A 41,205-nucleotide genomic window follows, 5' to 3' on the forward strand; every position below is an offset into this window, starting at 1 on the left:
CTCGGCGTCGGCGAAGGTCATCTGCTTCATCGGGAAACTCGGTGGGTGGGGTCGCGGTATTTTGCCAAATCAGAAAGTCTTTTTCAGAGTTTCCTTAGGTCGAGTGGTCGGATATCCCATTGGCAATGAGTGACAAATCAGTAGACATTTAACGCCATAAATCAGGAGAAATGCCCATGAGCAAAAAGATTGCAGTGATCCTTTCCGGCTGTGGCGTGTACGACGGCGCTGAAATCCATGAAAGCGTGATCACTTTATTGCGCCTGGACCAACGCGGCGCCGAGGTCCAGTGCTTTGCCCCGGATATTGCCCAGCTGCATGTGATCAACCACCTCACGGGTGCAGAAATGCCCGAGTCGCGCAATGTCCTGGTGGAGTCGGCACGCATCGCCCGGGGCGAAGTGAAGGACATTCGCCAGGCCCGCGAGGAAGATTTCGACGCACTGATCGTGCCCGGTGGTTTTGGCGCGGCGAAGAACCTGTCGAACTTTGCCCTTGAGGGCGCCGGCTGCAGCCTCAACCCGGATGTACTGGCGCTGGCCGAAGCCTTTGCCGAAGCGAGCAAGCCCGTGGGGCTGATCTGTATCTCGCCGGCACTGGCGGCGAAGATCTACGGCCCGGGCGTGGTCTGCACCATCGGCAACGACACCGACACGGCTGCGGCCCTGGACAAGATGGGCGCCACCCACCAGGCGTGCGCGGTCGACGAGATCGTCGAAGACAAGGCGCGCAAACTGGTGAGCACACCAGCCTATATGCTGGGCAAGAACATCAGCGAAGTGGCCTCCGGCATCAACAAGTTGGTGGACCGGGTGCTGGAACTGACCCACGAGCACGACTGAACGGGCGACACCGATCAAACATATGTGGCCTGTCTAGGGGTGGATTTGTGTGGGAGCCAGCTCCCACACAAGCCACACAGTTTGACCGCAAGTACCTTCAGGAAGCCGCCACCCGGCGCTTCTCGGCCAACCGGCTGCGGCTGTACAGCACCACAATCGCAATGATCGCCAGCGCCTGTGCACTCAACGAATACGCATCGGCATGAATGCCCAACCAGTCAAAATCAAAGAACGCCACCGGCCGGGTGCCGAAGATGCCGGCTTCCTGCAACGCCTTGACACCATGCCCGGCAAACACTACCGACAGCGCGCACAGCAGCGCCGCGTTGATTCCGAAGAACAGCGCCAGCGGCAGCTTCGCCGAGCCACGCAGGATGATCCACGCCAGGCCCACCAGCAGCACCAGCGCCGTGGCGCCACCGGCCAATACCGCGTTATGCCCGGCAGGGCCGGCCTGTAGCCACAGGGTTTCGTAGAACAGGATCACTTCAAACAGTTCGCGGTACACCGAGAAGAACGCCAGGACCGCAAACCCAAAACGCCCACCGCCGCCGACCAGGCTGCTCTTGATGTAGTCCTGCCAGGCGGCCGCGTGCCGGCGGTCGTGCATCCACACCCCCAGCCACAGCACCATCACGCTGGCAAACAGCGCCGTGCAGCCTTCCAGCAACTCGCGCTGGGCACCGCTGACGTCAATCACATAGGCCGCCAGGGCCCAGGTCGCCGCACCGGCCAGCAAGGCCAGGCCCCAACCGACGTTGACGCTGCGCACCGCCGACTGCTGGCCGGTGTTGCGCAGGAAGGCGAGGATCGCCGCCAGCACCAGGATCGCTTCCAGCCCTTCACGCAGCAGAATCAGCAAGCCCGAGATATAGCTCAACGACCAGCTCAGGCCGTCGCCGCCCAACAGGCCGGCCGCTTCAGTGAGCTTGCCCTTGGCCACGTCCAGGCGCTGCTGGACCTGTTCGATCGGCAATCCATCCTGCAACGACTGCCGATACGCCATCAGGGCCTTCTCGGTGTCCTTGCGCACGTTGGCATCGACGTTATCCAGGGAGCTCTCCACCAGCTCGAAACCTTCCAGGTACGCCGCTACCGACAGGTCGTAGGCCTGTTCGTGCTCGCCGCCGCGGAACGCCACCAGGCTTTTATCCAGGGTGGCGGCGGTGTACGCCAGCAACTGCGCCGGGCCACGCTGGACCTGCGGCGGCTGCGCGCGCTGGGCGCGGAACACCCGGACGGCGTCCGGCCCCTCGGCGGCCAGCACTTCTTCCGGGGTCTGGCGGGCCAGGTCGGCCAGGTTGAAGGATTTTTCGCTATTGGCTGCCGCCGGGTCAGCAGTGAAGCCGGCGATATAGGTCGCCAGGTCCCAGCGCTGACGGTCATCCAACTGGTCGGCGAACGACGGCATATCGGTGCCTTCGACGCCCAGTCCCAGGGTGTTGTAGATGCCATACAGGCTCAGGCGGTCCAGGCGCTGCGCATCGCGCAGGTTGGCCGGTGGCGGGGTCATGCCGACACCCGCCGGGCCATCGCCCGCCCCGGCGTCACCGTGGCATACCGAGCAGTGCTGGGCATACAGCGGCGCGCCGCGGGTCGGGTCGGGGGTAATGGCCGGTGCCTGGCTCACTTCATAGGCCGCCGCCAGTTGCGCCCCCAGTTGCCGCGCCTGGCGCGCTACCACGCCGCCATCCTGGTGGGTGGTGACGGCGGCCAATAACGCAGCGACGCCTTTGACCAGGCTTGCGCGCTCAGGCTTGTCCGGCAGTTGCGCCACCAGGCCCTGCAACACACCGAGGAATTCCACCTGCTCACGGTACTCGGACTCATCGACCACCTTGCCCGCCTCCACCGTCGGCGGATAGTCAGCGCCAATGTAGTCCAGTAAATGCAGGGCCTGGGGCGCACCGTCTGCAGTGGCCGCCAGCAGGTTGAAGCTGCACAACACCAACGCCGGCAACAACAGCCAGGCGAGAAAACGGGAAGGGGCAGTCATGAATGACTCTCAAATGGAAACAAGAAGTAACATATTGTCGAATGTTAATGGGTTTGACTCAAGATGTTAGTGATTGACGGCTGAAATCAGTGGCCTGCGTAGTGGCACAAACCTTAAAGAATGCAGCTGAAAAGCCATTGTTTTGCCAGTAACGAGGCCTATAATGCGCCGCCTTCGTTATCGCGAAACGGCATTTCGGCTCCTCTTTTTATGAGGAATATGTGGGAAAAGACTTTTCCTGCGCTTGGTTATTCGGCCCGACCAGCCCCTTCGGCCGATTACGCTCAGGGAAGCAGCACCTCAATGGCATCTCGCGTCTTTACCTCCCTTGCCCTCGCGGCGGTTACGCTGCTGTCGGGCTGCTCGATGTTCCGCAGCTACGACACTGAACTGCAAGCCACCAACCAGCAGTTGGCCAGCGGCAATGTGGATGCCGCGCTGACCCTGCTGGAGAAGAACAACAGCAGCGAAGACAAAGACCTTCTCTACTATTTTGAAAAAGGCGAGTTGCTGCGGGCCAAGGGCGACCTGGCCGGCAGCCAGGCGGCCTGGCACCGTGCGGACCTGGTGGTGTACACGTGGGAAGAGTCGGTCAAGTTCGATACCGAGCGCTACCTGGCGCAATTCGGCAGCTTCCTGGTCAATGACAAGGTGCGGCGCTACGAAGGCTATGACTACGAAAAAGTCATGCTCACCACCCAAATGGCGCTGAACCTGCTGGCGGTCAATGACTTCGACGGCGCACGCACCGAAATCAAGAAGACCCACGAACGCGAAGCTGTGATCGCCGAACTGCGGGACAAGGAATACCTCAAGCGCGAAAACGAAGCCGAGCGTCAGGGCGTCGCCACGCAGTTCAAAGACCTGCGCGGCTACCCGGTGGAAAGCCTCGACGCCCCGGACGTGGTGGGCCTGAAGAACAGCTACCAGAGTGCGTTCAGCCATTACCTGGCTGGCTTCGTCTACGAAGCCCTGGGCGAAAAGGACCTGGCCGCGCCGGGCTATCGCAAGGCCGCCGAATTGCGCCCCAACACACCGTTGCTGGAACAGGCCCTGCTCGATCTGGATGCCTCCCCCGTGGCGGCTGACGAAAGCGACGTGCTGATCGTGGTGCAGAGCGGCCTGGCGCCGGCCCGCGACTCGATCCGCCTGCCGCTGCCGATCCCGATCGACGGGCATTGGGTGATCACGCCGCTGTCGTTCCCGGTGATCAAGCCAGACACCTCGACGGCCACCTTTGCGCAGATCGGCGTCGATGGCCGCCAGCAAAACCTCACCGCCCTCAACAGCACCACCGCGATGTCGCGCCGCGCCCTGCGCGACGATATGCCGGGGATCATCCTGCGCACCACCGTGCGCGCCATCAGCCGCGGCGTGACACAAAAGAACCTGAACCAGACCAACCCGATGGCCGGCCTGGTGCTGGGCATCGCCTCCGCCGTCACCGAGGGCGCCGATACCCGCACCTGGCGCACCCTGCCGGACATGACCCAGGTCACGCGCCTGCGCCTCAAGCATGGCGAGCACCAGGTGAGCCTGCCCAATGCCCTGGGCGGCAGCCTGGTGACGGTCAAGGCCGAGCAACGCCATCAGGTGATCACTTTGCGGGTGGTCGGCAACCAGGTGTTCGCCAGCGGCGTAGCGGCCCGTGTGGTCGCGAGCAACCCGGCCCAGGCCGTCGCCAGCCTCAAACAACCTTAAGGAGCACGCTATGCGTCATTTTATCCTCGGCGCCCTGGCGCTGATCGTCCTCGCCGGGTGCGCCACGCCGCCGCCGACACCGGGCAGCGCCGCGAGCAAAGTCGTGGTGATGGGCACGTTCAAGGGCATCGCCGTCGGCGCCATTCGGGTGGCCCGCGAAAACGGCTTCCTGACCGCCAAGGTGCAACTGAGCAACATCACCAGCAGCAACCAGATGATGTATTACCGCTTCGCCTGGCTGGGCGCCGACGGCTTCCCGGTGGGCGACGAAGAACCCTGGAAAGTGCTGAACCTCTACGCCAACCAAGCCACCTTCCTGCCGGCCATCGCCAACCTGCCCCAGGCCGCCGACTTCCGTCTTGAAGTGAAAACGCCTTGAGCCAGCCCCCTATTCAGTTTTCGAGAGACATTCCCATGCTTGCACGCTTTTCGTTCCTCGCCGTGGTCGCCGTGTTGGCCAGCGGCTGCGCCAACACCTCGCCAGTCATCGGCGGCAAAAATATCAGCTACGGCGACACCAAGGCCGTGGAACTGGTGACCAACGAGTTCGGCTCCACCGACCTGCAGATGATCGCCGAAAGCATGACCCGCTCCCTGGCGCAGTCCGGCATCCTCCAGGGCCGCCCGGTGGTGCAGGTGTATGACGTGAAGAACAAGACCAGCGAGTACATCGATACCCGCGAGATCACCACCTCGATCAAGACCCAGCTGATGAAGACCGGCACCGCCCGTTTCGCCAGCGACAACACCGATATGCAAAGCCAGGTCGAGCAACTCAAGCTGCAAAACCAGAGCGGCCTGTACAAGAAGTCCACCGTCAGCAAGACCGGCAACATGATTGCCGCCAAGTACCGCCTGGAAGGCTCCATCAGTTCCATCGTCAAGCGCAGCGCCGACTACAAGGACGTGTTCTACAAGTTCAGCCTGCAACTGATCGACGTCGAAAGCGGCCTGGCCGAATGGATGGACGAAAAAGAAATCCGCAAGACCACGGAGCGCTAGGCCATGCGCCCATGGATCGGCATCATCGCCCTGCTGTGCAGCGCTGGCGCCTGGGCGGCGCCGAAAATCGCGGTCACGGACCTGGCCTACGAGGCGCGCGTGGAGGAATACATCCACGCCGTCGCGGCCAGCCATAACTTCCAGGCCAGCCCGTACAACGCCAGCGGCGCGTCCAGCTACGCCGAATTCGAGAGCCGCAACAGCTACATCGAACAGAGCGAGCTGCGTAAATTCAGCGGCGATATCAAGGGCGAAATCCTCAAGTCGCGCCAGTTCCAGCTGGTCCAGGGCACGCCCTACACCCGCGAGGCCAAGGGCGACGTGTACGACGTGATCAAGCGGATCAAGGCCGGCCACTTCAAGGGCGCCGACTATGTGCTGTTTGGCACCTTGTCGGATATCGACTTCACCCAGGACATCAACGCCCTGGATCGCACCAACAGCTATTCGGCGGTGCTGGGGCTGGCGGTCGTGGCGGATTTCAGCCTGATCAACACCCGCACCTACGAGATCACCTCGGCGTTTACCGCCATGGGTGAAGGCCAGGACACCAAGCTGGTGAGCAGCCGCGACGTACGCGTGAGCCTGAGCCGGCCACGGGTGGTGAAGGACGTGTCAAAAACCTTGGGGGAGGATGTGGCGCGCCAGTTGCAGGAGCAACTGGGCGGCGGCTACCAGGAGCCTGGGCAGCCGGCATTGCGCAACAACCTGCCAAGGGATGAGGCGCCGAAGATCCTGCACTGAGCCTCGGTGGCTCGGCTAGCACACATCAATGTGGGAGCTGGCTTGCTTGCGATCGCATCACCGCGGTGTATCAGTGACACCGCGGCGCTTGCATCGCAGGCAAGCCAGCTCCCACAGTTTTGATTCGGTTTCTTCAGGTAAATCGCCGTCAGGCCGTGGCGCGATGCAGGCTGGCGAGGAAACCCGCAGCGCCCACGAACAACCCGGCAAACGTACGGTTCATGCGCTTCTGCTGCTTGGGTGTGCGCAACAGGCGCAACACTTTCGCCGCCAGCCCGGTGTAGCCGGCCATCACGATCATATCCACGCCAATCATGGTCGCACCGAGGATCAGGTACTGGATCAGCAGCGGCGCCTGTGGGTTCACGAACTGTGGCAGCACCGCCAGCATAAAGACCAGGGCCTTGGGGTTGCTGGCATTGACCAGAAAGCCACGGAACATCATCGCCATCGGCTTGCCGATCGGGCGCACCGGCGCGTCATCGCTCATGTCCATGGGCAGGGCGCGCCATTGCTTGATGGCCAGGTACACCAGGTACGCCACGCCAAACCATTTGATCGCATAGAACGCGGTTGAAGACGTCGCCAGAATGGCGCCCAGGCCGCCCGCTACCACGGCAATCTGCATCGCCAGGCCCAGTTGCAGGCCAATAGCGTTCCAGTAACCGCGCAGGAAACCATATTGCAGGCCGCTGGACATGGAGGCGATGGCGCCCGCGCCGGGGGAGAGACTGATGATCCAGCTGGCCAGGAAGAAGGCCAGCCATGTGTCGAGCGCCATTACACACCTCGTAGCAAATTCGTTGTGAGCACTAAGCTAACGCCAAGGGCCGAGGGCTGGCTAGAGATTTTTCAGGGCAAGGGGCTGATATCGCTACCGCGCCAGCGGCGTACCGAGCGCTGGAAGAACAGGCTGTTGGGCACTTGCACCACGGCACTGTCGGTGCCCGCTTCGGGCACTTCGATCAGCGTGGTGTACAGCAAGTTGATCGCGATCACCCGGCCCTTGACGCCAGGTTTGTCGACGGTGTCCACCAGCTCGACCACATCGCCCAGACGAAACGGCCCGACGGTGAAGATCAGGATCGCGCACAGCAGGTTGGACAGCACCGACCACATGGCAAAGAACGCCACCGCCGCCACCGCCACAAAGCCCGACAGCGCGGTCCACAGCACAATGGCCGACACCCCCAGGCGCTCGAGGACAAAGATCAGCGCACTGCCCATGATCAGCCAGCGCAGGCCGCCGCGCAGGGGCATCAGCAGTTGCGGCGGGAACGGGTAGCGCTCGCCCAGGCGCGTCAGGCCCTTGGCGACGAAGCGCTGCGCCAGGTAACCGGCCAGCAGGATCAGCAGGATTTGCACGCCCATCCATACCGGTTCGATCCATTGCGCCGGCAGCGGCAGTTCCAGGGCTTCCATCAGGACAACGCCTCCAGCTCCGCTTGCAGGCCTTCGAGCAGTTCGAGGGCTTCCATCCAGGTTTCCTCCAATTGCCCTTCGCGCACCTTGAGTTTGGCCTGTTCGGCCAGCAAGTCGCGCAGTTCATCCTTGCGGGCCGCTTCGTATACCGCACTGTCGCCGAGGCTGGCCTCGATCTTGGCCAGGCGCTCGTGCACCTTGCCCAGTTCGGCTTCGAGCTTGTCGGCTTCGCGCTTGTGCGGCGCCAACTGCTGACGCAGGGCCGCGGCGGCCTGGCGCTGGGCTTTCTTGTCGGTCTTGTCCGGGTTGACCGGGGTGTTGCTGACCGGCGCGTTACGCAGACGATAGTCGGTCAACCAACGGGCGTAGTCGTCCAGGTCACCGTCAAACTCTTCGACCTTGCCATCGGCCACCAGCAGGAAATTGTCAGTGGTGCTCTTGAGCAAGTGACGGTCGTGAGACACCACCAGCACTGCGCCACTGAATTCCTGCAGGGCCATGGTCAGCGCCAGGCGCATTTCCAGGTCCAGGTGGTTGGTCGGTTCGTCGAGCAGCAGCAGGTTGGGCCGGTCCCAGGCGATCAGGGCCAGGGCCAGGCGGGCTTTTTCGCCGCCGGAGAAGTTCAGCACCGGCTCATCGATGCGCGCGCCACGGAAGTCGAAACCACCGAGGAAGTCGCGCAGGGTCTGTTCGCGCTCGGTCGGCGCCAGGCGTTGCAAGTGCAACAGCGGGCTGGCCTTGGCATCCAGGGAGTCCAACTGATGCTGGGCGAAATAGCCCACCACCAGGTTCTCGCCACGGGTCAGGCGGCCGGCCAGGGGTTGCAGCTCGCCCGACAGGTTCTTGATCAGCGTCGACTTACCCGCGCCGTTGGGGCCGAGCAAACCGATGCGCGCGCCCGGCGTGAGTTGCAGCTTGACCTTCTCCAGGATGGTTTTGTCGCCATACCCCAGGCGGGCATCCGAGAGGTCGAGCAAGGGGCTGGAGATTTTCAGCGATTCGCGGAACACAAAGTCGAACGGCGAATCGACGTGGGCCGCCGACAGTTCTTCCATGCGCTCCAGGGCCTTGATCCGGCTCTGGGCCTGGCGGGCCTTGGTGGCCTGGGCCTTGAACCGGGCGATGTAGCTTTCCATGTGCGCGCGCTGCGCCTGTTGCTTCTCGAAGGCCTGTTGCTGCTGGGCCAGGCGTTCGGCACGGGCCCGCTCGAACGCGGTGTAGCCGCCGCGATAGAGGGTGATTTTCTTCTGTTCGACATGGGCGATGTTATCGACCACGGCGTCGAGGAAATCCCGGTCGTGGGAAATCAGCAACAAGGTGCCTTGGTAACTCTTGAGGAAATCCTCCAGCCACAGGATCGCATCGAGGTCCAAGTGGTTGGTCGGCTCATCGAGCAGCAACAGGTCCGACGGGCACATCAGGGCCTGGGCCAGGTTCAGGCGCATGCGCCAGCCCCCGGAGAAGTCGGCGACCGGGCGGTCCATCTGTTCGTTGGTGAACCCAAGGCCGGCGAGCATCTTGCGCGCACGGGCGTCGGCGGTGTAGCCGTCGGCACTGTCGAGTTCCGAGTGCAGGCGGGCCTGGGCGGCACCGTCCTGGGCTTTCTCGGCCTCGGCCAGGTCGTGTTGCACCTGGCGCAGGCGCAGGTCGCCATCGAGCACGTAGTCGATCGCGATGCGGTCCAGGGTGTCGATCTCCTGGCGCATATGGGCGATACGCCAGTCGGCCGGCAGCAGGCAGTCCCCGGAATCCGGGGTCAGCTCACCGAGCAACAGGGCGAACAACGTGGATTTACCGGCGCCATTGGCACCGATCAGGCCGGCTTTGTGACCGGCGTGCAGGGTCAGCTCGGCGTCCTCAAGAAGACGTTGCGGGCCACGCTGTAATGTTAGGCTTTGAAGTCGGATCATAATGGCGGCGGAGTCTACCAGCTTCGTTGGCCGCTGGCTTGGGTGTGAACATGTGCGCTGACCTGTGGAGCTTTGCCCTCTCGACCTACGCCCGTGCGGGTGCTGAAGATGCCTGCCTGCGCTTGCAGGAGCAAGGGGCGGATGTGTGTCTGTTGTTGTGCGGGTTGTGGCTGGAACAGCGCGGGGTCGCCCCTGAACCTAGACGCCTGCAAGTGCTGCGGGCAATCGCCGGGCCTTGGCAGGCAGATGTTGTGGAGCCCTTGCGCAGGCTGCGCAAGCAATGGCGCACCTTGGCGCAGCAGGATGTGGCGCTGGGAGCGTTGCGTGAGCGGGTCAAGGCCCTGGAGCTGGAAGCCGAACGGCAGCTGCTGTTACGTCTGGAGACGCTGGCACAGGCTTGGCCAACGGGGGAGCGCGCCACGAATCAGACATGGCTTGAAGGACTGGCGACCGAAGCCGCCAACCTCGACCACGACGCGCTGCATCAGCTGCGCGCCGCGGCCACCGGCACTTAGGAAGCGCTGGTTGGGGTGGTGCCTGATGCTGCCGGGGCAGGCGTGCTGCTGGCCGGTGCGGTGGTAGCGGCTGGCGCTGCCGGTGCGGCAGGGGTCGCTGGCTTGACAGCTGCTGGAGCTGGCGCTGGTTTGGCGGCTGGCTTTGCAGCAGCGGGTTTGGCGGCTGGCTTTGCAGCAGCGGGTTTGGCAGCCGGCTTTGCAGCAGTTGGTTTGGCAACTGGCTTGGCGGCCGGCTTTGCAGCAGCTGGTTTGGCAACTGGCTTGGCGGCCGGCTTTGCAGCAGCTGGTTTGGCAACTGGCTTGGCGGCCGGCTTTGCAGCAGCTGGTTTGGCAGCGGGCTTGGCGGCTGGTTTTGCAGCAGTAGCTTTAGCAGCTGGCTTGGCGGCTGGTTTTGCAGCAGTAACTTTAGCCACTGGTTTGGCGGCCGGTTTTGCAGCAGCAGCTTTAGCAGCTGGCTTGGCGGCTGGTTTTGCAGCAGCGGTTTTAGCAGCTGGCTTGGTAGCTGGTTTTGCAGCAGCCGTTTTGGCAACTGGCTTGGCAGCTGGTTTTGCAGCAGCAGCTTTAGCAACTGGCTTGGCAGCTGGTTTTGCAGCAGCGGTTTTAGCAGCTGGCTTGGCAGCTGGTTTTGCAGCAGCCGTTTTGGCAACTGGCTTGGCGGCTGGTTTTGCAGCAGCGGTTTTGGCAACTGGCTTGGCGGCCGGTTTTGCAGCAGCAGCTTTAGCAACTGGCTTGGCGGCCGGTTTCGCCGGCGCTTTTTTAGCGGCAGGCTTGGCTGCAACTTTGGCGGGTGCCTTGGCAGCAACGGCCTTGGCTGGTGTACGAGCGCTCAATACTTTGGCCACCGCTTCTTTCACCCGACCAACACCCTGTGCCAGTTTCAGGCTCTCTTGGGCATCGCGCTTGAGTTGAAGGATGTAGGTGCGGGTTTCGGATTGACGATCCTTGAGGGCATCGAGCAAGTCCTCAAGTTCTTTGACGGCGCCCTTGGCTTTGGTCTGCGCCTTGGCTTTGCCGGCAGTCGCGGCGTCTTGCAGTTTGATGCGGGATTTATGCAGTTTTTCTTGCGCCTTGCCCCGTTGTTTTTCCAGCTTGGCGAGCAGTTTCTCTGCATCAGCCAAGGCTTGGGAGCAAGCACTTTCCAAATGTTCGAGCAGGCTGCCCGAGAGTTGTTGGAGCAAGTGCAATGGGGTATTAACAGGCTTCTGTTTGGCCGACATGGTTTACCTCCTGGCTGACGTGGGTGCGGCTCATACTAGCCCTCTGCTCTTACCGCCGCTAGGGCATGTTGACAGTATCGAATGCGTTGCGTTGCACCGCACAAAAATTCTTATTGATATAACGAAAAACCACTGCGTTTTTTACCCCACCACGCTGGCATAATTCACCGCACTTTCGGCTGGAGAATACCCATGTCGCGTTACCTTTTTTTCATCCTGGGCTTATCGTTTTCAGTGGCCAACGCAAGTGAGCCGACGACGTCCAAAGACAGCCATGACCTGGCCTACAGCCTGGGTGCCAGCCTGGGTGAACGCCTGCGCCAGGAAGTCCCCGACCTGCAGATCCAGGCCTTGCTCGAAGGTCTCAAGCAAGCCTATCAAGGCAAGCCCCTGGCCCTGGACGACGCACGCATCGCACAGCTTCTTGCCCAACACGAAGCGCAGGCCAGCACCGGGCCCCAAGTGCCGCAAAGCGAACAGGCTCTTGCCGCCGAACAACAATTTATGACCACGGAAAAAGCCAAACCCGGCGTGCGCGAATTGGCAGACGGTATCTTGCTCACAGAGTTGGCTCCCGGCCGCGGGGAAAAACCAGGCGCCTACGATCGGGTTCAAGTGAAGTACGTGGGGCGATTGCCCGATGGGACGATTTTCGACCAGAGTGCACAGCCCCAGTGGTTCCGCCTGGACAGTGTGATCAGCGGCTGGCAAAGCGCGTTGCAGCAGATGCCGGTGGGCGCGAAGTGGCGCTTGGTGATTCCATCGGCACAGGCCTATGGCGCAGACGGTGCAGGTGAACTGATCGCGCCTTACACTCCGCTGGTTTTCGAGATTGAATTGCTCGCAACCGACGTCTGACCCCAACGAAAAACGGTGCGCCATGCGCACCGTTTTTTTGTCTTGCCGCTAAGAATCAAGCCTGGGTTGCAGGCTCTTCCTTATGGGCGTTGTGCAGCACTTCGATCAGGCAGTCTTCCAGCTCGAAACGCTCATGGAGCAGGCCGCCCAGCTCTTTGAATTTTGCGGCCACACACTCGCCCTTGTCGCAAAGGTCGTTAAAGGCCAGGAGTTTTTCGGTGATGTCTTTGATTCGTGGATAAAGCGTCTTGGCCAAGTCCAGGCCGCGCTGGTCGTCGAAGGCCTCGGCCTCCTTGGTCAATTGTTCATAGATACCGAAGTGCCCTGCCGAGACGTAATCCACCAAGACACCACAGAAGTCCTGCAAAGGCTCACGGTTCTCAGCCAGCGCTTCGGGTTTCTCGCCCAGAGCATCAAAGGCTTGAACCAATTCGTGACGCGCCTTCAACCAGCTGTCGATCAGCTTATGCACACCACCCCAGCGTTCCTGAGCATTCTGACAACGTTCCAACATGATGATCTCTTCCCTTATGGGCGGTGCCGCTTTTGCCCGCGCAACACGTCGAGGATAAGGCGGCAACCGGGCAACGCCGCATCGAACAAATTGTTTCAATAACGCGTGCGGGCCAGATTATGCCCGCGTGACTGTGGCTTCAAGGTACGCAGACCAGAAAGTTCATACAAGTGTTTAATCCCATCCTACGGGCCAACACCGCTAATCAGTGCTTCACGAAGCGCAAACCCTGACCGGACAACACGCGCGAAAACTGGGTTGCCCCCAGGATAAGCATGGCCACGAAGAACAGCAGGCTCCACTCCGGGATGCTCAAGTCGAACAACGTCCAGTTGATTTCCACACAGTCGACCGTGCCCTTGAATGCCAATTGCAGGGCTTGCCCCAACGACAGGTTTTCGATCATGTATTCCAGGCTTGGCCAACAGTGGGGCATCTGGTCAGGCGGGATGTTCTGCAACAGCACCTGGCGCACCGCTGTCACTGCGCCGAGCAACGCACACCCCATACTCGCCGCCCAGTACAGGTAAATACCTGCGCGCCTGGGGCCATGGAGTGTCGCGATCAGGTTGACCAGGGTGAACAGCGCCAGCAGGCTGCGCTGGATCAGGCACAGGAAACAAGGTCGCAGAAGAGCCCCGTATTCCAGATAAAAAGACGCGCCCAACGTCAATGCACCGGCCATGAACGCCAGGAAGAACAAGGAGCGTGAAGGGGCCAAAGACATTGTTTATCCGCAACACAAGAGATAGGTCGTTACGGTAGAGGAAAGACCTTACCCCTTTCAATACGCGTTGGAGCAGACGCTTCCGTGAGATCGCAGGGATATTCCGTCAATAGGTAGGTAACTTTACGTGGCCCCCTGTGGGAAACCACTTCAAGCCCCTGAAATCCGCAAAACCGAGAGGTTTTGAAGGGTTGGTCTGAACCAACCCTTCAAGGCTTCCTACGCTAGACCCGGGCAGGCACCGGCAGCGGCGAAGCCAGCAGACGGCTGTCCAACAGACCCAGGCCCTCCTGGAACAACTGGTTACTGCGCTCGGTGTCACCCAACTGCGCCAGCAGCCGCGCCAACTCGGCACAGGCCTCAGGGTTGCGCTGCACTTGCAGGCTGCTTTCCAGATAGTCCCGCGCCTTGCCCCACAAACTGTTTTGCAGGCACAGCCGGCCCAATGTCAGTAACAGGCTGGCATCCCCCGGATGGTCCTTGAGCCAACCTTCGGCGAATTTCAGCTGGCGTGCCGGATCGCCACCACGCAACAGGCCATACAACCGGATCAGGTGACTGTCGTAACCGCGCTTGAGCGCAACACGCAATGCCTCTTCGGCCTTGGCATCGGCACCCAACTGGCGCAACTGCTCGGCATAGGCCAGCACCAGCTGAGGCTCCTGGCGCTGGGCCGAGGTCAGTTGCTGCCAGGCCCGTTCAAGGGATTGCAGGCCGGCTTCACCGTGCTCTTCGCGCTGGACCGCCAGGCTCAGGTTTTCACCCCAGGCCCGGCGCTCCAGATCTGCCAGCTCGGTAGCCGGCAGCACCTTGTCCTTGCGCAATTGCGGCAATAGGCGGATCACCGAGGACCAGTCACCGCGCTGCTGGTGCAAACGCTGAAGCTGGCGCAGGACCTGGGCGTTGTGCGGGTGGCGTTCATGCATGGCCTGCAGCGTCACAAGGGCCGCTTCCGTGTCACCACGGTCCATCTGCAGCTGTGCGTGGCTCAAGGCGATGGCCAGCTCGGCCTGGGGCTGACGCTCCAGGGCCCGCTCCAGCAGGCTGTCGGACTCTTCATAACGCCCCTGCTCGTTGGCCGCCCGCGCCGCGCCGAGGTAATACAGCAATGGCTGGCGCTCGGCTTCCGCCGCACGGTGCAGGTGCCGCTCGGCACTGGCCCAGCGGCCTTCCGCCAGGTCCATCTGCCCCTGCTCGATCGCCACCTGCACCCGGCGGCTGCGATTGCGCCGTGACCAGGGATTGACCACGCCACCGGAGGTGGTCACCAGGCCCAGCAGCACCCGCAACAGATAGATCGCCAGGCCGACGACAAACACGGCCACCAGGGTCGACCATAGGCCGGACTCGTAATGCAGCACATGGGGATAACTGATCAGCACATAGCCGGTGTGTTTCGAGATGCCCACCGCCAGCGCCAGGGCGAGAGCAATCGCCAGCACCAGGATCACATAGAAACGCTTCATCGGCTTTACTCCTGGGTCGCCGGCTTACCGGCGGAAGCCTTGGCTTCATCGGCAGACAGATGGCGGCGTTCAAGGTAAGCCTGCACCGCAGACAAGCTCGCGGCGAGGTCCGGGGTCACCACCGAGACGGCCTTGGGCTCAAGCTCGGCGATACGCGCCAGCATGGCCTGGCTTTGCGGGTTGTCCTGGTTGAAATTGTCTTGCAAGACGCTGCGCGCCTCGCCCAACGCACGGGCGTACACCGCCGGCTCGCCATTGAGGGCGGCCCATTGCGCCTGCTCCAGCGCCAGGCTCAGGGCCAGGCGCACCTGGTTCAGGCCTTGACCTGCCAGCAGTGGGCGGATGTTGTCATCGGGGTTGAAGTCGATACGGAAGTAGCGGGAAATCTGCTCCCACCATTGGCTCCAGCGGCTATCGGTGTCGGTAGTCGGCCGGCCCTGCGGGCTCTCTTGCAGCTGATATTCCGGGGACACGGCGGCCAGTTGCACCACCTGGTCACGCAGCGCCGCCAGTTGCAGGTACAGCCCGGTGCGGTCGGGTTGCTCAACGCTGCGCAAGGCCGCCAGGCTCTTGGCCAACTGCTCGCGGGCGGCGTAGGAGCCGGGATCGCTCTGCTCACGCAGGATCTCATCGGCGCCCTGCACCAGCGCCTGGGCACTGTTGATATCCTGCAAGGCCGACAGGCGCAGGCTGGCCAGGCGCAGCAGGTGCTCGGCCTCGGCCAGGCGCCAGTCCTTGCGGCTGGCACCCAGCACGGTTTCCAATCGCTGGTTCAGGCGTTGCTGGTCGCCCTGCAACTGCGCCACCAACCGGCGGCGTTCTTCCAGTTCATCAGCGCCCGGCAATTGCGCCAGGCGCGCGGCCAACTGCTGTTGAGCCTGCGCGATGCCCTGGGATTGTTCGTCCAGGGTGCGCACCTGCCCCAGCTGTTGCTGGCTGCTCGCTTGCAGGGCCCGGACCTGCCAGAGCCCCCAGCCGCCGGCCGCAACACCGGCGGCACCCAGCAGCAAAGCAAAGACCGCCAGGCCGTTGCCACGGCGAGGCGTAGTGACCGGGGTCTCAACGGGCGCATCAAGCGCGGGCTGAGCTTCATCTTTAGGCAAGGCTGTTTCGCTCACGTGTCCATCCTTTGCGTTATTAGAGAGTGGGAACGGGCTGGCTCCGTAACGCCACTAGCAAAGCCGCGGCACTGGCACCGCGGCAATCCACAACTTTTTCCGCGCCCGCCGCCCGGGCCATTTCGGCGACTCGCGGGCTGGGCACGAACAACGGCAACTGTGCCACGCGTGGCCACTGGGCGCCGGCGAGGCCTTGCAGATGCAAAAAACCCTGCCCACTGCTGACCACCAGGCCGTTCAAGCGTTCCACTGCAATGCGCTGGGCGAGCACATCCGGGTCGTAGGCCGGCAGAAACCGACGATACAACTCCAGGTAATCGACACTAGCACCTTGGCCGCGTAAACGCTCAGCCAGCAGCTCTCGCCCACCCTGCCCACGCAGGATCAAGACCCGGGCATCGTCAACGGCGATAGCCTCGCGCAACCGGGGCAATTCAAGCAAGGCCTCGCTGTCATCCCCAAGCTCGGGGTAACTCACGTTAAGGCCACGCTCGGCCAGGACCTGGGCCGTGGCCGCACCGACGCTGAACCACGGCAAGCCCGGCACCGCTGGCGCGTGCTGATCGAGCAATTGCAGCGCCAGGCGCGCGGCCGGCTTGCTCACCACGATCACCGCACAATAGCGATCCAGGCCCTGGAATACCGCCTGGTGTTCGCTCGTGACGGGCAAGGGTTGGGTTTCCAGCAACGGCAGGCTGCTACTGAAGATACCCGCGTCGGACAACGAGGCCGCCAGGGCTGCCGATTCCTCGGCAGGCCGCGTCAGCAGCACACGCCAGCCGGTCACTGCGGACCGGCCTCGCCATAGACTTTCTGCAGAATGGCGCCGGCGCCTTTGGCCAGGAGTTCTTCAGCGACCTGCACGCCCAGGCTCGCAGCCTCGGCCTGTGGCCCGCGGATTTGCGCAGTAAGCAGCAAACCACCGTCGGGGTCGCCCACCAGGCCACGCAGCCACAGGTTGTCACCTTCAAGTACCGCGTAACAGGCAATCGGCACCTGGCAGCCACCGTTAAGGTGCTTGTTCAGGGCGCGTTCGGCAGTGACGCGGATTTCGGTTTGCGGGTGATCGAGGGGCTTGAGCAGCGCCTGGATTTCACGGTCTGCGGTGCGGCATTCGATACCGACTGCCCCCTGGCCACCGGCCGGCAAGCTGTCTTCGACACTGATGGCCGAGGTGATACGGTCTTCAAAGCCCAGGCGGATCAGGCCGGCTGCCGCCAGGATGATCGCGTCGTACTCACCGGCATCCAGCTTGGCCAGGCGGGTATTGACGTTGCCCCGCAGGAAGCGGATCTGCAGGTCCGGGCGACGGGTCAGCAACTGCGCCTGGCGACGCAGGCTGGAGGTGCCGACGATGCTGCCCTGCGGCAAGTCATCCAGGGAGGCGTAGGTGTTGGACACGAAGGCATCGCGGGGATCTTCACGCTCGCAGATGCAGTACAGGCCCAACCCCTCGGGAAAGTCCATCGGCACGTCTTTCATCGAGTGCACGGCGATGTCGGCCTCATTCTCCAATAGAGCGGTTTCCAGCTCCTTGACGAACAGGCCCTTGCCGCCGATTTTCGACAGCGGCGAGTCGAGCAGCTTGTCGCCACGGCTGACCATGGGCACCAGAGACACCGTGAGGCCCGGATGGGCTTGCTCAAGGCGGGCTTTGACGTATTCGGCCTGCCACAAGGCCAGGGCGCTTTTACGGGTGGCGATGCGGATTTCGCGAGAGGACATGGATCGATCCGTACTGAATAGATACGGCAGATAATAACAGCTCAGGCAGAACCGCCTTGATTTGAATCAGCAAGTGCAGGGCCTCCCTGGCCGCTGCGCACCGGGATACGGGGCATGCAGGTCGCTACAGCCCTCGGGCTAAAGCTGCTGCATCATTTTGCGCACGCCTGCGACATGGCGCCGGCTGACGATCAACGCGTCGCCGTTGAGCCCTTTGAGGAACAACTGGAAATGCCCCAGGGGCGTGCGCTGCAGGCGCTCGATGCGTTCGCGGGCCACCAGCGCATTGCGGTGAATACGCACGAAACGTTCGCCAAATTCGTCTTCCAGGGCCTTGAGTGGCTCATCGAGCAGCACTTCACCGACCTCGTGGCGCAAGGTCACGTACTTGTGGTCGGCGATAAAGTAAATCACCTGGTCCACCGGAATCAGTTCGATGCCCTTGCGGGTCCGGGCACTGATATGGCTGCGGGGGCCGTTGCCACTTTGCGCTGCGGGCTGGGTCAGAGCGGCAAGCTGCACGCGATTGGGCCGCTCAGCCTTCTTCAAGGCCTTGAGCAGCGCATCGGCCGATACCGGCTTGGTCAGGAAGCTGACACCACTGGCCTCCAGGGCCTCGGAGGAAAACTCCTCTTCGCTGGCGCATAGCACCAGCGCTGGCGGCGACTCGCGTTCGCTCAAGCGGGCAGCAACCTGCAGGCCATCAAGGCCCGGCATGCGGATATCGAGCAGCACCACATCCGGCTTCAGGCTTTCGATCAAGGCCAACGCCTCGTCGCCACTGCAAGCGCTGGGTTCAAGGACACTGTATCCCTCGAGTTCACTGACCATACGGCTCAGTCGCTCGCGGGCTTGGGGTTCGTCATCAACGATCAGGACATTCATATTGCGCTGGATTCCTGCGTGAGTCTCGCACAAGGATAGCGTAGACAGGTGCGGTGACTTCCGTCACGGCGATCCACGCTAAGACTAGCGCGAGCGGCAAAAAGTGCCCCGAGAGCGACACCAATATTTACCCGGACCTGTTCAATACCGCCCATACCCCGATACCGCAGGGCATCTTCATAGGGTTTGCTGATACACAATATGAACACCCCCTCTACTTAAAGGTTAGCCTGGAGTTCGACCTCATCGCCTGGCATTGGTGCACTGCACCCCTGTCAGTGCAACTGTAGACGCTCATGAAGACGACATTGCTCAATCGTCAAATATCGTTTCAATAAACATCCTTTGTTTACCTCAGGATCCGGTCGGGTGAAACCCCCTTTCACTCCCGCCTCCAGTCTCATCCCGGACGCGGCCAACGGCAAGGCACTTTGCCACCCAGCAAACAAATAAAAATGCCGACACGGCGTATCAACGCCTCCACGGGCAACCCTGTTATTATCGGCGGCACACTTTCATGCCTCTTTTAAGCAGATCACGAGCGAATCCATGAGCACCGACAAGACCAACCAGTCCTGGGGCGGCCGCTTCAGTGAGCCCGTCGACGCCTTCGTCGCGCGCTTCACCGCCTCCGTCAATTTCGACCAGCGCCTCTATCGCCACGACATCATGGGCTCGATCGCCCACGCCACCATGCTGGCCAAGGTCGGCGTGCTGACCGACGCCGAGCGCGACAGCATCATCGATGGCCTGACCACCATCCGTGGCGAAATCGAGGCCGGCACCTTTGACTGGCGCGTGGACCTTGAAGACGTGCACATGAATATCGAGGCGCGCCTGACCGACCGCATCGGCGTGACCGGCAAGAAGCTGCACACCGGGCGTAGCCGCAACGACCAGGTGGCCACCGATATCCGCCTGTGGCTGCGTGATGAAATCGACCTGATCCTGGCCGAAATCACCCGTCTGCAACAAGGCCTGTTGGAGCAGGCCGAGCGTGAATCGGGCACCATCATGCCCGGTTTCACCCACCTGCAGACCGCGCAGCCCGTGACCTTCGGCCACCACCTGCTGGCCTGGTTCGAAATGCTCAGCCGCGACTACGAGCGCCTGGTCGATTGCCGCAAGCGCGCCAACCGCATGCCCCTGGGCAGCGCCGCCCTGGCCGGCACCACCTACCCGATCGACCGCGAATACACCGCGCAACTGCTGGGTTTCGACGCCGTGGGCGGCAACTCCCTGGACGGCGTGTCGGATCGCGACTTCGCCATCGAGTTCTGCGCAGCGGCCAGCATTGCGATGATGCACTTGTCGCGCTTCTCCGAAGAGCTGGTGCTGTGGACCAGCGCGCAGTTCCAGTTCATCGACCTGCCGGATCGCTTCTGCACCGGCAGCTCGATCATGCCGCAAAAGAAAAACCCCGACGTGCCAGAGCTGGTGCGCGGCAAGAGCGGCCGCGTATTCGGTGCGCTGATGGGCCTGCTGACCCTGATGAAAGGCCAGCCCCTGGCCTACAACAAGGACAACCAGGAAGACAAGGAACCGCTGTTCGACGCCGCCGACACCCTGCGCGATTCGCTGCGCGCGTTTGCCGACATGATCCCGGCAATCAAGCCCAAGCACGCCATCATGCGCGAAGCGGCCCTGCGCGGTTTCTCCACCGCCACTGACCTGGCGGACTACCTGGTGCGCCGTGGCCTGCCGTTCCGCGACTGCCATGAAATCGTCGGGCATGCGGTGAAATACGGTGTGGATACCGGCAAGGACCTGGCGGAAATGAGCCTGGAAGAGCTGCGCCAGTTCAGCGACCAGATCGAGCAGGACGTGTTCGCGGTGCTGACCCTGGAAGGCTCGGTGAATGCCCGCAACCATATCGGCGGCACGGCTCCGGCCCAGGTCAAGGCCGCAGTGGTGCGCGGCCAGGCGCTGCTCGCCAGCCGCTAACAGCATAGCGGGCAAGCCCGCTCCCACCTTTGACCGGGGCCTTCAATCCACCTCGGTCAACTGTGCCGGGCTTGCGTGGGAGCTGGCTTGCCTGCGATAGCATCACCTGAGTGTCACTGACACACCGAGGTGCCTGCATCGCGGGCAAGCCCAGCTCCCACACAAGCCCGCTCCCACATTTATCACTTCTTCGCCGCGATCATCGCCATGAAGGCCGGCATCGCCGCTTCCTTGTCCGCCGCCACTCGCTGGGCGCTGGGCAGGTCTTGCAGCGTCTTCAGCAAGGCCTTGGCCTGCGGCAATTCAGCCAGCAGATCCAGGCCAAACAGCTTCCCACCGACCGCACATGCCAAGTCCACGCTGTACATGAAGTACAGGTCGGCCAGGGTAAAACTCTCCCCCGCCACATACGGCGCAAACTTGCCGTGCCGGCCCAGCGAAGCAACCCCCAACAGCAACTCGGCCCTGGCCTTGTCCTTGATCGCTTCCGGCACCGTCATGCCAAAGAATGCCTCGGCATAGCAGGTCCGGGCCGGCAGCTCGATGTACAACTCGATTTCCCTGCACAACGCCAACACCTGGGCACGCTGGAAGGCATCGCCTGGCAGCTGGGCCGGGCCCGACTGGGTCTGTTCGAGGTATTCGAGAATCACGCCGGTTTCGTTGATAAAGCCTTTTTCGACCTTGAGCACCGGCACCTTGCCACGTGGGCTCACCGCCAGTGCTTCAGGGGTTTGCCCGGCATAAAACGGCACCTCCTCAAAGGGCAGGCCCTTTTCCAGGAGCGCCAGCTTGACCATGTTGTAGTAGTTACTGACCGAAAATCCGTAGAGCTTAAGCATCACAAAGCCTCCAGGCCGTGCAGGGGGTTGGCTGGGTAGGTTATAGAACGAGATGAGCCACCTGGCTAGCAGCATCACCTGGCTGAATGGGGGTAGACTGGCGCCCTTTCCTGACAGGAGGCTGCCATGAGCGAGCCAACCGATATCGACAACGACGAAGAAGAGTTCGCCGAATCCACCTTGACCCAAGCGATCGAAAACCAGATCGAAAGCGACAACCCGCCGGCGGCCAAGGCCACGTTCAACAAGCTGACCCTGGTGGGCTACGAGCGCGAAGACATCCTGAACCTGATGGCTCATGTGCTGGCCGTGGAAATCGACGCAATGCTGGAAGAAGACCGGCCGTTCAATACCGACTGGTATGAAACCGCCCTGCGCGCCCTGCCAGAGCTGCCGCCAGAAAACCAGTAACTGCCCGGTATCGCCATCGCCGGCAAGCCGGCTCCTGCAGGAGTGCGGCTTGCCCCCCCTGTGTCCATATCGCACTGGACAGTTCGCCCAAGTACGTTCACCTTAGGGGCTGCTAGCGTCTGACAATTCCTAGAACGTCTGGAGTCCTTATGTCGTATACCCCTGAGTTGGTTGCCGAACTGGAAATCCTTGCACTTTTCAACCTGGGCAGCTCCCAGGAAGGCCTGAAAGTCCATCAGACCGCCGCTCCCACTGCCATTGCTGCTGCCAAGCGCCTGTTCGAGAAAAAACTGATCGACCAGCCAGATGGCGGCTACCTGACCAGCCTGGGCCGCGACGCAGCAGAACAAGCGCAAACATTGCTGACTATCCTGACCACCGCCACCACCAAAGAAGCCGCCTGACACTCTGTATCGCCCACGGGATCCTCGGTTCACGGATTCCGCGGGCACGCCTGCGCACGCGATAGAATTCTGGCGCCAAAAACAAATTCCCCTTAAGCCTCCTACGATTCTGTCTGTAAACTCCTACACGGCGGCCCACGCCGGGCCTGTGAGCCGTTGAGTTCGACATGACCAGTACCCATGAAATCCGCCCTGACTTGGATGAAGGCATTGACCGCAAGGTACTGGCCCAACTGCGCTCGCGTTTCCTGACCCTCAATGCCGGCCGCATGGCCCGGGCTGTCGAAGGCCTGACACCGCGCCAGCAAAGCGTGCTGGCGCTGCTGCCGCTGTTTTTCCACGTCAATCACCCGCTGCTGCCGGGCTATGTCTCGGGCAGTACCCCGGCCGGGTTGTCGAATTTTGAACCGGACGCCCAGGTCCTGGCCGAAGCCCAGCGCCTGACCCGCTCGTTCTCCTACAAGCCACGCCATGGCAACCCGCCCACCCCGATCCACGGCCTGTTCCTGATGGGCAGCCTCGGCACGCTGGCCCAGGCTGACCAGAGCGATATGGACGTGTGGGTGTGCCACGCCGACAACCTGAGCGAGGCCGAGCTGGGCGAGTTGCGCAAAAAGTGCCAGTTGCTGGAGGCCTGGGCCCTGACCATGGGCGCCGAGGCGCACTTTTTCCTGGTCGAACCGAGCCGTTTTGCACTGGGTGATCGCGATACCCTGCTCAGTTCGGATGACTGCGGCACCAGCCAGCACTATCTGTTGCTCGACGAGTTCTACCGCACCGCTATCTGGCTGGCCGGGCGCACGCCGATCTGGTGGCTGGTGCCGGTCTACGAAGAGGCGCGCTACGCCGAATTTACCCACACGCTGATCTCCAAACGCTTTATCCGCGCCGACGAAACCCTCGACCTCGGGCACCTGGCCCACATCCCACCGGGAGAATTTATCGGCGCCGGCCTGTGGCAGTTGTTCAAGGGCATCGAGTCACCCTATAAGTCGGTGCTCAAGCTGTTGCTCACCGAGGTGTATGCCAGCGAACACCCCAGGGTGCAGTGCCTGAGCCTGCGCTTCAAACGGGCGGTATTCGCCAACCAGCTGGATCTGGATGAGCTGGACCCGTACATCGTGGTCTACCGCCGCATCGAGGAATACCTGCGCGGGCGCAACGAGCCCGAACGCCTGGAACTGGTGCGGCGCAGCCTGTACCTGAAGGTCAACCGCAAGCTCACCACCGGCCAGCGCACCGCCGGTTGGCAACGCGCACTGCTGGAGCGCCTGGCCAATGAATGGGGCTGGGACCCGCGGCAACTGGCCCTGCTCGACAGCCGCAGCCAATGGAAAGTGCGCCAGGTTGCGTCCGAACGCCGGGCCCTGGTCAACGAGCTCAATTACAGCTATCGCTTCCTGACCCAGTTCGCCCGCACCGAGCAGACCGTGAGCCTGATCAACAAGCGCGACCTCAATGTGCTGGGCCGGCGCCTGTATGCCGCCTTTGAACGCAAGGCCGGCAAGGTCGAGTTCATCAACCCCGGGATTGCCCCGGACCTGGCCGAAGACACCCTCACCCTGGTCCACTCCCCCAACCGCAAAGAGCCGGGCCAGTCCCATTGGGGCTTGTATAACGGCAGCCTGACCGCCCTGGAATGGGAGCACTTTGCACCGATCAAACGCAGCCGCGACCTGCTGGAGATGCTCACCTGGTGCCATCGCAACGGCGTGATCGACAGCAGCACGCGCCTGGCCCTGCATCCGGGCACCAGCGACTTGAGCGAGTTCGAGCTGTTCAACCTGCTGGGCAGCCTGCAACAGACTCTCGCCCTGCCCCTGGCCATGGTCGATGAGGAGCGCTTGCTGCGCACGGCGATACCCGATGAAGTGCTGTTGCTGATCAACGTCGGGGTCGACCCGCTCAAGCATCACCGCGACTTGAATATCCTGATGACCACCGAGCGCACCGACTCCCTGAGTTACGCAGGCGTGCGGGAAAACCTGGTCCTGACCCTGGACCAGGTGACACTCAACAGCTGGAACGAGGTGATGGTCAGCCGCTACGACGGCCCCCACGCCCTGCTCGACTGCCTGCGCGACTACCTGAACCAATTGCCGCGCAACCAACTGCCACGGCTGCGGGTGCGCTGCTTTTGTCATAACCGCGCACAGTTTATCGCCCAGCGGGTGGAAGAGATTTTCGACACCGCGCAACACCTGATGCTCAGCCAGCTCAACCACCGCTACCTGATCCAGGTGCAGCAGCACTATCACGTCATGGAGCTGGCGCCAGGGCAAGCCAATCATGTGTCACTGGCCAGCCAGCAGGCGCTGGTGGACTACCTCAGTGAAGAACTGGCCAGCTACAGCCCGCTGCACCTGGATGGCATGGCCCTGGAAGACCACGACCTGGCGATCTTGCTGCCCATGGGCCAGGCGGACTGTGTGCAGGTGTTCTATCGCATCAACGATGGCTTCGCCGAGCTCTATGTGCTCGACGAGTTCAACGCCCTCTGGCAACAGCGCCTGCCGTTTCATGATGAGCAGAGCTTGCTCGCCCCGTTGCAGCGCTTCCTGCAATCGATCATCTATCGGCGGGACGCCCTGTCACCGCTGGACCCGCAGCAGCCACTAGGGGCCGTGCAGACGTTGTATTACCAACTATTGCCATCGGCAGGCGGCCGCGCCCGTAGGGTCGAGCCACGACCGGCCCCCCAGGTCCCGGCCAACAAACCGTTCTACGATGTGCAGGCGATTATCGGCAAGGGCGCGCCAGGCCAGGTGGGGATTACCCTGTACTGCAATCAGCGGGAGTTTTGCGAACTGGAATTTGGCGACCAGCTGTTTGCGGTGGTCGCCCAGGAGATCGTCGGGCAGCGCCGGGAAACCGAGCGCTATCGTTGCTACATCACCGATCTGGACCTATCCGGCCTGCTTGGCGATGTTCAAGGCCCGAGCAATCTGTACCTGCGCTACAAAGCCGAGTTGGAGCAGGCGCTCAACCAGGCCTTGAATCAGATTTAAAGTGTAAACGCGCCGCCGTCCTTGGGCTGGCCTTCGACACTCAGCAGCTCAAGCTTGAGGGTCTTGCCGCCCGGAGCCGGCCAATCGATATGCTGGCCAACCTGCAGGCCCAGCAACGCACTGCCCACCGGGGCCAGGATCGAGATCTTGCCTTCGTCGGCATTCGCATCCTTGGGGTAGACCAGGGTCAGGTGATAGTCCTTGCCGCTGCTTTGCTCACGGCAATGCACGCTAGAGTTCATGGTCACGACGCCCGCAGGCACTTCATCGTGGCCAACCACGTCTTCGGCACGGTCAAGTTCGGCTTGCAGGGCGATGACGCCTGGCAATTTGTCGTCCATACGGTCGATCAGTTGCTCAAGACGTTGCACATCGAGACGGGTGAGGATGATGGAAGGTGCAGTCATGATTGCGGCAGACTCCTTTTTTTTCTGCACAAAAAAGCAAAACCCCGCCAATAAACGGCGGGGTTCTCACGGACCTCGATGAGTTGAGGTATACCCGGACACTACCACAGCACAACAAATAAACAAGATGGACCGGTCTGAAGCTCAGGCGCCAGCCTTGCGTTGCTCGGCCTGGGCGACAATCACCCGGCGCCGTTGATCGTCGGCAGAGCGCCATTCCCGGATATCTTCCACATGCCGGAAGCAGCCGAGGCAGACTTTTTGCTCATCCAGCCGACACAAACTGATACAAGGTGACGGCACCGCCGGGCTGACATTACTGAACAGCGGCTTGGGCGCACGGGCGGGAGCGGGCTGGGTCACGATCAAATCTCGTCGAAGTCCAGCTCGACGCCGGCCTGTTCCAGGGTGAGGCGTGCAAGCATTTCGCTCAACAGCTCGTCACTGGTGTCGTGCGACCAGCGTTTTTCTTCTTCGTCATAGTCAAAGTGAAAACCGCCAGAGCGCGCCGCCAGCCACAACTGACGCAGCGGCTCCTGGCGGCTGAAGATCAATTGGCTGCCGTTCTCGAACTTGACGGTCAACACGCCTGCAGAATTTTCCAGATCCACGTCCAGGCCACTCTCGTCGAAAATATCCTCCAGCGCTTGCTGGGTCGCATCGACCAGGTCGTGAAAGCGGGCTTCGGTCAAACTCATGGTGGGAACCTCAAAAAGTGTCTACTCACGCTCAAGCGCCGCACGATACGGAGGCGCCATGATGATTGCAAAGGATACCGATTTCATTCCCACCAGCCGCGTGAAATATCCCAGAGTGATGTAGGCCACTTCACGACATACTCGGCAAAGCCCCGCCGGACGGGTGTCCCGGCGCATAGGCAAGCTGGCGGGTGGTCGGTATACTCGGGCGCAATTAATGCATATTCAAGGATTTAGCCATGAAGCGCCTGATCTCTTCCCTTGCTGCGCTCGTCGCGGTCGCTTGCCTCGTCAGTGCCTGTGGTCAAAAAGGCCCGCTGTACCTGCCCGATGACAGCAAAGACCCGAATGAACAGGCAAAAACCTCGCAATCCAAAGCGCACAAGCACGACACCTACTAAGGGATCATCATGGACGCTTTTAACTACCGGGACGGCGAGCTGTTCGCGGAAGGTGTCGCGCTGTCTGCCATTGCCGAGCGCTTTGGTACCCCGACCTACGTGTACTCCCGCGCCCATATCGAAGCGCAATACCGCACCTTCGCCGATGCGCTGGAGGGCACGCCAAGCCTGGTGTGCTACGCCGTAAAAGCCAACTCCAACCTGGGTGTACTCAATGTCCTGGCGCGCCTGGGCGCTGGTTTTGACATTGTGTCCCGGGGCGAGCTGGAGCGTGTGCTGGCCGCTGGCGGCCAGGCCGACAAAATCGTGTTCTCCGGTGTCGGCAAGAGCCGCGAAGACATGCGCCGCGCCCTGGAAGTGGGCGTGCATTGCTTCAACGTCGAATCCACCGACGAGCTGGAGCGCCTGCAAGGGGTGGCCGCCGAGATGGGCGTGCGTGCGCCGATCTCCCTGCGCGTCAACCCGGATGTGGATGCCGGTACCCACCCGTACATTTCCACCGGTCTCAAAGAGAACAAGTTCGGCATCGCCATTGCCGACGCCGAAGACGTGTACATCCGCGCCGCCCAACTGCCGAACCTGGAAGTGCTGGGCGTGGACTGCCATATCGGCTCGCAACTGACCAGCCTGCCACCGTTCCTCGATGCCCTCGACCGCCTGCTGGCGCTGATCGACCGCCTCGGCGAGTGCGGCATCTACCTGCACCACATCGACCTCGGTGGTGGCGTGGGCGTGCGTTATCGCGACGAAGAGCCGCCACTGGTGGCCGACTACATCAAGGCCGTACGCCAGCGCACCGAAGGCCGCGACCTGACGCTGATGTTCGAGCCGGGCCGCTATATCGTCGCCAATGCCGGCGTACTGCTGACCCAGGTCGAGTACCTCAAGCACACCGAATACAAGGATTTCGCCATCGTCGATGCGGCGATGAACGATTTGATCCGCCCGGCGCTGTACCAGGCCTGGATGAACGTCACCGCCGTGACACCGCGTAACAGCGAAGCACGCGCCTACGACATCGTCGGCCCGATCTGCGAAACCGGCGACTTCCTGGCCAAGGACCGTGAACTGGCCCTGGCAGAAGGCGACCTGCTGGCCGTGCATTCGGCCGGCGCCTATGGGTTTGTCATGAGTTCCAACTACAACACCCGCGGGCGTACCGCCGAAGTGTTGGTGGACGGTGATCAAGCGTTTGAAGTGCGTCGCCGCGAGACGGTAGCCGAGTTGTTTGCTGGCGAAAGCCTGCTGCCGGAGTAAGCCATGCTGCTGCGTTTTACCAAGATGCACGGCCTGGGCAATGACTTCATGGTCCTTGACCTGGTCAGCCAGCATGCGCACATCCTGCCCAAGCACGCCAAGCTGTGGGGCGATCGCCATACCGGTATCGGCTTCGACCAGTTGCTGATCGTCGAGGCGCCGAGCAACCCGGAGGTGGACTTCCGCTACCGGATCTTTAACTCCGACGGCTCCGAAGTGGAGCAATGCGGCAACGGCGCACGCTGCTTCGCCCGTTTTGTGCTGGACAAGCGCCTGACCGCCAAACGGCAGATTCGCGTCGAGACCAAAAGCGGCATTATCGAGCTGGATATCCGCAGCGACGGCCAGATCAGCGTCAACATGGGCGCCCCGCGCCTGGTGCCGGCCGACATTCCGTTCCAGGCCGATGCCCAGGCCTTGAGCTATTCGCTGGATGTCGACGGCACCGTGGTCGAGGTGGCCGCCGTGTCCATGGGCAACCCCCATGCGGTGCTGCGGGTCAACGACATCAACAATGCGCCGGTGCATGAGCTGGGGCCGAAGATCGAACATCACCCGCGCTTTCCGGCACGGGTCAATGTCGGCTTCCTGCAGGTCATCGACCGCTCCCGTGCGCAATTGCGGGTGTGGGAGCGCGGCGCCGGGGAAACCCAGGCCTGTGGCACCGGTGCGTGCGCCGCCGCCGTGGCCGCGATCAGCCAGGGCTGGATGGACTCGCCCCTGTTGATCGACCTGCCCGGCGGACGCCTGTCCATCGAATGGGCAGGCCCCGGCCACCCGGTAAAAATGACCGGCCCGGCATCCCGTGTATACGAAGGACAGGTCCGTCTATGAGAGCGACTCGCCAATGACCGATAAGCCCCAGGCACCCGCCAAGCAGCCCGAAGCATCCCCTTGCGCAAGCCTGGAGGCAGCGGCCGTCGCCGCTTACCTGGAGGCTAACCCGGACTTCTTCGTCGAACACGACGAGTTGCTGCCGGCCTTGCGCATTCCCCATCAGCGTGGCGATACCGTGTCGCTGGTGGAACGGCAGATGAAAATCCTGCGCGAGCGCAATATTGAAATGCGCCATCGACTCTCGCAGTTGATGGACGTGGCCCGCGACAACGACCGCCTGTTCGACAAGACCCGCCGCCTGATCCTCGCGCTGCTGGATGCTGGCAGCCTGGAAGACCTGACCATTGCCGTCGAAGACAGCCTGCGCCAGGACTTCCAGGTGCCGTTTGTCAGCCTGATCCTGTTCAGCGACAACCCGATGCCGGTCGGGCGCTGGGTCAAGGGCAGCGAGGCGCAGACCGCCATTGGCGGCCTGTTGTCGGAAGGCAAGACCATCAGCGGCACCCTGCGCGAGCATGAGCTGGACTTCCTGTTTGGCGAAGACCAGCGCGTGCAGATCGGCTCGACGGCCGTGGTCGCCCTCAGCCATCAAGGCTTGCACGGCGTGCTGGCCATCGCCAGCCGTGATCCGCAGCACTACAAGAGCACGGTCGGTACGCTGTTTTTGACCTACATTGCCGAAGTGCTGAGCCGCAGCCTGCCGCGCTTTACCAGCGCCCTGCGCGCGGTGCGCTAGCCATGGAACGGCAACTGGACGCCTACTGCGCTCACCTGCGCAGCGAGCGCCAGGTGTCTGCCCATACGCTGGAAGCCTATCGACGGGACTTGAACAAGGTCCTGGCGTTCTGCCAGAAACAACAGATCGGCAGCTGGAAGGCCCTTGATATCCAGGGCCTGCGCAGCCTGATTGCACGCCTGCACCAGCAGGGCCAATCCTCCCGCAGCCTGGCGCGCCTGCTGTCGGCGGTGCGCGGCCTGTATCACTACCTCAACCGCGAAGGCCTGTGCGACCACGACCCGGCCAACGGCCTGGCGCCGCCCAAGGGTGAGCGCCGCCTGCCCAAGACCCTGGATGCCGACCGCACTCTGCAATTGCTCGACGGCGCGGTCGAGGATGATTTCCTGGCGCACCGCGACCAGGCGATCCTGGAGCTGTTCTACTCCTCGGGCCTGCGCCTGTCGGAGCTGACCAGCCTCAACCTCGAACAACTGGACCTGGCCGATGGCCTGGTGCAAGTACACGGCAAAGGCAGCAAGACCCGCGTGCTGCCCATCGGTAAAAAGGCCCGGGACGCCCTGCTGGTATGGCTGCCCCTGCGAGCCCTGGCCAACCCACCGGACGATGCGGTGTTTGTCAGCCAGCAAGGCCGACGCCTCGGGCCACGGGCCATTCAGTTGCGGGTCAAGGCAGCGGGCGAGCGGGAGCTGGGGCAAAACCTGCATCCGCACATGCTGCGCCACTCCTTTGCCAGCCACCTGCTGGAATCGTCACAAGACTTGCGCGCCGTGCAGGAACTGCTCGGCCACTCGGATATCAAGACCACCCAGATCTACACCCACCTGGACTTCCAGCACCTGGCGACGGTGTACGACAGCGCCCACCCTCGGGCCAAACGCGTTAAAGGCGGCGACTCATGAGCATCAAACTAATCACCTTCGACCTGGACGATACCCTGTGGGACAACGTCCCCGTCATCATCAGTGCCGAAGCATCGATGCGCCAATGGCTGGCGACCCATGCGTCCAAGGTCGGCGAGTTGCCCCTGGAGCATTTCGCCAGCCTGCGCCAGCAGGTGCTGCAACGTCATCCAGAGCTCAAGCACCGAATCAGCGTGCTGCGCCAACGGGTGCTGATGCACGCCTTTGAAGAGGCCGGCTACCCACAACCGCAGGCCGCGGAAATGGCCGATGTATGCTTTGAAGCGTTCATTCATGCACGGCACCAGCTCACCGTCTTCCCGGAAGCCGAGCCGATGCTGCAAGCCCTGCGCCAGCACTTTTTGCTGGGGGTGATCACCAATGGCAATGCCGATGTGCAGCGCGTAGGCCTGGCGGATTACTTCCACTTCGCGCTGAGGGCCGAGGATATTGGCATCGCCAAGCCGGATGCACGCTTGTTCCAGGAGGCTCTGCAACGTGGCGGGGTGGATGCCGCTGCGGCGGTGCACATTGGCGACCATCCTGGCGATGACATCGCCGGGGCACAGCAGGCGGGGTTGCGAGCGGTGTGGTTCAACCCGACGGGCAAGGCTTGGGAAGGTGAAACGTTGCCGGATGCGCAGATTCGTAGCCTGGCCGAGTTGCCGGAGCTGCTGACCCGCTGGAAATGATACAAAACCCAATGTGGGAGCTGGCTTGCCTGCGATAGCGCTGTACCAGTCGATGTAGTTATTGACTGACCCACCGCTATCGCAGGCAAGCCAGCTCCCACATGGGTTTCGGCAGTGGCCATTTATTTCAGGCATGAAAAAACCCGCAGCGACGGCGGGCTTTTTCAGCAAGCAAGTAACCGGCCTCAGATAGGCCGACTGCCGTACTTGTTATCCGGCTTCTTCGGTGGGTCGGCCACCACGTTAGCCTCGACTTCCTGCACTTTACCGCCTTTGGCGAGGAATTCTTCCATCGCGCGGGCCAGCGCATCGCGCTCTTTGTTCTTGGCTTCAACGCTCGGCAACTCGTCTACCGACACAGCCGCCTTGGCCTTACCCTTGGCGGTAGGGGCCGGTGCGTCCTCACCACCATCGTCGTCAGCTACGTCTTCGGCTACCGCTTCCAGACCTTCTTCGGTTTCATCGTCACCTACTTCAAGGTCATCGTTTTCCAGATCATCGTCGCTCATGTTCTACCTCATGACTTGCGAAAAGCAGATTAGTTATAGCCCAGCTTCACCATCTGTCGAAGGCTGCCGGAAAAAAATCAACGTCCACCGGATAACCAGTGGCTTATGCCCCGTCACCGTGCAAGGTGCCGAGGGTTTTGCGAGCACCGTCATGATCACGCTGCTCGCCCAGATAAACGCTTTGCCATGTGCCCATTGCCAAGTGGCCGGCCTTGACCGGCAAACTCGGTTGGCGACCCGATAGGCTGCCCTTGAAATGACCCGGGGCCTGGCCCGCTGAGTAATCAGGGTCTGTCGCCATATACAGTTCTGCGCCCATCGGCGCGCATTCTAGCGCGCTCTGGGAAAAAACAAAGTGCCGAATACGCCTACATGCCTGTAAGACATTCGCACAGTGAAAACTGCCTTGTGGATCCGATCACAAACGCGACACAAAAAATCTCACAAGCCTTCACCACAGGCAAATACCAGACAAAAAAATGCCCGGCAAGCCGGGCATGTTTTTTTTCATACGTTCTTACAAGTTGTAGCCACGCTCGTTGTGCTCCGCCAGGTCCAGGCCCACGGCCTCTTCCTCTTCGGTTACACGCAAGCCAATGGTCAAGTCCAGCACCTTGAGAATCACAAAGGTCACGATACCGGTATAGATCACGGTGAAACCAACGCCCTTGGCCTGGATCCAGACCTGTGCGGCAATATCGGTCACCGTGCCGAAGCCACCCAGGATCGGCGCCGCGAATACGCCGGTCAGAATCGCCCCGACAATCCCGCCGACACCGTGTACACCGAAGGCATCCAGGGAGTCATCGTAGCCCAGCTTGCGCTTGAGGCTGGTGGCACAGAAGAAGCAGATCACGCCAGACGCCAGGCCGATCACCAGGGCCCCCATTGGGCCCACGGTACCGGCGGCCGGTGTAACAGCCACCAGGCCGGCCACCACACCCGAGGCGATACCCAGCGCGCTTGGCTTGCCGTGGGTAATCCACTCGGCGAACATCCAGCCCAGGGCCGCAGCAGCGGTGGCGATCTGGGTCACCAGCATCGCCATGCCGGCCGTGCCGTTGGCCGCTGCGGCGGAGCCGGCGTTGAAGCCGAACCAGCCGATCCACAGCATCGCCGCGCCGATCAGGGTGTAGCCCAGGTTATGCGGGGCCATTGGGGTGGTCGGGTAGCCTTTACGCTTGCCGAGCACGATGCACGCCACCAGGCCAGCCACACCGGCGTTGATATGCACCACGGTGCCGCCAGCGAAGTCCAGCACGCCCCAGTCCCACATCAGGCCGCCATTGCCGCTCCAGACCATGTGCGCGATCGGCGCATAGACCAGGGTGAACCAGATGGCCATGAACAGCAGCATCGCAGAGAACTTCATGCGCTCGGCGAACGCACCGACGATCAGCGCCGGGGTGATGATCGCGAAGGTCATCTGGAAGGTGATGAACACCGCTTCCGGGAACAGTGCCGCCGGGCCCGTGATGCTGGACGGGGTGACACCCGCCAGGAACGCCTTGCCCATGCCGCCGAAGAACGAGTTGAAGTTGACGACGCCCTGCTCCATGCCCGTGGTGTCGAACGCAATGCTGTAGCCGTAGACGACCCACAGGATGCTGATCAGACCGGTAATGGCGAAGCACTGCATCATCACGGAAAGAATGTTTTTGGAGCGGACCATGCCGCCGTAGAACAGCGCCAGGCCAGGGATGGTCATGAACAGCACCAATGCAGTGGCTGTCAGCATCCAGGCGGTGTCGCCGGAGTTGAGGACTGGCGCCGCCACTTCGTCTGCCGCCAAGGCCAGGCTGGGTATTACGATGGACAACAGGGCTCCTAGCCCTGCGAATTTACGCAGAGTCATATTGTTTTCTCCTGGGGCGTTGGGGTTTGGCGGCTTAGATTGCGTCGGTATCGGTTTCGCCGGTACGGATGCGGATAGCCTGTTCCAGATTGACCACGAAGATCTTGCCGTCACCGATCTTGCCGGTGTTGGCCGCCTTGGTTATCGCCTCGATAACCCGGTCAAGATCCTTGTCGTCAATGGCGACATCAATCTTCACCTTCGGCAGGAAATCGACCACGTATTCCGCACCGCGATACAGCTCGGTATGACCCTTCTGCCGACCGAAGCCCTTGACCTCGGTAACGGTAATGCCCTGCACGCCGATCTCGGACAGCGACTCGCGTACATCGTCCAACTTGAACGGCTTGATGATGGCAGTGACTAGCTTCATGAAAACTCTCTCCCGAATTGGTGGACTTGCCCCAGGAAAACAAACCCGTCTCAAGTCTAAGCGCAGTGCCTGGCTTTGTAACGCATCGTCGCCTCGGCAATTGCCATTGCGACGCCAGCCAACCGTTGGTAACGAAACATGTACCCTGATCCGTCAGCGCACTGCATTCGTCACAGCGACTGCATCAGTGCATGGGTCATGATCACCTAAGCAGAAACCTTGCCAGCTCCGTAAAAACAAACGAAATCAGCCCCTTGCCCGCTCCTGCCGGCCCATCGGGCTGTGTAGCGGCCTGGATACGCACAAAAACAGTGCACACCTATTCCGTTCAATGCGCGAAAAACGTGCAGTCGCCAGCGTGAAAAAGACTATAGCCACTGCGTGATACACTGCCGGCCAACTGTTTTCCGGAATGTTTCCCATGCTCGCGCCCAAAGACCTCCTCGACGCCCTGAGCGGCCACGCCTCTCGCCTGTTTAGCGGCGAAACCCCGCTGCCCCGCACTGAAATCGAAAGCCAGTTCAAGGCGTTGCTGCAAAGCGGGTTCAGCAAGCTGGACCTGGTCAGCCGTGAAGAATTCGACAGCCAGATGGTAGTCCTGGCCCGCACCCGTGCGCGGCTGGAGAGCCTGGAGGCGAAGGTGGCAGAGCTGGAAGCGCGGTTGAATCCCAGCGAGCAATAACACGCCGTACTTGTAGGAGCGAGCTTGCTCGCGAAAAACCTGAAAACGCCGCGCGCATCCAGAAGCCCCGCGTTATCGTTGGCGTTTTTCGCGAGCAAGCTCGCTCCTACAGTAGGTTTCCTGCTGCCTTGGATACGTTCTGTAAAACCTCCACACGGCGCCTCCCCCGCCCTCGTCTACCCTTGAAAAACCGCAAAGCGGCCCTCCCTTTCAAGGAACGAGCATGTCCCTCGCCATCGTCCACAGCCGCGCCCAGATCGGCGTCGAAGCCCCTGCCGTCACCGTCGAGGTGCATATGGCCAATGGTTTGCCATCGCTGACGCTGGTGGGCCTGCCGGAGGCGGCGGTCAAGGAGAGCAAGGACCGGGTGCGCAGCGCCATTCTCAATAGCGCGCTGCAATACCCCGCGCGCCGCATCACCCTTAACCTGGCGCCCGCCGACCTGCCCAAGGACGGTGGGCGTTTTGACTTGGCGATTGCCCTGGGGATTCTCGCGGCCAGCGTGCAGGTGCCCGCGCTGGCGCTGGATGATGTGGAATGCCTTGGCGAACTGGCCCTGTCTGGCGAGGTGCGCGCGGTCAAAGGGGTGTTGCCGGCCGCGCTGGCGGCACGCAAGGCCGGGCGCAGCATGATCGTGCCCAGGGCCAATGCCGAGGAAGCGTGCCTGGCCTGCGGGTTGAAGGTGATTGCGGTGGATCATCTGCTGCAAGTGGTGGCGCACCTCAATGGCCTGGTGCCGATCGAGCCTTACACGTCCGACGGGTTGCTGTACCTGAACAAGCCTTACCCGGACCTGAGCGAGGTGCAGGGCCAGCTTGCCGCCAAGCGCGCCCTGCTGATTGCGGCAGCGGGTGCCCACAACTTGCTGTTCAGCGGGCCACCCGGCACCGGCAAGACCTTGCTCGCCAGCCGCCTGCCCGGGCTGCTGCCGCCCTTGAGCGAACAGGAGGCACTGGAAGTGGCGGCGATCCAGTCGGTGGTCAGTCTCGCCCCCTTGAGCCACTGGCCCCAGCGGCCCTTTCGCCAGCCGCACCATTCGGCATCCGGGCCGGCGCTGGTGGGTGGCGGCTCGAAACCACAGCCAGGGGAAATCACCCTGGCCCATCACGGGGTGCTGTTTCTCGATGAGCTGCCGGAATTTGATCGCAAGGTGCTGGAGGTGCTGCGCGAACCGTTGGAGTCCGGCCATATCGTGATTTCCCGCGCCCGCGACCGCGTAAGTTTCCCGGCACGCTTTCAACTGGTGGCGGCGATGAACCCCTGCCCCTGCGGCTATATGGGCGAACCCAGCGGGCGCTGTCGGTGCACGCCGGAACAGATCCAGCGCTATCGCAACAAACTCTCGGGGCCGTTGCTGGACCGGATTGATTTGCACCTGACTGTGGCACGCGAAACCACCGTGCTGAACCCCTTCCAAAAGGTCGGTGATGACACGGCGAAGGCATCCGCCCAAGTGGCCGAGGCCCGGGAGCGCCAGCAAGGGCGCCAGGGTTGCGCGAATGCCTTCCTCGACCTGGCGGGATTACGCGAGCACTGCGCACTGGTAAAAGCCGATGAAAGCTGGCTGGAGGGAGCTTGCGAGCGGCTGACGTTATCGCTGCGCGCAGCTCACCGACTGCTCAAGGTCGCGCGTACCCTGGCAGACCTTGAGCAAGTGGAAGGCATCGCTCGCCATCACTTGGCGGAGGCATTGCAGTACCGACCGGCAATCCCCACCTGAAATCCTATACACAACCTAATCTGTTACCCGTCAGATAAAATTCCAATCGTACGGTCTACTACAAGCAGATTAAGATTTTTCAACAAGAGCCCGACATAGACAGCAAACACATCAGAATCAGCAAACGATCCCATAAAATCTTGCAATCAAATAATCAACCAAAACTTTCAACTTTTGCGAGCCATATTTATTAGGTTTATATAATAGCCACGCCATGCCTTGAGAACTACCAATATATCTCCAGTTTGGCAAGACAGCAATCAGGCGCCCCGCACTCAACTCTGATTCTGTAACGGCGCTAGGCAAGCAAGCTATTCCCAAACTATTTAGTGTTGCCTTGAGGACCGCTTCAATATCATTCGAGCAATAGCGCCCGCTAATCATAACTTCAGATGTTTCGTGCTCATTAGCGAACTCCCACCGCTTGTCCTCTGAGATTTCAGCAATTGCAATACAGCTATGCCCCGATAATTCAGAGGGATGGTTTGGAACTCCGTAAAAATCGATATACTCCGGCGTTGCACACACTGTAAAATCTACATTGAAGAGTTTTCTAGCGACCAACCCCAAAGGTGGCGCATCAGTTATCCTTATACTTAGATCAATCTCATCACAAATTAAATCCTCTTCAACAGCATCAAAAATGAACTGGACGTTTATTTCTGGAAACTTTCGCAAGAATTCTGGCATAAGCTGATTGAGGGAGTTGTTCAGTATTTTGGAAGCGGAAATTTTTATTAGCCCCTGCGGCCGCCCAAGCTCTTCTTTCAGATCAAGCACTCTCGATGAAAAATTAAGCAAATCCTTACAGTGGCGATAAACTTTAGCACCATCAGAGTTCACTTTCAGATGTCGCGTACTACGCTCAATTAAACGCAGAGACAAAATTCGCTCCAGCTTTGAAATTTGCCGACTGACAGCAGAAGCAGATACCCCTAGCTTTTCCGACGCGTCAATAAAACTACCTGTTTCAACTACAACTGCAAATGCAGCCATATAGGGGAGCATATCGACATAATCCTTATGCATATAGTTCCTCGATTCGCTATGAAGACGTCATATTATTTTAAATCACCAACCTTGAGGCTCGTGATTGTTTTTATATCCGCAACCATACTTTCGCTAAAACCGATTGTGCACATCGCAACACTTAGAACAAGCTATAAAATGAAATCCCTCAAGAAAAAGTACAACCTCGAAGGATTAGCACTTCAATAAACCACTATCAATACTACAGCAAGAGATCAAACATACAGTAAATCCAATCGTTTAATCAATTAAACATATGCAAAATCATTGCGCCCATCAATACAAGCACGACGCCGATTAGCTGCCAACCTCCCAGCCGTTCCTTGAAAACCAAAAAACCTAATATTGCAGCTATTCCACCCGAAAGCGTGCTAATGACGGTAACAACAGAAACCGAACCATTAATAGCGCCCCAAGAAAAAGCAGAAAACCCACCTAAATTAAACAAGCTAGCTGCAACTAACAAACCTATATTTTTACGTGGCGGCAACTTGAGACCTGCATTCAGCTTAAGCACTATAAAAAATAACACAAATAGCCCTACGGCATACCCCAACCATAACATGGTAATCGGGCCTAATATGGGAAGCGCATATTTTCCTTGTATCCAAAGACTCGTACCGTACAGAATCGCAGCTACAAGACCAAAAAAAATCGAAAATTTGTTTTGGTGGTTGGTCTTCACATCAGAATCCACATGGATGCTTGTAAGCAAGACTCCGATGACACAGATTAGAATACCAACGAACTGGCTAAGAGCAATAACATCTCCACTAGCCCAAGCTAGCGCGGTGGTAAATACACCATAAGAAGTTATCAACGGTGCAACAATCGCAGTCTTCCCGAGTGCAAACGCTTTAGAGAGTGCTAAAGCACCTGTCACGGTGCATACCGCAGCGACTAGCCCCGCCCCCCAAATTACCAAAGGCGCCGACAGTGACTTGATAAAATAGAACGGGTAAAGCAATAACAGGATGCTCATCAGCACAAAACCTAATGCCTGGCCAAAAAAAACAGCCCTTTTTACGCCAACAGCACGGGCATTCAACCCAACGAGAAAATCAGTGCCCCCCCAAAACAAAGCGGCAACAAGCCCCATAATCACATCCATTACTGTAATCCCCTTCCTACTTCTTTAAATTATTTTTATATAATTAGCAGAAATTAGTCTAGGACTGATGAAAAAGTCAAATCCTCACTTTGACCCTTTTATTTGCACATTAGCGTCGTCCCCGCGTAATTTTGCAAAACAATTCATCAGCGGCGGAGTCGTCACAATCGATAAAAGTGCGATAATTAGGAAAATGCCGTAGGCCTTTTCCGATAAAATCCCCAGCTGCAATCCAATATTTAAGATTACAAGCTCGACGAGTCCTTTAGTATTCATCAGTAAACCAACCTCCATAGCTATGGCCGGACTCAGGCCGCAAATTCGACCAGCTAAATAAGTACCCACTACTTTTCCGAAAAAACCACCGAATGCAAAAATACCTAACCATAACCAAGTATCGAATTGTAAAAAATAGCCAAAACTGACCTGAAGCCCGGAATAAGCAAAAAATAATGGAATGAAAAATACATGTGCAAACTCCCCAATAGTTAGCCTCCAAGTATGCTGAAGTCCAGGGACCTTGCAAAATACATATGCCGCAATTACCACACCTATGGCTTGATGAAATCCTAATTGTGAGGTTACCTCAGCGCTCATCAGACAATAACAAATCGCAAAAACTAATTGCACGCTCTTATTTCTATCAGGCACTTGCTCGCGGCACAGAAAGGAGATTAGAGGACGAATCATATAAAAAGAAATTCCGCAAAACCCAATTAAACTCAATATACTTACTAGCCCCCCAACAACACTTGTTTTTTCAACGGAATTAAAAGCCACTAAGAAAGCCAATCCGACCCAAGCAAGTACGTCCGTATAAATTGCACTAGATAAAGCAATAGAAGCTGTCGAGGTAGACATACATCCTAAGTGATTAATTATTTTAATCAATACCGGCAACGCTGTAACTGATAACGCAAGACCACAGAAAAATACGTATGGCCAAAGAGCGATATCAGGTGCTAAAGTTTCCTTGGACATGGTTGCGATTAGACATCCGATCAGGAACGTTAATGAGACTCCAAATAGGGTGATGACCAAGGGTATCAATCTAGCATTTCGTATTTTTCCAGTATGCATAAAAGACGTATGCCATACCACCTCGAACATTAGAAGCACTAGTCCCAAGTCAGCAAGGACCTTTAAATCCTCCAAAGAATCGTTGAAAAACAATGCGGCGTACCCGTTAGGCCAAAGTACACCAAATACTGAAGCCCCCAGTAACAAACCAGCGCTGATTTCCCCTATCATGCGACTTTGTCCGACCTTCTCCGCTAATCGCCCTAACACAAGAGAAAGAGTAATAATTAGAGAGACTTGTACCATCCAAGTAGCCATTCTGCTGCCCTAAATAAAGTCACCACCATGGAATATATGCATTACTATGTCGAACGATTTGACTCCGCTTGAAAACTAACAGCAATGTAACCGCATAACCTCATGCACCAACTTTGAGTGTTCTACGAGAACATCTTGGCTTTCATGCACCAAGTATACGAATCCCCAAGTGGATAAAAAATCTTGGGTATCCTGTACAAGATCTCCAGCCTTCACCAACACATCGATATTGACTACCGAGGAAAGCTCTTTGACCTCATCAACACCTGAAACCGAAATAATTTTCCCTACACCCACATTAATAAGGCAGCAAATACAGAAATGTTTTCTGTAATCAACGCCTTTAAAATTCTCTATAGATCGACCTAGAAAAATATCTAGATTAAGGCTATACCAATTCAATCCAGTGCATTGCTCTGCAAGAGAAGGTACATTCGCCCCAGAAAGCCGTCCGTTTTGCTCAATGATTACCCATCCATCCACGGAGCTTTTAAACTCAATGTCATTAATTCCATAGTCCGCCTCTAAGGCCTCATTGACTCTCCTTATATATTTGAATGCATTCTTTGCCTTCGAACTCACGGTTGATAGGGATCGAATATTTTTGTATACACTGGGATTGTTACCAACTCGGATTTTTTCGTACTCCGCAAAACATAATATATTTTTCTTTTTATATTTCCCAAAATTCGCTGTAGCCATGAAATACTCTGGCCCTTCAATGAACGGTTCAATTAGAGCACCTCGTTCCTCTTGTACATAACCCTCATGTGCCGACTCGATCGCCGCGACCGCCTTATAGACATCTGCTCGACTATGACAGATTTTAACATTTTTGCTGCCCGTTCCCTGGCACGGCTTCACTACCGCTGGGTACTCAAATTCAGCAAAATCACATTTGAATAATTGATCCAACGAAATTTCTGTAGAGATAGTTGCTGGAACACTATTAGCGTGCAGGCGATGCTTCATTGCGAGCTTGTTAGTCCTTGCTTGCCGAGTCGCGACCGGATTACCAATAAGGCCAAAATGTTGAGCCAGTTCATCACTCAATTTAAGAGCAGAGTCGGATCCTGGTAAAATGGCCTTAACGTTAAGGTCGAAGAGCCTTTCGATCGCTTCAGAAAAATCGTAGGCCTTAACAGTAATCTCGAATCCGTCGCAACTGTGCAATCTGTCGAGCATTCCGGGGAATCGGTCTCTCGTCACAAGCGCCACCGAACGAAAACCTTTTTTTATTATCTCAGTTCCGTATCGCCTAGCGGAACTGACAGGATCAATGACTACAATGGATTGGAGCGCCTTCATGCTTAGGGATGGTCTGAAGTAGCCATGTATTTCCCCGGCATACCACCTAGCGCAACTTTTAAACTCGCCAAATGATCAAAAAACAATCAATTCGACGAG

At 59.7% G+C, this 41,205-nt stretch carries 42 protein-coding genes and 2 pseudogenes; 19 read left to right on the forward strand and 25 right to left on the reverse strand.

All coding sequences use genetic code 11. The features are described from left to right. Nucleotides 1-176 precede the first annotated feature (176 nt). Nucleotides 177-842: an isoprenoid biosynthesis glyoxalase ElbB gene (gene elbB, locus AO268_RS23540; protein ID WP_099170010.1), complete on the forward strand. Its 666-nt coding sequence runs from the start codon at nt 177-179 to the stop codon at nt 840-842. Between the two features lie 97 nt (nt 843-939). Here the strand turns inward: elbB and AO268_RS23545 are convergent, their stop codons facing one another. Further along, a complete protein-coding gene (locus tag AO268_RS23545; RefSeq protein WP_099170011.1) occupies nt 940-2,838 on the reverse strand; it encodes an FTR1 family protein in 1,899 nt (632 codons plus the stop codon). Between the two features lie 303 nt (nt 2,839-3,141). Between AO268_RS23545 and AO268_RS23550 the strand changes: the two genes are divergently transcribed. From AO268_RS23550 to AO268_RS23565, 4 genes are read left to right on the forward strand one after another with little or no spacing between them, the layout of a single operon-like run. Then, on the forward strand, nt 3,142-4,539 hold the full coding sequence (locus tag AO268_RS23550; RefSeq protein WP_076964242.1) for a COG3014 family protein: 1,398 nt from the start codon (nt 3,142-3,144) through the stop codon (nt 4,537-4,539). A 10-nt stretch (nt 4,540-4,549) separates the two neighbouring features. Beyond that, a complete protein-coding gene (locus AO268_RS23555) occupies nt 4,550-4,918 on the forward strand; it encodes a YcfL family protein (protein WP_076964243.1) in 369 nt (122 codons plus the stop codon). A 35-nt stretch (nt 4,919-4,953) separates the two neighbouring features. Further along, entirely contained in the window at nt 4,954-5,541 is a 588-nt protein-coding gene (gene lpoB / locus AO268_RS23560) for a penicillin-binding protein activator LpoB (RefSeq protein WP_076964244.1), read from the forward strand. A 3-nt stretch (nt 5,542-5,544) separates the two neighbouring features. Further along, nucleotides 5,545-6,285, forward strand: a complete 741-nt coding sequence (locus AO268_RS23565; protein WP_099170012.1) for a penicillin-binding protein activator LpoB — start codon at nt 5,545-5,547, stop codon at nt 6,283-6,285. A 148-nt stretch (nt 6,286-6,433) separates the two neighbouring features. Here the strand turns inward: AO268_RS23565 and AO268_RS23570 are convergent, their stop codons facing one another. The 3 genes from AO268_RS23570 to AO268_RS23580 form a co-directional block, all read right to left on the reverse strand. Continuing rightward, nucleotides 6,434-7,066, reverse strand: coding sequence for a LysE family transporter (locus AO268_RS23570; protein ID WP_076964246.1), 633 nt, complete (start codon nt 7,064-7,066; stop codon nt 6,434-6,436). Nucleotides 7,067-7,137: 71 nt separating this feature from the next. Next, nucleotides 7,138-7,707, reverse strand: a complete 570-nt coding sequence (locus tag AO268_RS23575) for a mechanosensitive ion channel family protein (protein ID WP_076964247.1) — start codon at nt 7,705-7,707, stop codon at nt 7,138-7,140. Next, nucleotides 7,707-9,617 (reverse strand): ATP-binding cassette domain-containing protein, encoded by a 1,911-nt coding sequence (locus AO268_RS23580; protein WP_076964248.1) that lies wholly within the window; start codon nt 9,615-9,617, stop codon nt 7,707-7,709. The genes AO268_RS23575 and AO268_RS23580 overlap by 1 nt, the downstream gene beginning before the upstream one ends. Before the next feature lie 50 nt (nt 9,618-9,667). On the opposite strand from AO268_RS23580, the gene AO268_RS23585 reads away from it, so the two are divergent. Then, a complete protein-coding gene (locus AO268_RS23585) occupies nt 9,668-10,132 on the forward strand; it encodes a TIGR02444 family protein (RefSeq protein WP_099170013.1) in 465 nt (154 codons plus the stop codon). Here AO268_RS23585 and AO268_RS23590 read toward each other — a convergent pair. Continuing rightward, entirely contained in the window at nt 10,129-11,349 is a 1,221-nt protein-coding gene (locus AO268_RS23590) for an AlgP family protein (RefSeq protein ID WP_099170014.1), read from the reverse strand. The genes AO268_RS23585 and AO268_RS23590 overlap by 4 nt on opposite strands. Before the next feature lie 192 nt (nt 11,350-11,541). Here AO268_RS23590 and AO268_RS23595 point away from each other — a divergent pair, with 192 nt between their 5' ends. Next, nucleotides 11,542-12,207: an FKBP-type peptidyl-prolyl cis-trans isomerase gene (locus tag AO268_RS23595; protein ID WP_076964251.1), complete on the forward strand. Its 666-nt coding sequence runs from the start codon at nt 11,542-11,544 to the stop codon at nt 12,205-12,207. Between the two features lie 55 nt (nt 12,208-12,262). Here the strand turns inward: AO268_RS23595 and AO268_RS23600 are convergent, their stop codons facing one another. The 8 genes and pseudogenes from AO268_RS23600 to AO268_RS33875 all read right to left on the reverse strand — a co-directional run. Further along, nucleotides 12,263-12,721, reverse strand: coding sequence for an Rsd/AlgQ family anti-sigma factor (locus AO268_RS23600; protein ID WP_076964252.1), 459 nt, complete (start codon nt 12,719-12,721; stop codon nt 12,263-12,265). A gap of 205 nt (nt 12,722-12,926) precedes the next feature. After that, entirely contained in the window at nt 12,927-13,448 is a 522-nt protein-coding gene (locus AO268_RS23605) for a disulfide bond formation protein B (RefSeq protein ID WP_076964253.1), read from the reverse strand. A 224-nt stretch (nt 13,449-13,672) separates the two neighbouring features. Further along, nucleotides 13,673-14,914 (reverse strand): heme biosynthesis protein HemY, encoded by a 1,242-nt coding sequence (locus tag AO268_RS23610; RefSeq protein WP_099170015.1) that lies wholly within the window; start codon nt 14,912-14,914, stop codon nt 13,673-13,675. Between the two features lie 5 nt (nt 14,915-14,919). Further along, on the reverse strand, nt 14,920-16,032 hold the full coding sequence (locus AO268_RS23615; RefSeq protein WP_076964255.1) for a uroporphyrinogen-III C-methyltransferase: 1,113 nt from the start codon (nt 16,030-16,032) through the stop codon (nt 14,920-14,922). A 19-nt stretch (nt 16,033-16,051) separates the two neighbouring features. Further along, on the reverse strand, nt 16,052-16,819 hold the full coding sequence (locus AO268_RS23620) for a uroporphyrinogen-III synthase (protein WP_099170016.1): 768 nt from the start codon (nt 16,817-16,819) through the stop codon (nt 16,052-16,054). Continuing rightward, a complete protein-coding gene (gene hemC, locus AO268_RS23625; protein WP_076964257.1) occupies nt 16,816-17,757 on the reverse strand; it encodes a hydroxymethylbilane synthase in 942 nt (313 codons plus the stop codon). The genes AO268_RS23620 and hemC overlap by 4 nt, the downstream gene beginning before the upstream one ends. A 138-nt stretch (nt 17,758-17,895) precedes the next feature. Beyond that, nucleotides 17,896-18,642 carry a LytR/AlgR family response regulator transcription factor gene (locus AO268_RS23630; RefSeq protein WP_099170017.1) on the reverse strand — a complete coding sequence of 249 codons (747 nt, stop codon included), beginning with the start codon at nt 18,640-18,642 and terminating at the stop codon, nt 17,896-17,898. Beyond that, nucleotides 18,639-18,857 (reverse strand): annotated as a pseudogene (locus tag AO268_RS33875) (sensor histidine kinase); the annotation flags it as partial. The gene AO268_RS23630 and the pseudogene AO268_RS33875, both read right to left, overlap by 4 nt. A 334-nt stretch (nt 18,858-19,191) precedes the next feature. On the opposite strand from AO268_RS33875, the gene argH reads away from it, so the two are divergent. Continuing rightward, complete coding sequence (gene argH, locus AO268_RS23640) at nt 19,192-20,586, forward strand: argininosuccinate lyase (RefSeq protein WP_099170018.1); 1,395 nt, start codon at nt 19,192-19,194, stop codon at nt 20,584-20,586. 182 nt (nt 20,587-20,768) lie between these two features. Here the strand turns inward: argH and AO268_RS23645 are convergent, their stop codons facing one another. Then, the gene (locus AO268_RS23645) at nt 20,769-21,428 is read right to left on the reverse strand and encodes a glutathione S-transferase family protein (protein ID WP_099170019.1); all 660 of its coding nucleotides are present in this window, start codon (nt 21,426-21,428) and stop codon (nt 20,769-20,771) included. A 126-nt stretch (nt 21,429-21,554) separates the two neighbouring features. Between AO268_RS23645 and AO268_RS23650 the strand changes: the two genes are divergently transcribed. The 3 genes from AO268_RS23650 to AO268_RS23660 all read left to right on the forward strand — a co-directional run bounded on the left by AO268_RS23650 (nt 21,555) and on the right by AO268_RS23660 (nt 25,251). Further along, the gene (locus AO268_RS23650) at nt 21,555-21,839 is read left to right on the forward strand and encodes a hypothetical protein (protein ID WP_032856903.1); all 285 of its coding nucleotides are present in this window, start codon (nt 21,555-21,557) and stop codon (nt 21,837-21,839) included. A gap of 149 nt (nt 21,840-21,988) precedes the next feature. Beyond that, nucleotides 21,989-22,243, forward strand: coding sequence for a TIGR02647 family protein (locus tag AO268_RS23655; protein ID WP_057440483.1), 255 nt, complete (start codon nt 21,989-21,991; stop codon nt 22,241-22,243). 167 nt (nt 22,244-22,410) lie between these two features. Next, a complete protein-coding gene (locus AO268_RS23660; protein WP_099170020.1) occupies nt 22,411-25,251 on the forward strand; it encodes a class I adenylate cyclase in 2,841 nt (946 codons plus the stop codon). On the opposite strand, the gene rnk is transcribed toward AO268_RS23660, so the two are convergent. The 3 genes from rnk to cyaY all read right to left on the reverse strand — a co-directional run bounded on the left by rnk (nt 25,248) and on the right by cyaY (nt 26,356). Continuing rightward, nucleotides 25,248-25,658: a nucleoside diphosphate kinase regulator gene (gene rnk / locus AO268_RS23665; RefSeq protein ID WP_057444204.1), complete on the reverse strand. Its 411-nt coding sequence runs from the start codon at nt 25,656-25,658 to the stop codon at nt 25,248-25,250. The two genes, AO268_RS23660 and rnk, sit on opposite strands and share 4 nt — an antisense overlap. 144 nt (nt 25,659-25,802) lie before the next feature. After that, a complete protein-coding gene (locus tag AO268_RS23670; RefSeq protein WP_032856898.1) occupies nt 25,803-26,021 on the reverse strand; it encodes a DUF1289 domain-containing protein in 219 nt (72 codons plus the stop codon). Nucleotides 26,022-26,023: 2 nt separating this feature from the next. Further along, a complete protein-coding gene (cyaY, locus tag AO268_RS23675) occupies nt 26,024-26,356 on the reverse strand; it encodes an iron donor protein CyaY (RefSeq protein WP_076964263.1) in 333 nt (110 codons plus the stop codon). Nucleotides 26,357-26,595: 239 nt separating this feature from the next. Between cyaY and lptM the strand changes: the two genes are divergently transcribed. Genes lptM through AO268_RS23705 form a run of 6 tightly spaced genes read left to right on the forward strand, consistent with a single transcriptional unit; the run spans nt 26,596 to nt 31,181 of the window. Beyond that, on the forward strand, nt 26,596-26,757 hold the full coding sequence (lptM, locus tag AO268_RS23680) for an LPS translocon maturation chaperone LptM (RefSeq protein WP_076964264.1): 162 nt from the start codon (nt 26,596-26,598) through the stop codon (nt 26,755-26,757). Between the two features lie 9 nt (nt 26,758-26,766). Further along, on the forward strand, nt 26,767-28,014 hold the full coding sequence (gene lysA / locus AO268_RS23685) for a diaminopimelate decarboxylase (RefSeq protein WP_076964265.1): 1,248 nt from the start codon (nt 26,767-26,769) through the stop codon (nt 28,012-28,014). Nucleotides 28,015-28,017: 3 nt separating this feature from the next. Continuing rightward, nucleotides 28,018-28,848, forward strand: coding sequence for a diaminopimelate epimerase (dapF, locus tag AO268_RS23690; protein WP_099170021.1), 831 nt, complete (start codon nt 28,018-28,020; stop codon nt 28,846-28,848). A gap of 13 nt (nt 28,849-28,861) precedes the next feature. Further along, nucleotides 28,862-29,587 carry a DUF484 family protein gene (locus AO268_RS23695; RefSeq protein WP_076964267.1) on the forward strand — a complete coding sequence of 242 codons (726 nt, stop codon included), beginning with the start codon at nt 28,862-28,864 and terminating at the stop codon, nt 29,585-29,587. Between the two features lie 2 nt (nt 29,588-29,589). Continuing rightward, on the forward strand, nt 29,590-30,489 hold the full coding sequence (gene xerC / locus AO268_RS23700) for a tyrosine recombinase XerC (protein ID WP_076964268.1): 900 nt from the start codon (nt 29,590-29,592) through the stop codon (nt 30,487-30,489). Next, entirely contained in the window at nt 30,486-31,181 is a 696-nt protein-coding gene (locus AO268_RS23705) for an HAD family hydrolase (protein WP_099170022.1), read from the forward strand. Before xerC ends, AO268_RS23705 begins: the two co-directional genes overlap by 4 nt. Before the next feature lie 185 nt (nt 31,182-31,366). Here the strand turns inward: AO268_RS23705 and sutA are convergent, their stop codons facing one another. From sutA to glnK, 4 genes and pseudogenes are all read right to left on the reverse strand, one after another. Further along, nucleotides 31,367-31,690 (reverse strand): transcriptional regulator SutA, encoded by a 324-nt coding sequence (gene sutA, locus AO268_RS23710; protein WP_076964270.1) that lies wholly within the window; start codon nt 31,688-31,690, stop codon nt 31,367-31,369. Between the two features lie 103 nt (nt 31,691-31,793). Further along, a pseudogene (locus tag AO268_RS23715) lies at nt 31,794-31,955 on the reverse strand (YjbQ family protein); the annotation flags it as partial. Nucleotides 31,956-32,207: 252 nt separating this feature from the next. Continuing rightward, a complete protein-coding gene (locus AO268_RS23720; RefSeq protein ID WP_076964271.1) occupies nt 32,208-33,545 on the reverse strand; it encodes an ammonium transporter in 1,338 nt (445 codons plus the stop codon). Nucleotides 33,546-33,579: 34 nt separating this feature from the next. Then, nucleotides 33,580-33,918, reverse strand: coding sequence for a P-II family nitrogen regulator (gene glnK / locus AO268_RS23725; protein ID WP_002555808.1), 339 nt, complete (start codon nt 33,916-33,918; stop codon nt 33,580-33,582). Between the two features lie 421 nt (nt 33,919-34,339). Here glnK and AO268_RS23730 point away from each other — a divergent pair, with 421 nt between their 5' ends. Both AO268_RS23730 and AO268_RS23735 read left to right on the forward strand, forming a co-directional pair. Further along, a complete protein-coding gene (locus tag AO268_RS23730; RefSeq protein WP_076964272.1) occupies nt 34,340-34,600 on the forward strand; it encodes an accessory factor UbiK family protein in 261 nt (86 codons plus the stop codon). Between the two features lie 223 nt (nt 34,601-34,823). Next, the gene (locus AO268_RS23735) at nt 34,824-36,320 is read left to right on the forward strand and encodes a YifB family Mg chelatase-like AAA ATPase (RefSeq protein ID WP_099170023.1); all 1,497 of its coding nucleotides are present in this window, start codon (nt 34,824-34,826) and stop codon (nt 36,318-36,320) included. Between the two features lie 117 nt (nt 36,321-36,437). On the opposite strand, the gene AO268_RS23740 is transcribed toward AO268_RS23735, so the two are convergent. The 4 genes from AO268_RS23740 to AO268_RS23755 form a co-directional block, all read right to left on the reverse strand. Beyond that, nucleotides 36,438-37,349 carry a LysR family transcriptional regulator gene (locus AO268_RS23740; protein WP_099170024.1) on the reverse strand — a complete coding sequence of 304 codons (912 nt, stop codon included), beginning with the start codon at nt 37,347-37,349 and terminating at the stop codon, nt 36,438-36,440. A 244-nt stretch (nt 37,350-37,593) separates the two neighbouring features. Continuing rightward, the gene (locus tag AO268_RS23745) at nt 37,594-38,460 is read right to left on the reverse strand and encodes a DMT family transporter (RefSeq protein WP_099170025.1); all 867 of its coding nucleotides are present in this window, start codon (nt 38,458-38,460) and stop codon (nt 37,594-37,596) included. Nucleotides 38,461-38,544: 84 nt separating this feature from the next. Next, nucleotides 38,545-39,798 carry a cation:proton antiporter gene (locus AO268_RS23750; protein ID WP_099170026.1) on the reverse strand — a complete coding sequence of 418 codons (1,254 nt, stop codon included), beginning with the start codon at nt 39,796-39,798 and terminating at the stop codon, nt 38,545-38,547. 75 nt (nt 39,799-39,873) lie between these two features. Continuing rightward, the gene (locus tag AO268_RS23755) at nt 39,874-40,983 is read right to left on the reverse strand and encodes an ATP-grasp domain-containing protein (protein WP_176561410.1); all 1,110 of its coding nucleotides are present in this window, start codon (nt 40,981-40,983) and stop codon (nt 39,874-39,876) included. Nucleotides 40,984-41,205 lie beyond the last annotated feature (222 nt).

This window comes from Pseudomonas sp. ICMP 8385, from assembly GCF_002699915.1.
Lineage (GTDB): Bacteria > Pseudomonadota > Gammaproteobacteria > Pseudomonadales > Pseudomonadaceae > Aquipseudomonas > Aquipseudomonas gessardii.

What these genes read in the sequence shown, in the direction of transcription:
- elbB (WP_099170010.1), top strand. Translation starts at nt 177, where the DNA reads ATGAGCAAAAAGATTGCAGTGATCCTTTCCGGCTGTGGCGTGTACGAC.
- AO268_RS23545 (WP_099170011.1), bottom strand. Translation starts at nt 2,838, where the DNA reads ATGACTGCCCCTTCCCGTTTTCTCGCCTGGCTGTTGTTGCCGGCGTTG.
- AO268_RS23550 (WP_076964242.1), top strand. Translation starts at nt 3,142, where the DNA reads ATGGCATCTCGCGTCTTTACCTCCCTTGCCCTCGCGGCGGTTACGCTG.
- AO268_RS23555 (WP_076964243.1), top strand. Translation starts at nt 4,550, where the DNA reads ATGCGTCATTTTATCCTCGGCGCCCTGGCGCTGATCGTCCTCGCCGGG.
- lpoB (WP_076964244.1), top strand. Translation starts at nt 4,954, where the DNA reads ATGCTTGCACGCTTTTCGTTCCTCGCCGTGGTCGCCGTGTTGGCCAGC.
- AO268_RS23565 (WP_099170012.1), top strand. Translation starts at nt 5,545, where the DNA reads ATGCGCCCATGGATCGGCATCATCGCCCTGCTGTGCAGCGCTGGCGCC.
- AO268_RS23570 (WP_076964246.1), bottom strand. Translation starts at nt 7,066, where the DNA reads ATGGCGCTCGACACATGGCTGGCCTTCTTCCTGGCCAGCTGGATCATC.
- AO268_RS23575 (WP_076964247.1), bottom strand. Translation starts at nt 7,707, where the DNA reads ATGGAAGCCCTGGAACTGCCGCTGCCGGCGCAATGGATCGAACCGGTA.
- AO268_RS23580 (WP_076964248.1), bottom strand. Translation starts at nt 9,617, where the DNA reads ATGATCCGACTTCAAAGCCTAACATTACAGCGTGGCCCGCAACGTCTT.
- AO268_RS23585 (WP_099170013.1), top strand. Translation starts at nt 9,668, where the DNA reads ATGTGCGCTGACCTGTGGAGCTTTGCCCTCTCGACCTACGCCCGTGCG.
- AO268_RS23590 (WP_099170014.1), bottom strand. Translation starts at nt 11,349, where the DNA reads ATGTCGGCCAAACAGAAGCCTGTTAATACCCCATTGCACTTGCTCCAA.
- AO268_RS23595 (WP_076964251.1), top strand. Translation starts at nt 11,542, where the DNA reads ATGTCGCGTTACCTTTTTTTCATCCTGGGCTTATCGTTTTCAGTGGCC.
- AO268_RS23600 (WP_076964252.1), bottom strand. Translation starts at nt 12,721, where the DNA reads ATGTTGGAACGTTGTCAGAATGCTCAGGAACGCTGGGGTGGTGTGCAT.
- AO268_RS23605 (WP_076964253.1), bottom strand. Translation starts at nt 13,448, where the DNA reads ATGTCTTTGGCCCCTTCACGCTCCTTGTTCTTCCTGGCGTTCATGGCC.
- AO268_RS23610 (WP_099170015.1), bottom strand. Translation starts at nt 14,914, where the DNA reads ATGAAGCGTTTCTATGTGATCCTGGTGCTGGCGATTGCTCTCGCCCTG.
- hemC (WP_076964257.1), bottom strand. Translation starts at nt 17,757, where the DNA reads ATGTCCTCTCGCGAAATCCGCATCGCCACCCGTAAAAGCGCCCTGGCC.
- AO268_RS23630 (WP_099170017.1), bottom strand. Translation starts at nt 18,642, where the DNA reads ATGAATGTCCTGATCGTTGATGACGAACCCCAAGCCCGCGAGCGACTG.
- argH (WP_099170018.1), top strand. Translation starts at nt 19,192, where the DNA reads ATGAGCACCGACAAGACCAACCAGTCCTGGGGCGGCCGCTTCAGTGAG.
- AO268_RS23645 (WP_099170019.1), bottom strand. Translation starts at nt 21,428, where the DNA reads ATGCTTAAGCTCTACGGATTTTCGGTCAGTAACTACTACAACATGGTC.
- AO268_RS23650 (WP_032856903.1), top strand. Translation starts at nt 21,555, where the DNA reads ATGAGCGAGCCAACCGATATCGACAACGACGAAGAAGAGTTCGCCGAA.
- AO268_RS23655 (WP_057440483.1), top strand. Translation starts at nt 21,989, where the DNA reads ATGTCGTATACCCCTGAGTTGGTTGCCGAACTGGAAATCCTTGCACTT.
- AO268_RS23660 (WP_099170020.1), top strand. Translation starts at nt 22,411, where the DNA reads ATGACCAGTACCCATGAAATCCGCCCTGACTTGGATGAAGGCATTGAC.
- rnk (WP_057444204.1), bottom strand. Translation starts at nt 25,658, where the DNA reads ATGACTGCACCTTCCATCATCCTCACCCGTCTCGATGTGCAACGTCTT.
- cyaY (WP_076964263.1), bottom strand. Translation starts at nt 26,356, where the DNA reads ATGAGTTTGACCGAAGCCCGCTTTCACGACCTGGTCGATGCGACCCAG.
- lptM (WP_076964264.1), top strand. Translation starts at nt 26,596, where the DNA reads ATGAAGCGCCTGATCTCTTCCCTTGCTGCGCTCGTCGCGGTCGCTTGC.
- lysA (WP_076964265.1), top strand. Translation starts at nt 26,767, where the DNA reads ATGGACGCTTTTAACTACCGGGACGGCGAGCTGTTCGCGGAAGGTGTC.
- dapF (WP_099170021.1), top strand. Translation starts at nt 28,018, where the DNA reads ATGCTGCTGCGTTTTACCAAGATGCACGGCCTGGGCAATGACTTCATG.
- AO268_RS23695 (WP_076964267.1), top strand. Translation starts at nt 28,862, where the DNA reads ATGACCGATAAGCCCCAGGCACCCGCCAAGCAGCCCGAAGCATCCCCT.
- xerC (WP_076964268.1), top strand. Translation starts at nt 29,590, where the DNA reads ATGGAACGGCAACTGGACGCCTACTGCGCTCACCTGCGCAGCGAGCGC.
- AO268_RS23705 (WP_099170022.1), top strand. Translation starts at nt 30,486, where the DNA reads ATGAGCATCAAACTAATCACCTTCGACCTGGACGATACCCTGTGGGAC.
- sutA (WP_076964270.1), bottom strand. Translation starts at nt 31,690, where the DNA reads ATGAGCGACGATGATCTGGAAAACGATGACCTTGAAGTAGGTGACGAT.
- AO268_RS23720 (WP_076964271.1), bottom strand. Translation starts at nt 33,545, where the DNA reads ATGACTCTGCGTAAATTCGCAGGGCTAGGAGCCCTGTTGTCCATCGTA.
- glnK (WP_002555808.1), bottom strand. Translation starts at nt 33,918, where the DNA reads ATGAAGCTAGTCACTGCCATCATCAAGCCGTTCAAGTTGGACGATGTA.
- AO268_RS23730 (WP_076964272.1), top strand. Translation starts at nt 34,340, where the DNA reads ATGCTCGCGCCCAAAGACCTCCTCGACGCCCTGAGCGGCCACGCCTCT.
- AO268_RS23735 (WP_099170023.1), top strand. Translation starts at nt 34,824, where the DNA reads ATGTCCCTCGCCATCGTCCACAGCCGCGCCCAGATCGGCGTCGAAGCC.
- AO268_RS23740 (WP_099170024.1), bottom strand. Translation starts at nt 37,349, where the DNA reads ATGCATAAGGATTATGTCGATATGCTCCCCTATATGGCTGCATTTGCA.
- AO268_RS23745 (WP_099170025.1), bottom strand. Translation starts at nt 38,460, where the DNA reads ATGGATGTGATTATGGGGCTTGTTGCCGCTTTGTTTTGGGGGGGCACT.
- AO268_RS23750 (WP_099170026.1), bottom strand. Translation starts at nt 39,798, where the DNA reads ATGGCTACTTGGATGGTACAAGTCTCTCTAATTATTACTCTTTCTCTT.
- AO268_RS23755 (WP_176561410.1), bottom strand. Translation starts at nt 40,983, where the DNA reads ATGCTCGACAGATTGCACAGTTGCGACGGATTCGAGATTACTGTTAAG.